The organism is Providencia sp. PROV174, assembly GCF_028480685.1.
GTDB lineage: Bacteria > Pseudomonadota > Gammaproteobacteria > Enterobacterales > Enterobacteriaceae > Providencia > Providencia rettgeri.
The window spans coordinates 1-57,671 of sequence record NZ_JAMPOT010000025.1; the positions used below are offsets into that span (position 1 = coordinate 1).

Below are 57,671 nucleotides of genomic sequence, written 5' to 3' on the forward strand. Positions count from 1 at the left end.
TTGAATGTTAATGAGGGATACAAAGTAGTGAGTAACAACTCACATATTATTTATAGAGTGAGAATAAAAAAGTAAGTAGTATGAATAGCCACCAATTCAGTATTATCCATTTTAAGTTTTAGTGTAAAGCTTAAAGGCCTCATGGTTAAGTTAGTGGTTGTGTTAAATTTGATAAGCTATAACACCTCAAATTTGATATACTACCTGTAGTAACTAATCAAAAAGTGTAAGATTTTCATTATTTTTCTGTGATATAGGGACTCAAATTTGGCGAAAAGAACCTATTCTGTTCGGTATATTGCAGGTGAGCCCGCTAAACGTATTCAGCCGATGCCTGTTCATATGTTAGGTGAATCACTTCCAATAGGCTTACCACTGTTTGCAGCGGGTGAAACTCTTGATGTGGTTACATGGAATATTTACAAACAGCAACGTCCAAATTGGAAACACACCCTTAACGAATTAGTGAAAGATAGAAAACTAATCTTGCTGCAAGAGGCTCAAATGTCACCTGAGCTAATATCTTTTGCAGCATCACATAAATTAATTGCTGATCAAGTACCTGCATTACCTTTCTCGCCTCACCCTGCTGGAGTAATGACTCTCGCAGCTTCACATCCGATATATTGCTGTCCTTTAAGAGAAAAAGAGCCACTTTTACGGCTAGCTAAATCCGCACTGATTACGGTTTATCCGTTACCAAATGGAAAACACTTGATGGTAGCGAATGTGCATGCAATTAACTTCAGCTTTGGTGTGGATGTTTATACTCGGCAATTAAGTAAGCTGGGAATTCATATTGCTAAACATGTTGGCCCGGTGATCCTCGCGGGTGATTTTAATGCATGGAGCAGGCAACGAGTGAATGCATTAAAACGGTTTATTCGTAGTGTTGGTTTAAAAGAAATTGCATTTAATGATGATTACCGTACTAAGGCCTTTGGTCGCCCTTTAGATTACATATTTTATCGTGGATTGAAAGTTAAAAACAGCATTGTACTACCAACAGATGCTTCTGATCATAACCCTATTATGACCAAATTTACACTTTCTAAGTAATTAAGATTATCTCCCCTTATTTTCTCTGGTATTTAATTGTAGATTTGATGAACTATTTTTATGGGGAATATCAGGTTGAAAATATCGTTTTTGTACACACTCTTCTTTTTTGCACAAATAGCAAATGGATCGAGCTTATTGTTAGCTAAACATGCGGAACAGTTACCTCGTTTAGTTATTTATGACTCATCTTATCGACAAATCTCTTATCCAAATGGTGATGTGCCTGAGCAGTACGGCGTTTGTTCTGATGTTGTTATACGCAGCTACCGAAAAATTGGTATTGATCTACAAAAATTAGTTCATGAAGACATGAAAGCAAATTTTCGCCAATATCCCAGCCAGCGTATGTGGGGGTTACGTAAACCAGATACAAATATTGACCACCGTCGCGTGCCTAATTTAGAGGTCTTTTTTTCACGTAAAGGGAAAAATAAGCCTATCTCAAAGAGTGTCAGTGATTATACACCTGGCGATATTGTCTCATGGCGTTTAGATAATGGTAGGCCTCATATTGGCATTGTAACTTCGATAAAATCCCCCAATACACATAATTATTTAATTATGCACAATATTGGTTATGGACAAATTATGGAGGACGTTCTTTTTCGCTGGGATATTGTTGGACACTATTCTTATTAAATGAAATTGTTTTTATGTAATATAATTTCCATAATTATAATTTTCACAATTAATTTCTTCTTCAGGTTATATATATATAAGTGATTAGTTTTATTTGTTATTTTTTAAATTATACCCTAATTATTGTATTGGAATTAATTTTCTATGGGCTATATTTATAACTGATGGGTATAGCGTATAAAACTTAATTAATTATATATACGGTGGTTAATGTAATGAAAAATATAATTATTGTTGGCGGTGGAACTGGTGGAACGATGCTAGCGAATACACTTGCCAGGAAATTGAGTAAAGAAATTTTTTCCAAAAAAATAAAAATAACATTAATTACTGATAATCCAATACATTACTATAAACCTGCATTTATGTATGTTGCCTTTAATCTCTTCTTTAAAGATGAATTAAGTCGCCCAGAAAGAGAGTTGTTAAGGCCTGAAATAGAGTTAGCCATTGATAAAATTGAGTACTTTGATTTTAAAAATAAAGCGCTAAACTCGAAGGATGGAAAAAAATATAATTATGATTTTCTTGTTATTGCGACAGGTTGCGTGCCTAAACCTGAGCGCATTGAAGGTTTAAAGGATATTGGTAACCATTTTTATGCTTATGATGCATCGAGAAAGCTAGCTGATCAACTGGCTAAGATTGAAAAAGGCCGAATTTTTATTACGGTATCATTCCCTGAAACACCTAATGTCCCCCATCAGTGTGGTATCGCACCGATGGAAACAACTTTAATGATTGATGAGTTTTTACGTAAACGCCGGGTTAGGGATAATATTGAAATTGTTTATACCTATCCAACAGTTTCACAATTATTGCGCAACTGTTTATTCATGCAACAACCTGTTTGTGAAGTTATTCCTGAAGTATTCACCGCTAAAAATATTAAAGCACAAAGAGGGTTTACTTTAGATAAAGTTGATCCAGATAAGAAGGTAGCTTATTCGAAAGAAGGGGATGAGCAAAATTTTGATTTACTGATTAGTACTCCTCCTATTACTGCGGTTGAAGCAGTTATTAATACCGGGCTGAGTGAACATAATAATGGTGAAGGATGGCTACCAACTGATCACGAAACTATGCAAGTTTATGGTGTAGATGGTGTTTATGTTATAGGTGATACTGTTGATTTACCGATCAGTAAAGCAGGTGGAAGTTGCCATAATCAAGCTGCAATTATAGCTGATAATATTTGCGGAGAATTAATTTATGGCTATCCTGCAGCTATTTATGATGGGCGAGTTCAAGCTGTTGCCCAAATGGGATTAACGGCAGGGATGCCTTTGCAATACGATTATAAACACGACGTTATTCCTACGCCTCCAACTAAATTAGGAGGATTACTAAGAAATGGCTTTAATAGAGGTATTTATTGGGCTGCTATTCGTGGTTTAGTTTAAGGAGGAAATAAAAATGTCGAATAATGAAAATCAAAGTAAACTAATTGAACTTCTTAATTCTGAGTCGGGTGATCATTTCGCCGAAAAATTAGCCCCTTTATTACAGTTGAATCGTTTAGATAATATTGTTGATTTACTTTCTTTAATTTCTGACCTCATTGATATTACCGATAATAGCACTGTAGAGAAACTGGCAAATTCATTTGAAGACACTTTAGCACCAGTCTGGGAGTTAGGCGCTGCTTATAATATGGCAAAAATGGAAGAGAGATATAATAGTAAAAATCCAAATTTTCGTTCGGTGTATGTTTTATTAAAAGATCCAAACACATTACGTGGAATTAGTACCGTTTTACGAACCTTGCAAATAATGGGTTCTCGATTATCTTCACCCCAAGAGGGGTAATATTTCGGAGGTGGTATGATATTAGATAGACAATATTCTTTTGATACGCGTGTGATACACAATTACTATGATGCAGCCGAAAATTTAGGATCACTTTCTTCTCCCATTTATCAAACTTCAACTTATGTATTTAATAATGTCGAAGAAGGTGCCGCCTGTTTTAGCGGCGAATTGAATGGTTACATTTATACTCGAATAAATAATCCAACATTGAATTTGCTGGAAAAGCGATTGGCTGATTTAGAAGAGGGAGATGCAGCAATTGTATTTTCTTCAGGGATGGGGGCAATAACATCGACTCTTTGGACATTACTTAATCCTGGAGATGAGCTGTTAGTTGATATGACGGTTTATGGCTGTACATACTCATTCTTTCATCATGGATTAGCTCGATTTGGGGTTAAAGTCCGTCACATTGATATGAGTAACCCTAATAATGTGGCACAGGAACTCACTGAACAAACAAAGATGATATTTTTCGAGTCACCTGCAAACCCAAATATGCGTTTGGTTGATATTAATGCCGTGAGCCATATCGTTAAGCAATATAACCTTGCAAATAACCAACAAATATTAGTGGCAGTAGACAATACCTATTGTACTCCTTACATTCAAAAACCGCTTGAGCTTGGGGCAGATATTGTCATTCATTCATTGACTAAATATATGAATGGGCATGGTGATGTGATGGCTGGAGCGGTTGTCACAACGGAGGATTTGGCTAAGCAAATCAGATTAGTTGGACTAAAGGACATGACTGGTGCTTGTTTATCCCCTCATGATGCAAATCTTATATTGCGAGGAATGAAAACATTGCCAATCAGAATGGAAAGGGTGGTTGAGAATGCACAGAAAGTTGCAGAATACTTGGCCTCGTTATCTGAAGTTTCTCAGGTAATGTATCCAGGTTTACTGAGTTTTCCACAATACGCATTAGCTCAAAAGCAGATGAAGTTACCTGGAGGGATGATTGCTTTTGAACTTAAAGGGGGCCTTGAGGCGGGTAAGCAGTTTTTGAATCACCTGCAGTTATTTTCATGTGCGGTTAGCCTCGGTGATTGTGAGTCATTGGCTCAACACCCTGCAAGTATGACCCATTCTACTTACACCGCTGAGGAGCGAGAGCAGTACGGCATTAGTGATGGACTTATTCGTTTATCAGTCGGGTTAGAAAACGTTGATGATTTGATTGCCGATATTAAGCAAGCACTCGTTTGATAACAAAAAGCCCTATATCATATAAATATAGGGCTTAAATTTATTTTATAAATGCTTTTGTTGATTAAGATTTTTGAAATTTACGCATGATAAAGAAGGTGACACTCAATATTGCCACCCATGCAAACCCAACGAGAAGGGCAACTTGGGTGTCTTTAAAGAAGCCTAGTAATGCGATAACAAAGACCATAAATGCAATAGTCAGCGCAGGGCCAATCGGCCAAAATGGGACTGGGAATTTGAGTTTTTTAACTTCTTCAGTGCTCATTTGGCGACGCATTGCAACATGAGAAAGTAAGATCATTAACCAGACCCAAACTGTAGCAAAGGTTGCGATTGATGCAATAATCACAAAGATTTTTTCTGGAAGTAGGTAGTTCAAATACACGCCGAGTAACATTACAACGGACATCACCAGCACAGTGACCCAAGGTACCCCACTTTTCGTTAACTTGGTAAAGACTTTTGGTGCCTGCTTGTCTTGTGCCATACCATACATCATACGACCAGCACCAAAAATATCACTATTGATAGCTGAGACTGCTGCTGTGATCACCACGATATTTAAGATATTTGCCGCTGATTGAATACCTAGGCTATCAAAAATTTGGACGAACGGGCTGCCATTTTGACCGATTTGGTTCCACGGATAGATGCACATCAGAATAAAAAGTGTTAACCCATAGAATAATAAAATACGAATAGGTACTGCATTGATTGCTTTAGGAATGGTTTTTTCTGGATTTTGCGCTTCACTGGCGGTAATACCGATTACTTCGATACCCCCGAAGGCGAACATTACAATGGCTAAGGACGCAATAACGCCTTCAATACCGTTTGGCATAAAGCCACCGTGTTCCCAGAGATTTTGGATACCCACCGCATGGTCAGTTTCTTGGCCGAAACCGTAGAACATTAAGAAGGTACCACCAACAATCATTGCGATGATTGCGGAGACTTTCACGATAGACAGCCAAAATTCCATTTCACCGAAAATTTTAACATGGCATAAATTGAGCGCACCAATAAATAGCACGATACTTAATACCCATACCCATTGGTCAACATGTGGAAACCAGAACCCCATGTACATCCCGAAAGCGGTAATATCAGCTAAGCACACAACTAACATTTCAAATACGTAGTTCCAGCCAGTTAAAAAACCAGCGAGGGGGCCCATGTAATGGCTAGCGTAGTGAGAGAATGAACCGGGTACTGGGTGATGCACAGCCATCTCGCCTAAGGCTCGCATGACCATAAATACAGCGGCACCACCGACCATATAAGCGAGTAAAACTGCAGGGCCTGCCGCTTGAATGGCGGAAGCAGAACCATAAAATAAGCCGGTACCAATCGCTGACCCTAAAGCCATAAAGCGAATGTGCCGAACACTCAGCCCCTTTCTGAGTTGATTTTGTTCACTACTTTGCATGTCTTTTCCTGTCTTTTTCTTCGTTCGATATGTTGTTCCGAATATGCTTTCGGTATTGTTTATTCAGTCGGACGTACTTTATTGAACCCTAAGGTGGCTACATTATCACAAACTTCCTTGTTCGTGAGATAGATATCTGCAATATAATGTGTGCTTAGTTAACTATTTTAGGAGTGATATGAAATACCCAATTAATGAAATCTTCCAAACCATTCAGGGAGAGGGGGTTTTTACTGGTGTTCCAGCTGTGTTTATTCGTTTGCAGGGCTGCCCAGTTGGATGTAGCTGGTGTGATACCAAACAAACATGGGAAAAAGAACAAGATAAAGAATCGACCCTAGGGGATATCGCACTTAAAACGATTGATTCAGATTTATGGGCTATGGCAAGCGGTGAGGCATTGATTCAATTAATGAAAGAAAAACACTTCAGCGCACAGCATATTGTTATTACCGGCGGTGAGCCTTGTATTTATGATTTACAACCATTGACTGCGATATTAGAACAGCATGGATATCAATGCCAAATTGAAACTAGCGGCACATACCCTATTCAATGCACAGAAAAAACATGGGTTACCGTATCACCAAAAGTCGGTATGAAAGGAGGGTTACAGGTGATCAGGCAAGCAGTAAATCGCGCTAATGAAATTAAACACCCTGTTGCTCGCGAAAAAGATATTGAGGCACTTGAGAAAATTTTAGCATTACGTACTGTCGAAGCCTCTCCTGTAGTAGCATTGCAGCCAATTAGCCAAAAGGCGGCGGCAACGAAATTGTGTATCGAAACCTGCATTCAACGTAACTGGCGTTTATCGATTCAAACACATAAGTATTTGGATATTCAATAAAAAAATAGCGATAACGTAGCAGTAACCCCCAATAGTTGGAAAACGCTTATTGGGGGGCTTTAAATTATCTAAATGGTTGGTTTAATGGTACTTCAGGATCTGGCTCGTGAGTAATACGGTTACGTAAGTCACGACGAATAATTTCAATAGACCAAAACCAAATTAAATGACCAAATATTTCTGATACATTCTCATACCATGGCAGGTCGAAAAGTGGAGGGGTGAGCCCCATTAGAGGGAATGAAATCATATGGACAAATAATTGCGCCAGTGCACCCGCTAACAACCCTTCCCATAGCTTAATTTTAGGGAATATTTCAGCAACAATACAATACCCGACAGCAAACACGATAGAAAATATGATGTGAGTAACACCCACTGAATTAAAAACGTGCCCAGCAAAAGTGTAAACTGCAGCGTTGGGGTCAGCGATCCCTAACCAATCTCTTAAGAAAATATAAGGTGGATTAAGAAAATTACGTGAGCAGTCAATTTGTTCCGCTGCACGAATCAGTGTTTCAGGTGAACAAGCTGCATTAAACATATCCGTTGGACTTCTTGGCGGTAATGGAACTTCAGCGCCCCATTTGACAAACGAAGAGACAATACCTGCAATTAAACCGATAAATGCTGCTAGTCCATAGCGCCTTCTGGACTTAGGTGTTTGTTGAAATAGATTCATTTTCCCTACCTTATTAAAAGTAAATAATAATAAATAATAGATCAGGTTATAATTTGATGCACTATGTCAAATTAATGTTTTTATATCCTTAATGTTAAAGAGGGAAATGTCAGTCACTGATTTATTTCTTGCTTTAACCTTACCCTCATAACATACGGATCTTTAAAATTTAGCCTATTAAAGGCAGTCAGGGGGCTTTCTATGCAGCGTTAGGCGTTGATATGGGTGATGAGTCGAAAGTGAGGATATAGGGATTTAGCCCCTCATTTAAAAATCTATTGGGCTTGCCGCTAAGTCAGCGGTCTGAGGAGCGTGTATCCCTACTGTTATATGACTTTTTTAGCGCATTAACTTTTAAGCTTCCCCGCGATAGACACAGCCTGCATTGCAGGTTTCTTTTACGGTAACCGCACTTAATAATGGTAGTAAAGGCTTAGTTTGCTGCCAAATCCACTGGGCTAATACCTCACTCGTTGGGTTTTCTAACCCTTCTATATCATTTAAATAGTGATGGTCTAAGCGTTCCCAAATAGGCTTAAAAGCGGCTTTTACATCGGAAAAATCAATAATCCAACCACTATGTGAGTCGACTTCACCGGTGATTTCTAAACGCACCATGAAAGAATGGCCATGGAGTCGGCCACACTTATGACCCTCTGGTACATGAGGAAGTTTGTGGGCGGCTTCGAAAGTGAAATCTTTATAGATTGTTGTACTCATATGTGGCTCCTTGTTGTGAATAAACAGCGTATTGTACTGCATTTTTAGGTAAAAATATCTTTAATTACTAAAATAGCGTTAACCGCTTTTATCAATATGATCCATCAGTTAATTGCTTTAGGCTTTTTAGTTATTAATTATGGCTATCGTTTCTTATCCCATTATCTAGGGTTGTTATAACCTAACGGCATACCCTATATGTTTCAGGTACTGCGGTATTTTTTGCTTTATTACCCTAATTATTTGGGGGAATGGGCAGGTATTAGGTTGTCGGTCTTTTCTGGGGTAATGACATGGCATCGTTTTTTTAAATCAAAGATGAATAACGCTGGGGTTACAAGATAATGACAAAAAAACAGCCGCCATTAGCGGCGCTGCCAATATCTGTTGAGCAATTAACACGTTTACAGACAGCCGTTGATGATTTCTCATCTCATCAACTCGCATGGCTTTCTGGTTATTTGTGGGGAGTGGTAAATCAAAATACGCAAGTTGATGCACTGGTCAGTACGCCTGTAGTTACGCAAGACACTATCACAATTATCTCAGCATCACAGACAGGAAATGCACGTCGCCTATCAGAGCAGCTCAGAGAGCGCTTGGTTGGTGAGAAAATTAGCGTGAATTTAGTGAATGCTGGGGATTATAAATTCAAGCAAATTAACCAAGAAAAAGTGTTGGTTATTGTAGCGTCAACTCAGGGTGAAGGGGAGCCCGCTGAAGAAGCGGTTGCACTGTATAAATACCTTCATTCTAAAAAAGCGCCTAATTTATCACAAACCAGCTATGCGGTTTTCGCGCTGGGGGATTCCTCTTACGAAAAATTTTGCCAGGCGGGTAAAGATTTCGATTCGCGACTTGCATCATTAGGGGCCGTACCATTAACCGAGCGAATTGATGCAGATGTTGAGTATCAAGCGATTGCGAGTGAGTGGGTTGAAAACCTCACACAAATTTTAAAAGCTCGCGTTCCTGCTCAAAGTGATAGCCAATTATTGGCGACTCAAACAGGAAGTGTGAATGAAATTCATTCATCACCTTATAGTAAAACTGCACCATTAACAGCATCACTTCTGAGTAACCAAAAGATCACCAGTCGAGACTCGCAAAAAGATGTTCGCCATATTGAAATTGATCTCGGTGACTCTGGTTTACGTTATCAACCTGGTGACGCGCTAGGTATTTGGTTCGATAATGACCCTGCTTTAGTTGATGAACTGGTGGCTTTATTGTGGTTGCAAGGTGACGAAGAAGTCTTTATTGGTTCACAGCGCCATTCACTACGCGATGCGCTGATTTATCAATTAGAACTAACACAAAATACCCCTGTGATTGTCGAAAAATATGCTCAGTTGTCAAAAGATGATGCGTTGTTGTCATTGATTAGCGATAAAACCGCTATTTTACACTACGCACAAAATACGCCCATTGTGGATATGGTACGCCAAGCGGCATCTCAACCAACGGCTCAAGAATTTATTGACTTACTGCGCCCGCTAACCCCTCGTTTATACTCGATTTCCTCTTCTCAATCTGAGGTAGAAAATGAAGTTCATGCGACGGTTGGTGTTGTCCGCTATGAGATTGATGGTAAGGCGCGCACTGGTGGCGCTTCCGGTTTCTTAGCTGATCGCTTAAATGAGGATGATGAACTTCGCATATTCATTGAGCACAATGATAATTTCCGTCTACCACAAGACCCCAATACGCCGGTGATCATGATTGGTCCTGGAACGGGGATTGCACCATTTCGCGCTTTCTTACAGCAGCGTGACAATGACGGTGCGGCAGGGAAAAACTGGTTGTTTTTTGGTAACCCACATTTTGTTGACGACTTTCTCTACCAAGTGGAATGGCAGCGCTATGTCAAAGACGGTTTATTAACCCATATTTCATTAGCATGGTCCCGCGACCAGCAAGAAAAAATCTATGTACAAGATAAACTTCGCGAACAAGGTGAAGAAGTATGGCAATGGTTACAAGAAGGTGCGCACATCTATGTCTGTGGTGATGCAAACCGCATGGCCAAAGATGTCGAACAGGCATTATTAGATATCGTCAGCCAATACGGGAACATGGATAGTGAAGAAGCTGATGAATTTTTAAGTGAGCTGCGCGTAATGCGCCGTTATCAGAGGGATGTTTATTAATGAGCAATGAACAACAACAAAAGCCCTTAATTGTCGAAGGTAAACTCGCCGACAGTGAACGCATGAAGCAAGACAGTAATTACTTGCGTGGAACCATTAAGGATGACTTAAAAAATGGGTTAACAGGGGGATTTGAAGGCGATAATTTCCTGTTGATTCGTTTTCACGGGATGTATCAACAAGATGACCGTGATATTCGTGCCGAGCGGGCAGAACAAAAACTCGAACCACGCCATGCAATGATGCTGCGTTGCCGTTTGCCGGGCGGCATTATTACACCCAAGCAATGGCTTGATATAGATAAGTTTGCCACGGAACATACGCTGTATGGCAGTGTACGTATTACAAATCGGCAAACATTTCAGTTCCATGGCATCCTAAAAGGGGATGTAAAGCCTGCCCATCAAATGCTAAGTCACGTTGGTTTAGATGCCCTTGCAACGGCGAACGACGTTAACCGTAACGTGTTATGTACGTCTAACCCAGTGCAGTCTGAATTGCACCAACAAGCCTATGAATGGGCAAAGAAAATATCTGAACATTTATTACCGCGAACTAGTGCTTACGCGGAAATTTGGTTAGATAAAGAAAAGATAGTAACAACGGATGAAGAGCCAATTTTAGGGCAAACTTATTTGCCAAGAAAATTTAAAACCTCAGTCGTGATCCCACCACTAAATGATGTGGACTTGCATGCAAATGATATGAATTTTATCGCAATTGCCCAAAATGGAGAGTTGATCGGTTTTAACGTGCTGGTGGGCGGTGGCTTAGCTATGACTCATGGGGATACTGCAACATTTCCTCGCTTAGCCAGTGAGTTTGGGTTTATTCCATTAGACAAAACATTAGCGATTGCGGAAGCGATAGTCACCACTCAACGGGATTGGGGTAATCGAACTGAACGTAAAAATGCAAAAACCAAATATACCCTTGAGCGTGTGGGGGTCGATACCTTCAAAGCAGAAGTCGAAAGGCGCTCAGGTGTGACTTTTGAGCCCATTCGGCCTTATCAATTCACTGAACGTGGTGACAAAATTGGCTGGCTCAAAGGGATTGATAACCGCTGGCACCTAACATTGTTTATTGAAAATGGTCGATTAATTGATTTAGATAACAAGCCATTAAAAACCGGTGTGGCTGAAATTGCGCGTATTCATCAAGGTGATTTTCGTTTAACGGCAAACCAAAACTTAATTGTAGCGGGTGTACCTGAAAGTGAAAAAGCGGCAATCGAAGCGATTGCCAGATCTCATGGGTTAATGAGTGATGACATAACGGCGCAACGTGAAAATTCCATGGCTTGTGTATCATTTCCAACTTGCCCGCTCGCGATGGCGGAAGCAGAACGCTTTTTACCTGAATTTATTAGTCAGGTGGAAAGTATCATGGCCTCTCATCAAGTGGCCAATGAACATATCGTTTTGCGGATAACGGGTTGCCCTAATGGCTGTGGGCGAGCGATGTTGGCAGAAGTTGGGCTGGTCGGTAAAGCTGTTGATAGATATAACTTACACTTAGGTGGAAATCGCATTGGTACTCGTATTCCACGTATGTATCGTGAAAACATTAGCAGTGCGGAAATTCTAACCATTTTAGATGAGTTAATCGGTGACTGGGCAAAGGCACGCTTGCCTGACGAAGGGTTTGGCGATTTCCTTATTCGCACCAATGTCGTAAAACCAGTATTGAATTCAGCCGTCGATTTTTATGAGGTTAAGGAGGCGGTATGAGCCGACTTGAGCTAGCAACACTCACCGCACTCGATAAGCCCCAACAAGTCGCTTATCTCGCTGAGTTTAATTCCCAATTAGAAGTTATGAATGCATTACAGCGTGTTGAGTGGGCAGTTGAATACTTACCCACAGAGTTTGTATTGTCTTCCAGCTTCGGTATCCAAGCGGCACTGACGTTGCATATGGTGACGCAAATTGTGCCTAATATCCCAGTTATTTTAACGGATACTGGCTATTTGTTCCCAGAGACCTATCAATTTATTGAGGCGTTAACAGATAAGTTGAATTTAAATTTACAGGTGTATCGAGCAAAGCAGTCGCCAGCTTGGCAAGAAGCGCTGTATGGTCAACTTTGGACGCAAGGGCTTGATGGTATTGAGCGTTATAACCAATTGAATAAAGTTGAGCCAATGGAACGCGCGTTACATGAATTACAGGCACAAACTTGGTTTTCAGGTTTACGGCGAGAACAATCAGCAAGCCGTGCAAATTTGTCTGTACTAGGTATCGGAAAAGGCATTTTTAAAGTTTTACCAGTGATTGATTGGAATAATAAGCAAGTTTATGAATATTTAACAAAATATGATTTACCCTATCATCCTCTGTGGGAGCAAGGGTATTTATCGGTTGGTGATACCCATACAACTCGCAAATGGGAAGAGGGAATGAATGAAGAAGATACGCGTTTTTTTGGATTAAAGCGTGAGTGCGGGCTGCATGAAAACTAAATACTCGTCATACTTCAAGTTACATGGGTGTTGACTGCGCTCAGCTAGCCGAATCACATACTTATGTATGCTCATCGGCTATCTTCGCTTGTCGCCTACATGTAACTCGAATTATTTAGAGTATTAATTTAGTTATAATTCAAGCCGCAGCGTTGTTGGCTACGTGCAACTCGAATTATTTAGGGTCTTGAATATAAATAAATAATCACTGAATTAATAAAATATTTGTTTAATTACAAAGGAATACTTTTGTATTTAAAAAAGTATTCCAAGCTAATCATTAAATTAAATCAGTAATTAGTTAACTTGTTAAATTTAATCTAAGTTCTATTTTTTATTTGTATTTATAGATTTTTCATCGGGTTTGTGATGGTTATTTGGCTTATTCCTTTCAGTTACAAGAAAGAGCTTTTTGTCATTTCAAACCTGTTGTTTGAAACCATATAGTCAATTTTATATTTCTTATAATCAGTTTATATAACGATGGGTGAGCAAGATGGATTATTTACCGTTATTTGTCGATGTCCGCGCACGAAAGGTCGTGTTAATTGGCGGCGGTGTGGTCGCAGCTCGAAAAGCAGAATTGCTAATAAAAGCACAAGCTGACTTAGTGATCATCTCACCGACGTTATGTACACAGTTACAAGCGGAGCACCAACAAAATAAATTTGTTTGGTTAGCTGAAGATTACCGATCTATTCATTTAGATGATGCTTTTTTAGTTATCGCAGCAACAGATGATGCATTACTGAATGAAACCGTTTTCTATGACGCTAATGAACGGAAAATATTCGTTAACGTGGTTGATGACCAACCGTTATGTTCATTTATTGTACCTTCTATTATTGATCGTTCTCCGGTGATAGTGGCGATCTCTTCGGGAGGAACAGCACCTGTTTTGGCTCGTTTACTTAGAGAAAAATTGGAAACGATGCTACCAACCTCCTTGGGAAAAATGGCGGAAATAGCCGGCCGCTGGCGTCATAAAGTCAAAGAAACACTAACGAGTATGCGTGAAAGAAAGCGCTTCTGGGAAAAAAGCTTCAGTGGACGTTTTGCTTCGCTAGTCGAAAAAGGGCAATTCAGTGAAGCGGAACAACAATTGGAACGTCAATTGTATGAGCCGGATAACCATGGCGAATTAATCTTAGTCGGTGCCGGTCCGGGGGATGCGGGGCTACTCACGTTAAAAGGGTTGCGAGTTTTACAAAGTGCAGAGGTGGTTTTGTATGACCATCTGGTGAGTGAAGAAATACTCGAACTGGTTCGTCGCGATGCTGACAAAATTTGTGTTGGGAAACGCGCAGGAAATCACAGTGTTTCCCAAGAAGAAACCAATGCTTTGATCGTGAAATTTGCTCAACAAGGTAAAAAAGTGGTGCGCCTTAAAGGTGGCGATCCATTTGTGTTTGGACGAGGGGGAGAAGAGCTACAAGTAGCGGTACAAGCGGGGATCCCATTTCAAGTGGTTCCAGGTGTGACCGCGGCGATTGGTGCAGCCGCTTACGCGGGGGTACCGCTGACTCACCGTGAGCATTCACAGAGCATTACGTTTATTACGGGTCATTGCCGTGAGAATGGAATGGAACTTGATTGGCAAGCGCTTGCTCGAGGGAACCAAACGTTAGCTATCTATATGGGCACCGTAAAGGCTGCGAAAATCAGCGAACAGTTGATTCAATTCGGCCGTGCTGAAAATACCCCTGTTGCTGTTATCGGCTGTGGCACTAGGCGTGAACAAAAAGTAGTGACTGGCAAATTAAACGAGCTTGAAGTATTAGCACAGCAGGCACCCGCTCCTGCTTTGATAGTGGTTGGTGAAGTGGCTGCATTACACCAACAACTCGCGTGGTTTGGTTCTCAAACCGAAGACATCAGATGGCGCAGTGCCGTATTGGAACTGGCTTAAGTAAGGGGCTATCGTGAACGACAAAAAATTGACTCATTTACAGCAGTTAGAGGCAGAAAGTATTCATATCATTCGTGAAGTTGCCGCCGAATTTGCTAACCCAGTCATGCTGTACTCTATTGGTAAAGACTCCTCTGTGATGCTGCATTTAGCACGCAAGGCATTTTATCCGGGAAAACTGCCATTTCCTCTTTTACATGTTGATACGGGATGGAAATTTCGTGAAATGTACGAGTTTCGTGATGCAACAGCAGAAAAATATGGTTTTGAGCTACTTGTTCATCGTAACCCTGAAGGGGAAAAGCTAGGGATCAACCCGTTTGTACATGGCAGTGCTAAGCACACCGATATTATGAAAACCGAAGGCTTAAAGCAGGCTTTGGATAAATATGGTTTTGATGCTGCATTTGGCGGTGCTCGTCGTGATGAAGAGAAATCACGCGCAAAAGAGCGGATCTACTCTTTTCGTGATCGATCTCATCGTTGGGACCCTAAAAACCAGCGGCCTGAGCTGTGGCATAACTATAATGGGCAGGTCAATAAAGGGGAAAGTATTCGTGTTTTCCCGCTATCAAATTGGACAGAACTCGATATTTGGCAATATATCTATTTGGAAAACATCGATATTGTTCCCCTGTATTTTGCAAAAGAACGGCCAGTTATTCAGCGGGACGGCACTTTGTTAATGGTGGATGATAACCGTATTGACCTACAAGCAGGTGAAGTCATTAGTCAGCAAAAAGTGCGTTTTAGAACATTAGGTTGTTGGCCACTGACGGGAGCTGTGCCATCAGAAGCACAAACGCTGCCTGAGATTATAGAAGAAATGTTGATTTCTACGACGAGTGAGCGACAGGGCCGGCTGATTGATAGCGACCAATCCGCTTCGATGGAGTTGAAAAAGCGCCAAGGTTATTTTTAGTGGGCAAGGTTAATACGCAAAGTCAGGAGAAAAATCATGGCACAAGCCGTTTATAATGAATCAATCGCTCATCAAATCGAACAGCAAGGTGGTGTAGAACCTTATTTATTGGCGCAGCAACATAAAGGATTATTACGCTTTTTAACCTGCGGTAATGTGGATGATGGTAAAAGTACTTTAATCGGCCGTTTACTGCATGATACTCGCCAAATTTACCAAGACCAGCTGTCAACTTTGCAAAGTGATAGTAAGCGGATAGGGACTCAAGGGGAAAAACTTGACCTTGCTTTGCTGGTGGATGGCCTTGCCGCTGAACGCGAGCAGGGGATCACCATCGATGTGGCTTATCGTTATTTTTCAACAGAAAAACGCAAATTTATTATTGCGGACACCCCCGGCCATGAGCAATATACGCGCAATATGGCGACAGGAGCATCCACTTGCTCACTTTCTATTTTGTTGATCGATGCTCGAAAAGGGGTACAGGAACAAACGCGTCGCCATAGTTTTATTAGTACATTGCTTGGGATCCGCCATCTTATTGTTGCCGTCAATAAAATGGATCTGGTGGATTACAGTGAAGCCATTTTTGAAAAAATAAAGCAGGATTACCAAAAGTTTGCAATGGAATTGCCTGTGGATTTAAAGGTATGGTTTGTACCTATCTCAGCCCTAGATGGCGATAATATTGTAAATGCTAGCGATAATTTTAAGTGGTATCAAGGTGATACGCTATTGTCGATATTGGAAAATGTTCAAGTGGAACAAAAAGCTTCGGAGCAAGCTTTGCGTTTCCCTGTGCAATATGTGAACCGCCCAAATTTAGACTTTCGCGGATACAGCGGGACATTATCAGCAGGGATCGTGGAAGTGGGTCAAAAGGTCAAAGTGTTGCCATCAGGCGCCACTTCAGCAATTAAAGAAATTGTGACTTTTTCAGGGGGACAAGATTTTGCTGTACCGGGGGAAGCGATTACATTAGTGCTTGAGGATGAAATTGATATTAGTCGTGGCGACTTAATTGTTGCACAAAATGAAACCTTACAAACGACGCAGCATGCCTCTGTCGATGTCGTGTGGATGTCTGAACAGCCGTTAGTTCAAGGCCAACAACTTGATATTAAAATTGCGGGAAAACGCAGTCGGGCAAAAGTGGAAAATATTCAATACCAAGTTGATATCAATAATTTAACCCAGAAAGTAGCGACAGAGCTGCCGTTGAATGGAATTGGTTTAGTCGAGTTTTCCTTTGATGAGCCATTGTTACTGGAAAACTACCAACGCAATGCAGACACTGGCGGAATGATTTTTATTGATAGGCTCACAAATGTGACGGTTGGCGCGGGTTTAGTTCGCGAAACACAAGCCCCTGTTTTTGAACAATCCAGTGATTTTAGTGAGTTTGAAATTGAGCTAAACAAATTAGTACGCCGCCATTTCCCACATTGGGGTGCGCGTGATGTATTGGGTGGGAAATAATACGGATGACAAAAGACAACCATATTGTTTGGCACCAACACCAAGTAACTCGCCAATTACGTGAAAGTAATAATGGCCATAAAGGTGCTGTGTTGTGGTTCACCGGGTTATCCGGTTCTGGGAAATCGACATTAGCAGGGGCAATAGAGCACCAATTGACGTCCATGGGAATGAAAACCTATTTATTGGATGGCGATAATATTCGCCATGGTTTATGCCGTGATTTAGGGTTTAATGAGGCCGATAGGCAAGAAAATATTCGTCGAGTGGGGGAGGTGGCGAAGTTAATGGTCGATGCAGGGTTAATTGTTGCGACAGCATTTATTTCGCCTTTCCAAGCGGATAGACAGAAAGTTCGTGACTTGTTTGAACCCGAGCAATTTTTTGAGTTGTACGTGGATACACCCGTAAGTATCTGTGAACAACGAGACCCCAAGGGGTTATATCAACAAGCGCGGGAAGGAAAAATAAAACAATTCACGGGGATTGATTCCCCTTATGAAATACCTCAACAGCCTGAGTTGCATCTGGATGGACAACAACCCATTTCGGATTCTCTTTCCCAAATTATTGCGCTTTTATTGCGCAATCATGTCATTCAGCTAGATTATTAATACAGCTTAAATACCTCCTTTATTTTATCCGATGGTAAAATAAGGCGGTATTTTGCGTATTCAAACCCGACTTAATCTGACTTTTTATCACAATTTTAGTATCACAGTAGCGTCAATCGTTGAGTTATGGGATGATTAGCAAATCATTTCAGGGGGCAAGATGGGTAAATTAACGCTACTATTAATTGCGATATTAGCTTGGTTACAGTATTCCTTATGGTTAGGCAAAAATGGCATACATGACTACGTACAAGTCAAAGATGATGTCGCCGCTCAGGAAATTGTAAATTCGCGTTTAAAAATGCGTAATGAACAGCTATTCGCTGAAATCAACGACTTAAATGATGGCCAAGATGCGATTGAAGAACGAGCCCGAACAGAGCTTGGGATGATCAAACCTGGAGAGTCATTTTATCGAATGGTTAAAGAAAGTAATAACCAGAAATAGACACAGTAATATGATGTCAAAATAGTATACCCATTAGCCTGATAATTTCTGATGTAAGAATTCAACAATGACAAATCCAAACCATGCCCCACAAAATAATCTCCCGCAAATTGTTGCACTGATTCCTGCTGCTGGGGTAGGTAGCCGTATGAATGCAGAGTGCCCAAAACAATACTTGCAGGTTGCAGGTAAAACAATCATTGAGCACACCATAAGCGCATTACTAGAAAATGATAAAGTGCAAGAAATTGTGGTTGCGTTGAGTGCAGAAGATGATTATTTTCAACAGCTTGAAATTTCTAATCACCCTCGGGTGGCGACGGTTGTTGGTGGCAAAGAACGTGCTGATTCAGTATTAGCGGGGCTGGATTTTTTAATTGCTAACCCCCAATTTTCAAATTGCTGGGTATTAGTGCATGATGCCGCGCGTCCCTGCCTTCATCAATCAGATTTAAATGAAATTATTCAATTAGCAGCGGAACAAAATTGTTGTGGTGGGATCCTCGCTGCCCCAGTGCGCGATACCATGAAACGTAGTTCAACAGCTGGCCAATTAATTGACCACACAGTTGAACGTGAAGCGTTATGGCATGCCCTTACGCCACAATTTTTTCCGTTAATATTATTACGGGACTGTCTAAGTAAAGCCTTGAAAGAAAACGCAGTGATCACCGATGAAGCTTCTGCGCTAGAATATTGCGGCCACCAACCGGTGTTAGTTGCTGGCCGCGCTGATAATTTAAAAGTGACACGCCCAGAAGACCTCACTTTAGCGGAATTTTATCTTTCAAGAATGAACAACTAAGGAAAAAAAATGAGAATCGGACACGGTTTTGACGTACACAAATTTGGTGGCGAAGGCCCTATCATCATTGGTGGCGTGCGTATCCCTTATGAACAAGGTTTGCTCGCGCATTCTGACGGTGATGTGGTCTTACACGCGTTAACCGATGCAATTCTCGGCGCTGCTGCACTGGGGGATATTGGTAAATTATTCCCTGATACTGACCCTGCATATAAAGGAGCCGATAGCCGAGTTTTATTGAGAGACGCATTTTGCCATGTGCGTGCCAAAGGGTATCGCATTGGTAACATTGATATTACTATCATGGCTCAGGCGCCAAAAATGTTGCCACATATCGCTCAGATGCGTGTGAATATTGCCGAAGATCTTGAGTGCCACATGGATGATGTTAATGCAAAAGCGACCACAACAGAGCAACTCGGTTTTGTGGGGCGTAAAGAAGGCATTGCCTGTGCTGCGGTTGTTCTTTTAATAAAAGATAATAGTAATGAAAGTAATGAATGTTCAGTACCTGCATGGTAAGCCATTATCTTCTGGCACGTTAAAAAGTGTCCCTGAAGATTTTATCGTCAAAGAAGATTTAGGCTTTGAGCTAGATGGCGAAGGCGAACACGTTATGGTTCGTGTGGAAAAAACAGGCTGTAATACAGTGTTTGTTGCTGAACAACTAGCAAAATTTGCTAAAATTTCAGCGAGAGCTGTCAGTTACGCAGGTTTAAAAGATAGGCATGCAGTAACGGAGCAGTGGTTTTGCCTGCAAATGCCAGGTAAAGAAACGCCTGTTTTTTCGACTTGGCAACTTGAAGGCTGCCGAATACTGGCTGTCACTCGGCAAAAACGCAAATTACGTATTGGTTCCTTGAAAGGAAACCAGTTTGAAATAACGTTGCGTGATATTTCGGATGCAAAAGATGTTGAACAGCGTTTACAGAAAGTTGCATTAACAGGGGTGCCTAATTACTTTGGTGAACAACGCTTTGGGCGTGATGGACAAAATTTAACGCAAGCGTTACGTTGGGCAAACCAAGAAATCAACGTGCGTGAACGCAACAAGCGTAGCTTCTATCTTTCAGCTGCTCGTAGTGCAATGTTTAACTATGTGGCAAGCGAACGTATTGCAAATAATACCGCTCAACACGTGATGTTGGGAGACGCATTGCAATTAACTGGCAGGGGAAGTTGGTTTGTCGCGACACAAGATGAGTTTGCTACATTGCAACCTCGCCTGGAGTCCAACGAATTAAGCATTACCGCGCCATTACCGGGTGATGGGGAGTTGGGTACTCAGGATGAAGCACTGGCATTTGAAACTCAGTGTTTAGTTGATTATCAACCTTTTATCTCTTTAATGCAGCGTGAACGAGTTTCTCCAGCTAGACGAGCGGTGATAACTAAACCCCAAAACTTACAATGGGAATGGTTGGACGACTCGACGGTAAAACTGAATTTTTTCTTAAACTCGGGTTGTTTTGCGACCAGTGTTGTGAGAGAAATTATTAATCAAAATGGGCAGGATAATGTCGATGCTAAAGATTTTATTGAGTAATGACGATGGGGTAAATGCGCCGGGAATTCAAACTCTTGCGGCAGCGCTACGCCAATATTATCATGTTCAGGTGATTGCGCCTGATCGCAATCGTAGTGGGGCTTCGAATGCATTAACATTAGATAAACCACTTAAAATTCAAACGCTAAGTAATGGTGACCTTGCTGTACAAGAGGGAACGCCAACGGATTGCGTCTATATTGGGGTTAATAAAGTGGTACGTCCACGCCCTGATATTGTTGTATCTGGTATCAACTGCGGCCCTAATTTAGGGGATGATGTTATTTATTCAGGTACTGTTGCAGCGGCAACTGAAGGCCGTCACTTAGGTTTACCTTCAATTGCGGTATCGTTAGATGGGGAAACGCATTATGAAAGTGCGGCTAAAGTGACATGCGATATTCTTGCGCTCTTACAGAAGAACCCATTGCGTGCAGGGAATATCTTAAATATAAATGTACCAGATATCCCGTACGAAGAAATTAAAGGTATCAAAGTCACTCGCTGTGGCAGCCGTCATGCTGCCTCTGAGGTGTATAGCCTAGAGGACCCAAAAGGGAATACATTGTATTGGTTAGGGCCAGTTGGGGAGATCCGTGATGCCAGTCCTGGAACGGATTTTGAGGCTGTGCAAAATGGGTATGTTTCAATTACGCCATTACAAGTTGACCTAACCGCTTATAAAGCACACTCATTAGTGGAAGAGTGGCTCGAAAAATCAGGAGTGTCAGTAAAATGAAAACAGGGCTCATGAAAGAACTTTTGGCTCAATTACGCCAACAGGGAATTCACGATGAGCGCCTATTAGATGCCATTTCACTTGTTCCTCGGGAACGGTTTGTGGATGAAGCGCTCTCCCATAAAGCCTATGACAATATCCCATTACCTATTGGTCATGGGCAAACTATTTCACAGCCGTATATTGTTGCTAAAATGACAGCGCTATTGGCTTTAGCACCGGATGATCACGTTCTTGAGATAGGGACAGGTTCAGGGTATCAAACCGCAGTATTGGCCCACTTGGTTAAGCATGTTTTTTCTGTTGAGCGGGTGAAGAGCTTGCAATGGGCAGCCAAACGGCGCTTGAAGCAACTTGATTTACACAATGTTTCAACTCGTCATGGTGATGGTTGGGAAGGTTGGCAATCAAAAGGGCCCTTTGATGCCATCATTGTTACCGCAGCACCAACAGAAATACCGACTCTGCTATTAGGGCAATTAAAAGACGGTGGGCGAATGGTTCTACCTGTCGGTGATAAAGAACAAGCACTAAAGCTAATTACCCGACGAGGTAATGATTACCATACAAATGTTATCGAAAAAGTTCGTTTTGTCCCATTGATCGCTGGCGATCTTCTTTAATCTACTTGCAATGGTATTTAATAAAAGCCTGACTATTTTTATAATGGGTTTAAATAAAATATCATTGCAAAGGTTTCATTAACTCAAATAGCAGTAAAACCATTCTAAATATGATACTTTACCCAACTGAATTTGAGAGAATAGCTTAAACCGTTAGGTCATACTCTCAATTTATTATATTTTTAATATATTTAACTTGTTCACTATTTTGTATTTCTGCTTTAATAAGTGAAATATTTTATGATAACTCTATTGCTGACATTGTTTTGAATTGTCACGTCAGATTTTTCTTCACGGGAGAAGAAGCATGAAAATTGTTAGCCCTATAAGCAGAATTCGATGGGCCGTCATCTTTTCATTTAGCGGAGCGCTATTGGCTGGTTGTTCTACACCGTATCATACAGCAGCACCTATTTCGAGTGTGAATGATAGTCAGTCTCGCCAGCAAACGGTGCAAAGGACGACACCGGCCTCGTCACCAAATACGGGTATGAGCACGGCAATGCCGTCGTCTCGTCCTAATATATCGAATAATTCAAATACACAACCTGTAAGTCGTAGCTCAGCACCGGTAACAACCAATGGTGAAGGGCGGATTGTCTATAACCGCGACTATGGCAGTATTCCAAAAGGTAGCTATAGTGGCAATAGTTATACGGTTCAGCGTGGTGACACGTTATTCTATATTGCATACTTAACAGGTAATGATTTCCGTGAGTTAGCATCGCGAAACAATATTCCAGAACCATACAGCCTCAATGTAGGACAGGTTATTAATATTGGTAACACAAATGTGAACTCGAGCACTCAATTAGCCGCAAATTCATCAAATAGTCATCAGCAAGCGGTTGATCTTCGAACAACTAATGAGTATCCTGCAAATAGTGGTGGTCAAACTTCAGGTAAGATGTTGCCTAATAATAAGAAACCTGCAACGCAAGTTTCAACGACAACAACAACCTCGACAACAACCGCTTCTACCGCAGTTAGTAGCACAAATAATTCGTCAATAAAATGGCGTTGGCCAGCTGATGGGAAAATGATTGAAGGTTTCTCTGACGCTCAAGGCGGGAACAAAGGGGTAGACATAGCCGGTTCTCGTGGTCAAGCTGTGCTCGCTGCTGCGCCAGGAAAAGTCGTTTACGCAGGTAATGCTTTGCGTGGATACGGAAATCTAATAATTATAAAACATAACGATGACTACCTAAGTGCTTATGCTCACAATGACACATTGCTTGTGCGTGATCAGCAGGACGTCACTGCAGGTCAAAAAATAGCGACTATGGGTAGTACTGGAACCAGTTCAGTTAGATTACACTTTGAAATTCGTTACAAGGGAAAATCAGTAAACCCGTTGCGCTATTTGCCGCAACGATAAACTGGGCAGAGTGCTTTGACATTCTGTCCGCATTATCTAGGGTAGGAGTCACTGATGAGCCAAAGTTCGCTGAAAGTTAACGAGTTATATAATGACCTCGATGAAAGTAATTTAAATGACACTTTTGACGAGAGTCAGTTTAAAGAAGAGGATCTGGTTACTGAGCTAGATGACGAAATGGATTTACTCCAGAACACAAATCAGCGTGTTCTGGATGCCACTCAAATTTATCTTAGTGAAATTGGGTTCTCACCACTCCTTACAGCAGAAGAAGAAGTTTTCTATGCAAGACGTGCATTGCGTGGTGATATTGCATCACGACAGCGTATGATAGAAAGCAACCTTCGTCTCGTTGTAAAAATATCACGTCGTTATAATAATCGAGGCCTTGCATTACTCGATTTGATTGAAGAAGGGAACCTTGGGTTGATTCGCGCAGTTGAAAAGTTTGATCCTGAAAAAGGGTTTCGCTTCTCGACGTATGCAACGTGGTGGATCCGTCAAACGATCGAACGCGCTATCATGAACCAAACTCGAACTATTCGCCTTCCTATTCATATCGTTAAAGAACTCAATATTTACCTTCGTACTGCACGTGAATTAGCCCAAAAGTTGGACCATGAGCCAAGCCCCGAAGAGATCGCTGAGCAGCTAGATAAACCTGTTGAAGATGTCAGTAGGATGTTACGTTTAAATGAACGTATCACATCTGTTGATACACCAATTGCAGGGGACTCAGAGAAATCTTTGCTTGAGGTATTGTCTGATGATAATGATTCAGGTCCAGAAAATACAATTCAAGATAATGACTTAAAAGATAATATTGTTAAGTGGTTATATGAATTGAACCCAAAACAGAGGGAGGTTTTGGCACGACGTTTTGGGCTTTTAGGCTATGAAGCTGAGACTCTGGAAGAAGTTGGTCGTGAAATTGGGCTAACAAGAGAACGTGTTCGCCAGATCCAAGTTGAAGGTTTAAAGCGATTAAAGGATATTTTACATGGTGAAGAGTTGACCCTAGAGTCGCTATTTAATATGTAAGGTGTTAATTAGATAGCTAAAGGCCCCTATAAGCTAAGGTTTATAGGGGCCTTTTATTTATGAGTAATAAAGAATGAACTTAGTTAATGGGGAGTCCGCTATGAAATTTAAAATCATCATCAGGTGTCGAAATTAATTCTGCTTCAATAGTGCCAAAATAATTAACTCGCTCAGTAATATCTTGTTTGCTAATTAATTGTGCTAAGTGCAAATAATCTTGATAGTGGCGAGCTTCTGAGCGTAATAACGAAATATAAAAATTTGCCAGCGGTTCATCAAGAAATGGGGCTAGTTTAGCAAAGCGCTCACAAGAACGTGCTTCGATATAAGCACCAATAATTAGCTTATCAACTAAGGTTTTTGGATCGTGTGGGTCGATATGACTTAACAACCCTTTAGCGTAACGCCCCGCAGTGATGCCATCGTATGGAATATTACGCTCATGCATAATCTCTAAAACTTGGTAAAAATGATGAAGCTCTTCTTTGATCAGCAAGACCATCTTATCAATTAAATCTTGGCTATAAGGTGACTGTTTTTTTGCCAATATTTGTTTAGAAACCTGATTTTTGTTTCTTAATGTATGGATGTCACCAACCCTGTCATAAGCAAATGATTCATAAGGTTTAAACCATTCAAGTAGCACTGCTGCACTTTCTTTATCGACAGCGTACTTGCGAATTAAAAACATTGCACTTTGCGCAGCTTTTAATTCACATAACAGATGATCTTTTAAAATAATGGGCAAGTTCTCAGGCAAACTGGCCTTTTCTACCCATAAATCAGGCGTTTCACATTGTAGAAACTGGCGGATTGGCGCAAGTAACTGTGCGTATTCATCCATGCTACTTATCCATATCCTTTAACCGATAAATCCAATCTAGAGCTTGGCGGGGTGTGAGTTTATCTGGGTCAATCCCTTCCAATGCGCTGAGTACTGGTGAGGGTTCAGCATCTTCTGTGGTTAAAAAACTAAGCTGGGCGCTATCTACATGACTCGCATTGGCATTGTTTGAGATAACTTCGAGTTCTTTAAGCTTTTGTTTTGCCCGTTTAATCACATCTTTTGGTACACCCGCAAGAGAAGCGACAGCAAGGCCATAGCTTTTGCTGGCGGCGCCATCTTGAACATTATGCATAAAGGCAATGGTATCACCGTGCTCAATAGCATCGAGGTGAATATTGACCGCGCCTTCAAGTTTTTCAGGTAGTGTTGTTAGTTCAAAATAATGCGTTGCAAATAACGTCATTGCCTTGATTTTATTAACTAAGTTTTCGGCGCAAGCCCAAGCAAGGGAAAGGCCATCATAGGTTGACGTTCCGCGACCAATTTCATCCATTAGTACTAAGCTATGTTCTGTTGCATTATGCAGAATATTCGCGGTTTCTGTCATTTCGACCATGAAGGTTGAACGGCCAGATGCAAGGTCGTCAGAGGCTCCAACACGGGTAAAAATACGGTCGATTGGGCCTATCACCGCTTTGCTTGCAGGGACAAAACTACCGATATACGCTAACAGAGTAATCAATGCTGTTTGGCGCATATAGGTACTTTTACCGCCCATATTTGGACCTGTGATGATCAATAAACGACGTTGTGGCGATAGTGATAACGGGTTGGAAATAAACGGCTCACTAAGGACTTGTTCAACCACAGGGTGGCGACCTTCAGTAATTTGAATACCTGGTTTTTCAGTGAGTTGTGGACAAGCATAACCTAGAGTCTGTGCCCTTTCAGCTAGGTTGGCTAGGACATCTAACTCAGCGAGAGCTTCGGCACTGGTTTGCAGCGCAGCAAGATGAGGTAATAGCATATCAAATAACTCATCATACAGTGCTTTTTCAATAGCTAACGCTTTTCCTTTTGATGTCAATACTTTATCTTCATACTCTTTGAGTTCAGGAATGATATAGCGTTCCGCATTTTTTAACGTTTGGCGACGGACGTAATGGATAGGCGTTAAATGGCTTTGGCCACGGCTAACTTGAATATAGTAGCCATGAACAGCGTTATAACCCACTTTTAGGGTATCGATCCCCAGTTTTTCTCTTTCGCGTATTTCGAGTCTATCGAGGTAGTCGGTTGCCCCATCAGCAAGGGCGCGCCATTCATCAAGCTCACTATTATAACCTGGGGCGATAACACCGCCATCACGTACCAACACAGGTGGTGCATCAATAATGGCTTTTTCAAGTAAGTCTTGTAGCTCGTCAAACTGGCCAATACGATTTTGAAGGGCTTGTAAATATGAACTACTCGATTGGCTCAGTATTTGATGAATATCGTGGTATTGCTGGAATGCGTAACGCATACGGGTTAAGTCACGTGGGCGAGCGGAGCGCAGCGCTAAGCGCGCTAATACCCGTTCTAAATCGCCGATTTGACGTAAAAATGGTTGTAATTCAAAGCCGCATTCTTGCAGTGCACTGATAGCTTGTTGGCGGTTATTTAATACTTGAATGTTACGTAATGGGGTATGCAACCAACGTTTTAGCATACGGCTACCCATCGGAGTCACACACCTATCTAAAATGGCAGCAAGTGTGTTTTCTGTGCCCCCTGCAAGGTTTTGGGTGATCTCTAAATTGCGACGAGTTGCTGCATCCAAAATGACATTATCATTTTGTTTTTCCATCACAATACTGCGAATATGGGGCAGTGACGTGCGTTGTGTATCTTTCACATATTGCAATAAGCAACCCGCAGCTCTGAGCGCTTTATGGGCATCTTCAACCCCAAAGCCGATTAAGTCTTTCGTACCAAACTGCAAACCTAGCTGTTGTTTTGCCGTATCAAGTTCATATTCCCACAATGGGCGGCGGCGCAAGCCTTTATTGTGTTCAATTAATGCCATACTGGCGAAGTCTTCTGGATACAGAAGCTCAGCAGGGCGGGTGCGTTGCAGTTCAGCTTGAAGGGCTTCTTCGTCGGCGATTTCACTAATAATAAAACGGCCAGAGGTAATATCTAACGTTGCGAAGCCAAAACCTTGCTGGTCTTGCCATACTGCGGCTAACAGGTTGTCTTGCCTTTCGTTTAATAGCGCTTCATCGGTGATAGTCCCCGGGGTGACAATACGTACGACTTGGCGCTCAACCGGCCCTTTGCTGGTAGCTGGGTCGCCAATCTGCTCACAAATGGCGACGGATTCCCCCATTTGTACTAATTTGGCTAAGTAACCCTCGGCAGCATGGTGGGGAACACCGGCCATAGGGATCGGTTGCCCTGCAGATTGCCCCCGCTTAGTGAGGGAAATATCCAATAATTGAGATGCTTTTTTAGCGTCATCAAAAAACAGTTCGTAGAAGTCACCCATGCGATAAAATAGCAGTATGTCTGAATGTTGTGCTTTTAGTTTTAGATACTGTTGCATCATAGGGGTGTGAGATTCGAAACTTTGCTTATCAGTCATAATGTTGTCTGTTCTAACGTATTGAGTTAACTAAATTCTGTGAGTGTATTTGACGATTATTTTCAGAGACTAAAATACCACAAATCGCAACAAATGAGAGTAGGCAAACGTGTTAGCCATGCAATTCTCTATAGTATGACGTGATTATCACAGGGGCAATGCGTGTTTGGTCATTAATAGTCTGAAATATTGTTAAGTAGAGTGTATGTTTTTTTCATCTAGAAAATAGGTTCACGATAACCACTAAATAATTATTGGTAGATATCTGCTTAGTTTGAGAGTTATTTAGGCATTACGGAAAATAATAAGTCGTGCTTTTAGTTATTTTTTTGAGACGGAATATCTCATTTTCTTGAGTAGAAATAAGTAACGCAAATAACGGTGCGTAGATATGACCGTTATTTGCGCTAAAGATGAATGGGTTATTTAGCGGCTGTTTCCGCACGTAGCTGGCTGACTTGTTGTTCCAAATCAGGCCATGGTGACTTGTCGGTAAACGTTGTTCTTAGGTAATTTAAGAGTACTGCTATTTGCTGATCACTTAAATTATGACGAAAAGCAGGCATGCTACCGAGCCCTTCTGTTGCCTCATACTCGATTCCATTTAATACAACGCGAATGGCATTATCTGGGGTATCTGCATAAAGATTCGTATTTAAGGCTAAAGCGGGTCGTACACCTGACATTTGCGCACCTTTCGTTTGAGCGTGGCATGCCATACAAGCCCCTGAATACAACCTTGCCCCTTCAGAAGAGAGTGGTTCAATTTTATCTTCCGTTTGCTGTACGATTGTTACGGCTTGCGATGTGACCTGCGGATGATCAACGTCAGAAGTCAAATAGGTTGCAATAGCTTGTCTATCTTCTTCGGTTAGTTTAGAGGTTCCTTCTCTGATAACTGGTGCCATCGGGCCTGCTGCGACACCATGGTTAGCCGAGAATCCTGTACGCAAAAACTCTGCCATATCCTGATGGCTCCAAGCAACAGGTGAGGCTTGGTCACCTCGCAGCGCTGGTGCACTCCATCCTTCAGCATCTCCACCCATCAAGTGGCTATCTCCGCCTTTTTCACCAAATAAAATATCACGTGGGGAGTGGCAAGCGCTGCAATGGCCGAGCCCTTCGGTAAGGTATGCACCTCGGTTCCATTCATCAGTTTGTGAACTGTCTGGTTCGATTGGCCCGGCGGTTAAATACAGCTGATTCCATGCCCAAATTCCTTGGCGAATATTAAAGGGAAAGTTTAACGATGTCTTTGGTGGTTGATAACGAACGGGTTTTTGGCTCATTAACCATGCATAGAGATCATATAAATCATCATTGGAAGTATGAGTAAAAGCGGTGTAAGGGAATGCAGGGTATAAATAATTCCCTTCACGATCAACACCATAACGCATAGCCCGTTCAAATGCCTCATATGACCAGCTACCAATCCCTGTTTCTATATCAGGTGTTATATTTGTGGTGTAAATCGTGCCGAAGGGGATTTCCATCGCAAAACCCCCGGTATTTGTCTCACCGCCAGGCCGTGTATGGCAAACGGCGCAATCACCTAGTGCCGCTAATTTTTCACCACGGGCAATTTGAGCGTCAGTAAAACTTTGTGTCGAATTAGTGTGTAATGGCTTAATGGCAGATTGCCAACTCAGTGCAAGCCCCCCCACCGCAACAATAACGATAGCGAGCGCACTGTAGCCAAATATTTTTTTTGCCTTACTCATGAGCCACTCCTTGGTTTTTTGCAGCTATATCTAATGCTCGCAGAATACGTTCAGGGGTAAATGGAACTTCCCGCATACGTACACCTAATGTATCAAATAGCGCATTTGCTACCGCGGCAGCGCTTGGCACCGATGCAGATTCACCCGCTCCCATAGGGGGTTCATTGGGATATTCCATTAATTGAATGTCAATTTCGGGTAACTCATCGAAACGTAGAATAGGGTATCCGCCCCATTCAAGGGAGGTTGTGCCTGATTTATCAAAGGTGGCAAACTCTTTTAATACTCGGCTACAGGATTGAATAATGTTTCCATGGACTTGGTGTTTAACGCCATCAGGGTTAACCATTTGGCCACAGTCATGGGCGACATAGACTTTTTTGATGAGCACTTGCCCTGTTCGACGATTGACGGTTAAGTCACAGACCCAAGCTGCCCATGCGGCACCAAATCCCGGAAATTTACTGTGGAAATAACGCGCCCAGGCAAACCCTCGACCACTCACGACTTCTTCGGTTACAGGTGATGATTTTTGATGCATCGGCCCATCAACCCAATTCGCCTGTTTTTTTACGGCACTAATTAAAGCGATAGCTCGAGGATCATCTAAATATTTCAAGCGGTATGCTATAGGATCTTGCTGTGCTAAATAAGCAACTTCATCAATCCAAGATTCATGGGCAAATACATTTGGGAGCGCTGAAACTCCACGCATCCAAGATGCCCTAACAACAGGCGCGGTATCTTTAGCAATAACACGCATATGTGGGTATCGATATTGAGGGATAGCCGTGCGGTCTCCCATCTGTTGAATATCCGGTTTATTTTCTTTTTTCCCAGTTAAAATCAACGATAAAGTAGCGGCATTATTTGATGGATAACGCGTGCTGAGTTCGTAAGCGCTGACATTATTATTTTGATCAATTCCCCCTCGAATTTTAATCAATTGTCCTGTGCCTTTTGGCTCCCAGCCCGCTTCTTGTTCTCGCATTAATTGCACTCGCACGGGGCGTCCTGTCGCTTGAGACAGTAAAACGGCATCAGCAGCTACATCATCAGCACAGTTACGCCCATAGCACCCTGATGCTTCCATGCGATGAATATGTATTTGATATAGGTCTCTATCGAGTTGTAGTGCTAAATCTTTTCGCAGGTCATGAGGGTTTTGTGTGCCTGACCAGACATCGACTTTATCGCCGCGGACATCCGCGATAGCGCAAGATGGCCCAATTGATGCGTGTAAATGGTATGGCCAAACATAGTCTGCATTTACGGTTTTATGTAAATTGGCTAAGGCGCTGTCAACACCGTCATCATCTCGCAATATCCTATCTTGGCTGGGTAATCCATCAAGAGTGTCATGAAGCTTATCGAGGGTTAAATCGGGTAATCCTTGCCATTCTTTCCATTGGATTTTTAACTGACGCATAGCGTCTATCGCTTGTTCTTCACGTTCTGCAACGACACCAACAAAGTCATTGATGCGTACAATTTTTACAATGCCTTTTAGGTGAGCAATTGAACTTTCATCAATCGAAAGCAAACTATTTCCAAGTGGTGCGCTACTGTCTGTACCTGCATAAGGGGGGCGAATAACTCTGCCATGTAACATATCAGGTACTCGCATATCATGTACCCAAGTCAACTCACCTGTTACTTTTGCACGAATATCTACGCGTTGAATCGGCTTTCCGACATAAATAGCCTCAGAAACAGGTTTTAAGGTTACGTTTTCATCTAATTCAAAATGGAGATCTTGTCCTTTTGCCAATTGCGCATAACTCAAACGGCGTTCAGGTTGGGTGGTGACAAAAACATATCCATGCTCTGCTCGAACAGCTTCTATTGGTACATTTAACGCTTTTGCAGCAAGAGATGTTAGTTGTATGCGAACTTGAGCAGCAGCATGGCGTAAGGGGATAGACGTGACCTGAATGGTCGCACTGGCGATAGTCGGCCCTTGATCTGGTGTGCTTTGCGGGTCTCCGAGTATCATCGTCACTGATTCAAAAGAGACACCAATTTCATCAGCGACAATTTGTGCAAGTGAGGTACGAATTCCTGTCCCTAAATCCACGTGACCATTAAATGCAGTCACCGAACCATCAGCGGCAAGAGCAATAAAACTATCGACATAATTCAGAGGAATAGCTGCATTTTTGTTTGGTATTTTTTCTGCTGCAAATGAAATAGAAGGCAACATGTTACTGACAACGATGAGCCCACCAGCTTGCAGCAGACGGCGTCGAGTGATATCTAAAATACTCATGCTTTACCACCTTGTGCGATGATCATTTTAGCTTTTTTAGCGGCTTTTAATATTTCTACATGGGTTCCACAACGGCATAAATTAAAAGCGAGTTCTTTTTTTATCTCTTCTTCACTTGCATTAGGGTTACGTTTAAACAGAGCAACCAATGTCATTATCATGCCATTCGTACAATAACCACATTGTGCTGCTTGCTCATCAATAAATCCTTGTTGCACGGGATGGAGTGTCTCGGTATCACTAATGCCTTCTAGCGTGGTAATTTTTCTATTTTCTACTGTTGATACCGGTGTTGAGCACGAGCGAATGACTTTACCATCAATAAGTACACTACAAGCGCCACACTCGCCTAAACCGCAGCCATATTTGGGGCCATTGAGCTTTAAATCATTACGTAATACGTAAAGAAGTGGTGTTGATGGAGAAATATTGCTTAATTCAATCCATCTTCCATTGATATTTAGTTGCATATATTTTCCTTTCACATTGCTAATCACAATAAATGATAATTTAATGTTATTATTTGTATATTAACTATAACATAGGTTATTAATTTGAGTTGTGACTGTATGTGCTGGAGGAAATTTTTGTTAGGCATTTAGTAAGTGATTGTTAATGAGGGATAACATTGGAAAATACTCATGATTTGCGTGAGTGTTTGAGTCAGGTGATGTGAGAGGAAATCTGGTTTATATATTGGTTTTCTTTTAATAAAGAATAAGCGGATATTTTGAATTTAAAATTTTTATTTAATGTGAGGTACGTTGATATATTTCACTTGAATGTATCAATGAAAATAATTATGTCGCTTCCCTTCAATAAATAAGTTATTTGAAGAGAAGCGACGAATGATTACTGCGCCGCTTTTTTCAGTTTCTCAACTTGTTCGGCGGTGACGGGTTTACCTTGTCCCCCCCATTCGGCGCGCGCCCATGATATTAAATCTGCCATTTCTTGTGGCGTTAAATCATCAGCAAAACTTGGCATCGCATACATACGTTGCCCATTTGGGAAAGTGGTGGTTGGAATACCCGTTAATACTACACTGATAAAGGTTTCGGGGCTGTCCATCGCTAAGATGGCGTTACCCTTTAATGCTGGAATGCCATTTGGCACGCCTTCTCCGGTGATCCCGTGGCAGCCTGCGCAGGTAGACATATACATTAAGCGGCCAGTTTCCATGATTTGACTGACATTACCTACTTCTGGTGAGTTTGCTTCTGGCAATGGTGCAGGCGAAGCTTTGGCACCAAGTATTTTTCCTTGTTTATCCGTCATTAAATAAATCGCCATGTCATCAACATCGCTTTTTTTCATCTGACTAGTCGAAAAATGAGTTACTGTGCTCATATCTGCAAATGCAGAGCCTTGCGGGGCATTACCTGTAAGTAAAAACTGGCTCAAAGAGGCGGTATCGTACCCATGTTTGGAAAGCGCTTCGGCCGTGATATCAGGGATCGCTAAACCGGCTTCTTCACCCCCTTGAAGTGACCGTGAAAACTCGACGCCCATCATTAAGTTACGTGGTGAGTGACAAGCGCCGCAGTGCGCTAGACCTTCAACAATATAAGCACCTCGGTTCCACTCAGCAGAACGCTGTGGGTCATGGGGCGCATTTTGTTTAGGGAAATTGAGCAAAGTCCAGAAGTTCATAAATGGGCGAACGGGTAGGACAAATACGCCAGTATTTTCTTTGTTTGGCACATTAATTGGCGGAAGTGACATCACATAAGCATACAGGGCATCAATATCATCCGATGTCGTCATATGGGTAAATACAAACGGCATGGCAGGGTAGAGATTACCTCTTTCTTTGCCAATACCGTCTTTCAAAGCACGATGGAAATCAGCACGGGTATAGTTACCGATACCAAATTGCTTATCAGGCGTTATATTTGTGGAGTAAATGGTGCCGAAAGGGGTTCCGATAGCACGCCCGCCCGCGGCCAATGGCCCTTCAGGTAATGAGTGGCAACCAAAGCAATCTCCAGCGGTTGCTAGTTCTTGCCCTCTTGGCAGTAATTTGGCGACTTCTTCTGAAGTCAGCGGTTTATCTAAATTAGGGCCGATACTGGAAGTACGAAAAGCACCAAATAGGATCGCAAGCATTAATACGATGAATAATAAGATAATAATATAAATGCTTTTACGTAGAGAGCTGGATTTAGCCATGATATTTCTCCCTAGTCGATCACGCAGCCGGGAGTGTCGAGAGCGACTTTCCTCACAGCTTCATAATAGCGTACATAACCTGTACAACGGCAAATATGCTCATTGAGGGCTTCTTCAATCGCATGTTCGAGTTGGTCTCGCTTCACTGGGTTTTTCTTCAGTTTATCAAGAAATACTGTCGCACCTGTAACGAAACCGGGGGCACAATAGCCGCACTGGAATGAAAAATTTTCGATAAAAGCTTGTTGAATTGGCGTTAATTCAACGACTTTGCCTTGTTCATCCAGTTTGGCTTGCCCTTCGATGGTAACAATATTTTTATTGTTGAAATAATGGGCGCCAAAGATACAGGTACGGCTTTCAACCGTTGTGCCATCGGGCTGAATTTCCATAATGGTGCAAGCATGACAAATGCCTTGGCCGCAACCAAAGTGAGTACCGGTGAGGTCAAGGTATTCATGTAGAAACTCAATCATTGGCATCCCAACAGGGACATCAATAGGACCAATTTTTTGGCCGTTAATAGTCAGTGTTAGTGGCTTGCGCTCAATAATCGGAACGGCATTGTTGATTTTCATGAGAGTGCCTTTTTAATTTTATCTACCGTGATAGGGAATTCATAGAAACGCTTGCCTGTCGCATGGGTTAATGCGTTACTCGTCGCAGGTAAGATTGGGATCATCCCCAGTTCAGCCATGCCTTTTGGTGGTGAAGTTTCTGATAGCGGAGGTAAGTAATCAATGGTTTGCTGCCAAACCGCAACATCTTTTGCACGTGGCAGAACATAGCGATTAAAGTTCCATGTTCCGTTACCTGGCCCATCTTCATACAGTGGCAATTCTTCCATCAATGCGTGGCCAATACCCATGGCGGTACCCCCTTGAATTTGGCCTGAAACCAATTCAGGGACAATCATCGTACCGGGGTCCATAATCATATGATGGCGCATGACATCGACCTCACCCGTCATGGTATTGACGTTGAGTTCAACGAGGCAAGAAGCCGGTGTGACCGTAGTTGGATCTGCTTTTGCGCGTTGTGTTGGTGGGTAATAGGCAATTTTACGTTTAATAAAATGGTAACCACCAGTGGTCATCTGTTTTTTCAGTTCTTGTGGCGCACCGTCGCCATAACGAACGGATATTGCATCGAGAGGGAGATTTTTCAAACCCACCGTCGGGATATCGAACTCTGCGCGAGCCCACTGCCAGCTTGAATAGCCGTGAACAGCAACCCCGGTGATGAGCCCCATCTCATGGGCTCTTTTGGCTAAAATGTCAAAAGGAATGGGCTTCATTCCGCCGCCACCAATACCATCTGGCCCGACACGAATGTCTGCGAATTCAACATTTAAGCCGTTGAAAGCACCGCCACCTGGGCCTTCGCTCCAAATGCTTTTGGCCGCAGGCCATAGGGTATTTTCCAATAAGAAATGGCCAGCTTGGCGTGTACCAAACCCAATATAATAAACACCACTCGATGAACTCATGTCAGGGATCAGCGCAGGTGTCCAATAGGGATCAGTTTTGGACAGCTCGTCTTGTTTTTTCTGATCTGCCCAACTGGTTTTGAGTGGCAGTTCTGCAAATTCAGTTACCCCAAACTCAACCACATCAGGGGCTTTGCTGAGTGCTTGCCACACCATCACTTGCTGTGCGGTTGTACCACCAGTACCAATTTCTTGCATACAATGGCGCATGGTTAGCTTACCATTGATATCAAACTCAAGAGAAAGAATCGTTGGGACACCACTAGACCCATAAACTTGCTGTACTTGCGCAAAGCCAACACCATATAGCTTACCGGGGTTTTTCGCTTCATAATCGACTTTGTTTTTCTCACGATCGACCCAAATCGGGTGTTTTTCCGCAAGATTTAGCATTTCGACATTGCGTGGGTCACCGGCTATTACACCACCTTGTGTATTTGGGTAGCCTTCTAAAATGGCATTACGGCGGCGCAGTTCAATCGGGTCTATATTGAGGTTGTGAGCGATTTCATCGACCATCAATTCAGTGACTGCCATTGATTGCAAGGAACCAAAGCCACGCATTGAGCCCGCTTCGACAGCCGGAGTGGCCATGGCAAGAGCGGTAAGGTCAGATTTAGGGAAATAATAAATAGATTGGGCACCACGTACCGCAACGTGCGATACGGCCACGGAGAGGTTCTCACGACCTCCACCATTACAGTTATAAGTGCCTTTTAATACATCAAATTTACCCGTTTTTTTATCACCAATAATGGTGACATCCATCTCAATGGAGTGACGTTTCATCCCCATTTGGAATTGTTCATAGCGGTCATTTGCCATGCGAACAGGCAAGCCATCAGCATAGAAACTGGCGACCATGGAATAGAAAGGAAAAACCGAATAGTCTTTTGAGCCATAACCGACGGTCGAACCAGTTAATAGCACAATGTTCTCGACGGAAAAATGTTTGTTGTGCTTCGATAACTCAGCAGCGGCATTGACCACACCAGCAGGAGATTGCGTTGCTGTTAAGATATGCAGCGTTTTGGTTTGTGCGTCATACCAAGTATTACAGTTATCTGGCTCCATCGCACAAGGGTCAATGGATTGTGAAAAACCATGGCGCTCAATCACAAACTTATCGGGATTCTGGCGAGCAGCTGCGATTTCTTGCTCAATTTGCCGTGCGTAATTCATCGCTTTTTCTTGTTTATCAGGGCTTTTTTCTGCCTGATGAAGGGCTTGAATAAAACCACCACCACGATCTTTACGGATCACTGGTGGAATAGAAATGGCGTGTTTGGGGTCATAAGGTGGCCAAATAGGCGTATTGCCATCGAACCCGCCTTTAATACCTGAATCTTGATAAGGGGAAAATATAGAAGGCGAAAGCGGGGTGTCGCCACCAATACGCACATATCGCGCGGCACCGTAGTTAGCGGGCGGTTTTGGCCCTGTCACCGTTCCGTATTTTACGGTATTTGTCGCAAAGCGTAACATCCGCTGCGCCGCACTGTATTTATCGAAATCATGATAAATCAAGATAGCAACCGGGTGGCCAATAATCGGCGGGGTATCCCCTAGAGGCACTAAAATATTGGTGCCATAGAAACCTTTCCCCATGCTGGTGTCTTGAGGAATATTCAAGCCATCACGGATAAGGTCTTCTTGTAAAACAACTTTATCAGGCTGTAAATTTGGACCTAACATTGAAATATCAATGCCTTCAAAGGTTTTATCTGCCTCTGTTGCTTTTAACATAAAGGCATAGCTTTGTTTTTTAGGCCAGCCAGGGATGTCTTTAGCGCGGTAATCACGAGCAAAATTTTTACGGCCAGTGACCTTTTCAACGCCATCCCAGCGAAAACGTGCTTTACCATTTTGACCAATCCAATCAGTTGATGGAGAGTCAGAATCGAGCTCCATTGCTATCGCAAAAGGGAGTTTGCCGACCATCACTGCAATGCCCGCAATAGTGCCTAATTTGATAAAATTGCGTCTAGAAATATGTCCCGACATGTTGTGCTCCCTGATTATATTTTTAGGGTTTTTATTATGAACAATGGAGATAAATAATACTTTTTAGCCATGCACTATAAGATTGTTTTATTTCGATTAAATTGGCTCACAATTCGATGACTAATATCAGATAGCTCAGTAAGTTACATAAATAGTATGGGTATCTGTAATGATATATCAAGAACGAGTAAAGGGATTTAGACAAGAAAGTGAATAATACTGTTGGAGTCATCTTAATATGACAGTATTGAATAAAATAACTGAGGTTTATTCGAATATAATTTATTTAAATGATAGTAGTTCTTATTAATGAATAATTAAATCAATATGTATTTTATTATATAAAGCATATTATTATATAGATATTAACTAGAGAACTATCTGGCTCGTTAAATATTAACAAGCCAGATAGCTCATTTTTCGTCATTATTGACGCAAAGATTTAATCTGCTCCGGGGTGACATCCGCAGGCTGTCCTCCCCATTGAACGCGAAGGAAGTTCACTAAGTCGCTAATTTGTTGGTCATTTAGCTTATTGGCAAACCCTGGCATACTTTGCATGTTTTGGTTATTAGGGAATGGTTGTTCAGGCAAACCATCTAAAATCGCATTAATTAGGTTAGTGCTATCCGCATCACGCAATGTCGAATTTCCTTTCATTGCCACCGCCACATTCGGTTTACCGCTGCCATCATAGGAGTGGCAACCTGAGCAGGTTTCTAAATAAATTTGGCGTCCTTGAGCGTTACCTTCCCCCATTCTTAATGGCGAAGTTGCTGGTGGATTATCGCCCATTAAATAGGTGGCTATAGCGCTATTATCCTCTGGGGTTAAATGTTGTGAACTCAGATAAATTACAGGGTGCATATCACTGTAGGCGGAACCTTGCGGAGCGAGCCCAGTCATGAAAAACTGCTGTAAATCTTCTTTTGTCCATCCTCGCTCTGCAAGCGCTTTTGGGGTAATATCCGGCGCCACAAAACGACCTAAAGCACCGCCTTGCATAAAGTTATCTAAATCCATTTCACCCAGTTTTCCCCTTGGCGTATGGCATTCAGCACAATGCTCTAATACGTTAACTAAATACCGACCACGTAACCATTCAGGAGAGCTACCTTGTGAGCTATCTGGGAGTGGTTTGTCATTAAAAAACAATAAATTCCAGCCAATCATGGCCATACGTTGGTTTAGTGGGAATGGCAATGAATTTTCAGGTGGCGCGACATCAACCGCTGGTTGGCTCATCAAATAACTGTAAATAGCGTCAGAATCTTCACGAGTGATCCCTTTGTAAGACGTATAAGGCATTGCTGGATAAAGATTTTTACTCGGCGGTGAAATACCTTGGGTCAGTGCTTTATAAAACTCATCTTTTGTCCAGCGACCGATACCAAAGTCGGCTGAAGGGGTTAAGTTACTGCTGTAGATAGTACCAAATGGGGTATCGAGTGGAAAACCACCGGCTAATGGCGCGCCATCAGCACTGGTGTGGCACGCAGCGCAGTCACCGGCAAGGGTGAGATAACGACCTCGCTCAATTTCCTGAGGTGTCGCTGTCACTTTTTGTACCGGACCATCTAAGGTGCGGCTTTCATACCAATACAGCACCGCCCAAACGATGATAGCGATGGCTATCAACCATAAAATAATTCGTTTGATCATTTTATTGCCTCCTTGATAAGACCAGGAGTCGCTAGAACAACGTCACGTACCGCTTCATAATAGCGTACATAGCCTGTGCAGCGGCAAATATGGTTATTTAGGGCTTGCTTGATAGCATCTTCTAAGTCCGCTTCTGCAATGGGGTTTCGCTGAAGTTCTTCAATAAACACGGTAGCCGCATTCACAAACCCTGGGGTACAGTAGCCACACTGAAAACTAAAATGTTCAACAAAAGCTTGTTGAACTGGGGATAATTTTACTTCCCCGTTTTCTTCTTTGGCGGCAGCCCCTTCGATAGTTCGAATACTTTTATTATTGAAAAAATGCGCGCCAGTAATACAAGTGCGGATCTCTTCGCTGGTGCCGGAAGGGTTATCTAAGATAACGACGCAAGCATGGCAGATCCCTTGGCCACAGCCTAGACGAGAGCCCGTTAGGTCAACATATTCATGAAGGAAGTCGATCATCATGAGGCCTTCAGGCACGTCCATTGGTCCATACTGTTGGCCATTAATGGTTAAAGTGAGGGGAAGGAAATTTAGGCTCATGATATTACCTCTAAAATGTCTTTTGCGCGTACAGGCAAATGCAAGAAATGATGACCAGTTGCATCTGCAATGGCATTGACGATGGATGAAACCACCGGGATCATAACAACCTCAGCAACGCCTTTTGGCGGGTCTGTATCCGAAAGTCCTGGCAGGACTTCATTGGTTTGCTGCCAAACTGCAACGTCGCTGGCTAGAGGGAGATGATAACGGTTGAAGTTCCACGTCCCATTACCGGGACCATCTTCGTAGAGAGGTAAATATTCATGGAGGGCATGGCCGATACCCATTGCTAATCCACCTTGAATTTGCCCTGAAACCAGTTGTGGCACGATAAGATTACCGCACTCCACCACGCTATGGTGATTCAGCAATTCAACTTGTCCAGTTGCCTTATCAATGGATAGCTCACTCACGGTAGCGACTGCACTGTAGTAAGTGACTCCAGCATTATTTCTTTGTGTATCAGGGTAATAGGCTTTTTCGCGGCGGCAAACTTGGTATTCTTTATCGGCAAATCGTAGTGATAGCCCATCAATCGGTAAACGGCGAGTTTCACCCTGAATTGGGAAATCGGCTTCAGCCCATTGCCAGCGGTTAAATACGTGGCACACTGCGCCAGTTACCCCACCCATTGCAAAAGTGCGTTCAATTAAGCGCGATAAACTAAGCACCTCGAGCCCATCAGCCGTTAAGCCTTCAGCAACCCAACGTGCATCTTCACGGCGAACAACTAGAGGGGCAGCTTGTCCGCCACCAATGCCTTCTTGCCAAATTGACATGGCAGCGGGCCATAACCCATGTTCAAATATAAGGCGTGCGGCTGCGTCTGTACTATGGGTGAAATAATAGGCTGAATTACTGGCGCTTGCCGGTGAGCAGTAATTCGGCGTCCATAATGGGTTTTGCGCGAGGTGGTTTTGCTCATCTTGTGACATGGCAAACGGGTTACCTGTCGACACCATAGGTAAAATTGACCAATCTACAACCGAAAAATGAGCTTGTTCTGCAGGCTTTCCTAACCATTTAGCGCAAACCACCGATTGGGACGTGGACATGCCTGTGCCAATTTCTGCACCGCTATGGTAAATAGCAATTTTACCCTCGGGGGTGAGTTCTACACGAGCAAAGGAGGATTCTGCACCTGTCCCGAAGTCTTTTTGCACACAGGAAATCCCAGTACCGAATAGTTTGCCGCTATTTTTTGCTTCAAAGTCAGCTTTACGCTTGGTTCTGTCAGTCCACATTGGATGAGCAGCACAGTGGGTTAACACTTCATCGGCACGAATTGCACCGCCAGGGATTGCCCCTTGGGTATTTTTCATCCCGGACTTGATGATATTTTTAAGACGGAACTCAATGGGGTCGGCTTTGAGTAGTTTTGCGGCTTCTTCCATTAACATATCGGTTGCTGCCATGGCTTGTAAGGTGCCATAACCGCGGGCTGAACCTGCATCCACGGCTCGTGATGCAATACCGACCGCAGATAAATCACTACGCGGAATGTAATAGATAGCTTGTGCGCCTGTTGCGCCAACCATGACAACGGAAGGCGTAAAATTACAGCGGCCACCGCCATCACCAATAAAAGACGCTGAAAGCGCTTCAATTTTATGTGTTTTCTTATTCACCGCTAAGGTGTAATCCATATCAAAAGCATGGCGTTTGATGGTGGATTGAAATTGTTCATAGCGGTCATTAGCCAGACGAATAGGGACTCCATCACCATATAACGTTGCCATTGCACCATAATACGGGAATGGGGTATGGTCTTTAGAACCATAACCAACTGTAAAACAAGGGTGTAGGAAAATTTGTTTAATTGGAAAATGTGATTTTGCCAGCATCTCGGGTAATGATTCCGCCACTTCTTGAGGGGACTGCGTAGGAATAACCAGATGGAATGACTGTGTTTTGGCGTCGTACCAACCGTTAGCGTTATCAGGCTCTAAGGCAGCAGTATCAATCGATTGAGAAAAGTATTTTCGTTTGATCACAAGCCAGTCTTCTGGCGGGTTCTCCAGTTGTTTGGCGAGTTCATCAGCATATAGCATGCCTTGTTGATCTAATTTCCCACCTTCACGGCCTTCTGGCCAAACGGGCAAGTGTTTTTTCATGCCAATAGGGGAGATTGGCATATCTTTTAGGCTTGAGTAAATATCTGGTTCATAAGGGTTTTCATTGCCAATTCGCACGCCACGGTAGCTTCCCCATGGGTCCCGTTCCAGTGGGCCAGTAAATGCACCGTATTGGATAACATCATCACGGAATTTTAGGGTTTCTTTAGCAAAACGGAATTTAGCAAAATCATGGTAAATCAATAATGCAACGGCTTGGCCAAGGTAAGCGGGGGTTTTCCCTTCTGGAAGCAATAAATCATCGCCATAGAATTCAGGGAAAGCGACACCATCTTTTTCTAAATCGCTTGCGGTTACGATGCGATCAGGCATGAGGCCATCTTTCAGCAGATCAAGATTAAAGCCTTGGTAAATTTTATCGGCTTGCGTCACGCGAAGTAAGAATGCATGACCTTGCTGTTTTGGCCAGTGAGGGATATCGCGTGCGCGAATGTCTCTGGCAAAGACTTTCTCCCCTTGGACTTTGGCAAACCCATCAATACGAAATTTAATTTGTTTATCGACTGGATTCCAGTCAGGAGATTGAAGAATTTTCTCTTCGAATAGCACATCAAAAGCACGGCTATACAAAGGGGCTAAATAAACAGATATTCCCGCTATAACGGCACATTTTAGAAAGTGTCTGCGGGAGAGTTCGACATCGCTTTTGCTCATAATACACCCTTACACTTATTTTTATTACATCGGTATTTTTATTTTTATAGTCATATAGAAAAAATTATTTGTATCACGTTAATATTATACTTCTCTTAATAATTTTCAAATTAATGATATGTAGTTCTTGTGATCTTACTGAATATACTTTATTTATGAGATACGCAATCAGTATATCGATTTAGAATAAAAACCATGAATATTTGTATTTTGATATTAGCAGCAGGAAAAAGTGAGCGTTTTCAAAACGCTGGAGGTAAAGGCAGTAAATTAAATTTTGGGTTAGGGAAAAATACAGTATTTGAAAAAACACTAATAAATTCAATTGATAGTGGGGTTTCTGTTCATGTGGTAACCCGGCCTGAGAATGAAGGCGTCATTAATAATTGTTTACAATTTAATATTCCATACACATTGATAAATAGTAATGGGTTAGGTGATTCAATCGCATTTGGTGTTAAAAACACTTCAAATTTAGATGGGTGGATAATTCATTTAGCAGATATGCCATACATCAATAGTGAATTATTTATACGTATAGCAAATGAATTAAAACAACATACATTAGTACGGCCAGTATATAATGGTTTACCTGGGCATCCAGTGGGAATATCTGCAAAATATTATTCAGATTTAATTAAATTGTCCGGAGATGAAGGGGCAAAATCGATATTACAGGATAACTTTGTCTATAAACTAGACATAAATAATGAAAATGTTGTGAAAGATATTGATTATCCAAGTATTGATAACGAATAAGGGACGAATATGTTACGTGAAGATGTTTTTGTTATCTCCCAAGCTGTTGATTGGATAAAAGAGCAGCCAGTTTGGCTATGTACCGTGTTAAATACTTATGGTTCTTCACCGAGAAGCCCGGGTTCTTTGCTGGTTGCAAAACAGGACGGACAATATATAGGTTCGCTTTCTGGTGGATGTATTGAAGAGGATTTTATTCAGCGCATAAAAAATAATGATTATGTGAGTAGCAGCCAAGTTGTTCGCTATGGAAGAGGTGGGATTGAGACTAAAGTTAACTTACCCTGTGATGGTAGCTTAGATGTTTTGATTGAATATTTACCAAATAATGAAAAATCGCTTAATTACCTTGTTGAGATCCAAAATGCGTTATTAGGTTATTCTGCCATTATCAAAAAAGTTCTATTGCCGCAGAGTGGTGAAATTCATATAGCTAATAAATCAGAAAAACCAACACAGATAGAACGCAATGACGATAAAATTCAGTTATACATTGCGGCTCCTCCTCGCTTAATCATTGCAGGTATTTCCACTGTGGGGGCTTATTGCGCTAATTTTGCATTAACATTGGGCTTTGAGGTTATTATTTGCGATCATCGAGAAGAAGAAATAGCGCGGTTTGCACCACAAATTCCACCTCAAGTTGAGGTTATTTCTTTATTTCCTGCCCGCTATTTAGAAGAGCAGGGTTGTTCTCCAAATACTGCCATTGTTTCCTTAACTCATGATCCCCGTATTGATGATTTAACACTGATGGAGTCGGTTAATACAGATGCTTTTTACATTGGTGCAATGGGGTCAGTCAGAACTAGTGCTCGCCGTCGTGAACGGCTTATAGCATCTGGTGGGATGACAGAAGAGGAAATAGAACGCATTCATGCCCCTATTGGCATTCCAATCGGTAGTAAAACACCACCAGAAATTGCTTTAGCGATAATGGCCGACATTGTTGCTTATAAAAATGGCGTGATCTCATCAGAGATTATATGTAAAACGAAAAAGTTGGTGGGTATAAGCTAAATACAATGTAATTTTATTTCTAATCGCTCACGCCATTTTAGATGGCGGAGCTAGCTACAAACAATTCAGTTAGTATATAGATGTAATAGCTTCTCCCATTTTTACCAAATATTTTGGTGCATCATACCTGTTTGTCATTATTTCAATGTAAGCTGCGGTATCCAGAGTTTCAATATGTTGTAAGGCATCATTGAGTTCATCGCAGGTTGTTACCTTTTGGCAATACCAATCATCGCACCCGAATGCTGAAGGTATTTGTGCATAATTCCATTGAGTAACATCATTGTAATAATATTCAGGCTCCTTACAAAATAGTCGTTCGATAAGGTAGCCATCGTTATTTAGAACAAAAATAATAGGTTTAAGCCCGAAGCGTGCAAATTGACTAATTTCTTGTATTGTTAATTGGTGAGCACCCTCACCAGTTATTAAAATAATACGACGAGAGGGAGATGCTAAAGCTGCCCCTAATGCAGCTGGAGTGGCCCAACCAATTGATCCCCATAAAGATTGAGAATGAAATGATGCCCCATTAGGTAAAAGTGCAAATGATAGCCCCATGGTAAATGCTCCAGTATCACCAAATATAATATCGTTAGGCTTGAGCATTTTTTCTAAACGGGGGTATAAGAATGTTTCCGTTATTTCTTGTGTTTTTGAACTTATTGGTGTGCCAAGTGATTGCGCTTTAGGGTAATTATTATGATAAAAGTAACAATCAGATGTTGATATCAATTTATCTTTTAACGATGAGATGACATCCTTCATATAAATATCATCGTAACGCTGACCATTAATAATTACGTAATTGTCCATAATATGTATTATGTTTTTTTCTTCAATATTAGAGGTGTAACAAGCAGTATTAAAATCTGACATTATAGTGCCGATATTTAAAACACAATCGCAGCTTTCTACAAATGAAGTCACTTGTGGATTGATAAAATCTCCCGTATACATTCCAATATATTGTGTATTAGTTTCATCTAAAACACTCTTATCCATATAAAAGGTTGTATAGGGGATATTAGTTTTTTCGATAATAGTTTGTAAGCTTTTTTGTAATCCTAAACGTAGAGATATTGACCCTGCTAGTAAACAGGATTGCTGGCTATTTATTAATTTATTTGAGATGAGATGGATAATGTTTTTTAGTGTTTCTGGATTGGTTTTTGGTATTAATGAAACCGTATTATGAGGTGACTTAACCACAGTTTTTACAGCATAATCAGCAGGTAGCCCAAAATAAACTGGGCGGCGCTCGTGCAAGGCACAAGCGATTAATCGTTCTGTTTCTTCAATACAATTTTCCGGGGTTATAATGGCGTGGGCGCAGACAATATGCTGGCTCATTTTATAGAAAACATCATAATCACCATCACCTAAAGTATGATGGGTAATTAGATGTTTTTTCTTTGATTGGCTTGGTGGCATTCCGACAAGGTGAAATATCGGTAACCTTTCTGCATAGGAGCCCGCTATTGCATTGAGCGCGCTTAATTCGCCAACGCCAAATGTGGTTGATAATGCAGCGACGCCTTTTATTCGAGCATAGCCATCAGCAGCATAGGCTGCATTTAGTTCGTTACAGTTACCAATCCAACGCTGTTGAGAACTAATACAAACAGCGTCATTAATAGGAAATGAATAATCACCAGGAACACCAAAAATATCTTCAATGCCTAAGTCATATAACTTCGATAAAATATATTCAATCACGGTTTCTTTCATTTAGTCTCTCCAGTTAATAATTATTTTTTCTTCACTTATAATTTTTTATTAGCTATTTATTTTTATTGGAATTGATTTGATAATAGTTAAGGAGGGTGAAAATGAAAGTCTTTATTTTATAATAATCCTAATGAAATTTATTAAACTCATTATTTAATCGGATATTATAAAATAAAATAGAAGACTAAATTGCTAGAGTAATAAAAAGCAGTCGGTCTCACTGCTTTTTTATATTTTAAATCTTACTAAATAGATATCAGTGCTGAGCCGCAATCACCATAATTTCAACAAGGACTTGCTCGCGTGCCATATTTGCTTCAACTGCTGCACGAGCTGGGCTATTTTCCACAGGCATCCAATTTTCCCATACTGCATTAAAGGCAGAGAAATCTCTCGCCATATTTTTAATCCAAATTTGAGCAGATAAAATTTGTGTTTTATTACTGTTGCTGGCTGCTAATAACGTATCAATTTTAGCTAAAATATCTTCAGTTTGCTGGGTAATATCACCTGTTAGGTCATTTGGTACTTGCCCTGATAAATAAACTATCCCTGCATATTCAACACTGTCAGCTAAGCGTGGTTTCGGGTTGTTACGTTTGATGGACATGATTACCTCGTTAATCCAGTTAAAGAAATTGGCGTTTTTTGTTCTGTAATTAATTGAGTCAATACTTCCGCGCTGCCTGCGGCAAGAGTAAACCCTAAACTACCATGTCCAATATTAAGCCATAAATTTTTATAGGTTGTTTTTCCTAATATCGGTGGGCCCTTTGGCGTTGAGGGACGTAACCCACACCAGCTTTCAGCATCGTCGATTTTAGGTAATTCAGGAAAGGTGTGTTTAATAATCTTCTTAAGAGCTTGTATTCTATTTTCACGTAAACCTTGGCTGTCATAACCAATATCGACCATTGCAGCAATGCGTAATTGATCATTAAGTTTGGCATAGACAATTTTATTGCCGTAATCAGTGACGTTAATTTTCGGAACAATATACTCAGCTTGCGGGTATTCGACACTTAGACTATATCCCTTTAATCCTAAAATAGGGACATTAATATTCAGTGTTTTTAATAACTCGCGGCTACCATTACCTGCGCAAACAATAAAATCATCAGCTTGGATAGTTCCCTGATGAGTAGCTATTCCTGTAATGCCGTTACCTTGTGTAATGAAGGATTCAACACTGTGCTGCAAACAAAGCTTAAATTGCGGTTGCATGAGTAAATATTGCAGTAGATTTTTGCAAAATAAATAACAATCTGCACTCTCATCATCAGGAGCATATATTGCCCCGACTAGTTGAGACTGTATATTCTTTAAAGAAGGCTCTAGTTCAATAATTTCAGCGGGTGTTAATACTTTTTGAAATTGTTTATCAACCGTTTCACTGGCTTTTTGAAAACTTTTATTATCGCGATGGATAATTAATTTCCCTGATTTTTCCCAAGCAAAATCGGCAATATCACCATTGTTACGCCATTTATTCATTATTTCTTGGCTTAGGAGCGATAAACGTAAAAGGTGGGTACCATTAATTTTATTGGTTTTACGGTTACAAGCTAATGTAAATTGCGCTAGCCAAGACCACTGTTGTAATGAAGGCGTTATTTTTAAATTTAAGGGGGAGTCATTTTTCCCCATCCAACGTAGGCCTTGTAAAGGAACGCCTGCATCAGCAAGAGGAGAAACATAGCGATAGCTGAGTTGCCCACCGTTAGCAAAACTGGTGTGCATACCGACATCTGTATCAGATTCAACTAATGTTACGGTTTGGCCTGCTTTAATTAATGCATAGGCGGTGCTTAAACCAATCACACCAGCTCCAATAACCACCACATGTTTAGTCATAATAATCCGTAACCCATAATAACCAAGATGTTATTATTTAACGGTGAATAAGCTAACTAAACAATTGAGTTTTCATTACCAGAGTATAACTTTTGGTTAACTACTTTATTTCTTTTTTCAAGCGTGGATGCCAAGGTATTAACATAATTCTGTGCGGCCTTAGTTAATGGTTTATCTGCGCGATGAAAAACGGATACGGCAAGGTGTAAGCCTTCCTGTAAAGGGTAAATCATTGATTCAGGTAATGTATGTTCGGCTGAAAAAATATCGGTAATACTACAACCTAAACCAGCTTGGACAAATTCTGCGGCCATATGATAGGTATGCACACTAATATTTGATTCTGCAAACTCATGACGTTTTTGTAATAGCTGAGATAAAGAGTCAGAGCCAGGGTGGATCCAACGCTCCTGGTCAATATCAGTGAGGGAGACTGGTGAGTGTAATGGTAATTTGCTATCCACATAAACTAATGGGATATCTGCAATAGGTAAAACCGTAATACCGCCTTCAATTTCAAGATTAAAGCCAATACCAATATCGAGATCTTGTTGGGTTAATAACTGCAGAATATCGGTTGTATGATGTGTACCGATCGTGAGTTTGATATTAGGGTGTTTTTTAATAAATTGAGCGGTCACTTCAGGTACTAAGTTTAGCCCTAAGCTAGGTAAGCAACCAATGGCTAATTTGCCTTGCGGGTCACGTGATAAATTTTGAGCTAAAATTCTGAGCTTATCTAAATTATGATAAACTTCCTTCGCTTCTTCAAATAGCAGGTTTGCCTCAGCTGTGGGAATTAGCTTTCCTCTAATTCTCTGGAATAGTACTAAGCCAAGTTGTTGTTCCGCATGTTTTAAGGCCTTGCTGGCAGCGGGTTGTGAGATATGTAAAACCTCTGCTGCACGAGTTAGAGAACCACAGGTCATGACCGCATAAAAAATATCGAGATGCCTTAATTTCATTTTAAGAAACCTATTATTTGCCTTTACTCACAGAAACCGACTATTGGTATTAATTCGCATATTCTACCGAATTAATACAAATTAATCTGAACAACTATTCATTTTGTGCTGAAAATGGTGAAAGGAAATTAGGCGGTTTAAATTAAATAGAGAGAAAAAAGCGAAGGCCAGACTATATACTTAGGTTATAGCCTAGCCTTTATGATTGTGCACTAGGTAAAATACGTGCCGATTTCGATAAAGATTTTAATTAAGATACTATTTGAAATATCGACAATAAATGCCCCCACCATTGGCACGACTAAAAAGGCTTTATGGGAAGGACTGAATGCTTTAGTGACGGTCTGCATGTTAGCGATAGCGGTTGGTGTCGCACCCATTCCAAACCCGCAGTGCCCGGCACTAATAACAACGGCGTCATAATCTTTGCCCATCATTTTAAAGGTAACAAATGTAGCAAATAAAACCATAACCACCGTTTGTACAGCAATGATAATTAGAACAGGCCCTGCCATACTAGCGAGTTGACCGAATTTTAAGGACATTAGCGCCATTGCTAAGAATAATGACAAGGCTACACTACCTAAAACATCAACGGTAGGTTCAAAAACTTCATGTTTAAATACATGCGTTAGGACATTACGAATAATAATACCGACAAATAAGCACCAAACGAAGGTAGGTAATTGCACAATGGTATCTTTAAAAAACTCACTAATATAGCCACCTACAACAATACAGATAATTAGCATTGAGATGGTTTCAATAACATTATTGGCATTAATTTTACGTTTAACACTCGGTTGTTCGAAAGCTTCAACGATAGTTTCTTTTTCGAGTTCAGTGCTTTTAGGGATCGTAACTTTTTTCAATAAATGGCGAGCAACAGGGCCACCAATTAACCCACCGAGGACTAAGCCTAAGGTTGCACACGCCATAGCTAATTCAACAGCACCTGTCACACCATATTTATCAGCTAATATTGGTCCCCAAGCCCCTGCATTGCCGTGGCCACCCGTAAGCGTGATTGAACCAGCAATTAAACCAATAAATGGACTTTCATTAAGCATGACAGCCATTCCCATACCAACGGTATTTTGAATAGCAATTAAGATAGTCACTGCGATCGTTAATAAGACAAGTGGCTTACCACCTTTTATTAAACGCGAAAAATCTGAGCTTAATCCAATTGATGAAAAGAACGTAATCATCAAAATGCTTTGTAGTGAAGCATCAAAAGTAAATGAATACCCTGCAGTTTTATCAACAATTAATAGAATGATAGCAACAATAAAGCCGCCAACAACGGCTTCAGGGATATGGTTTTTTTGTAGAAAAGGTGTGTATTTGACAACAAACATACCAATCAACAGCGCCAAACAAGCGACTAATAAAGTGTAGCTGGCATCTAGGATCATTATTTTACCTCAAGTTAGTTTACCAGAACTTTCACTGTTGTTATTTAACATTAGCGATAAATCAAGTTACTTTGTGCAACTTTTATTTAACAATGAGTTTTGTTTGGGTATCTATAACTTTTAGTTAATCCTAGACTAAGTATTGAATGGGTGGCAGTGAAGTCTCATGTGTAAATTTTCCTAGTTAAAAATAGCGAGAGACAGCATGAACAGCAGGTTTCTATTGAAAAGGCTCATTTAAAGATGGCTATGTAGGAAGAAAGTTGGCTTTTTCGGGAACTTATCTAAGAGAAGGTTTATGTTACCAAGTAATTATAAGAAGTGTGATGTACAACATAAAAGAAAATGGGCAGAGTAGAGTGAAACATGAGGTAAATAACCCATTATTGGATTATGAGTGAAAATATTGTCTAGTCTATAGCTAGGACCATCCTCAGAAATCTAGGGACCGCATTGTCGTTAACGCTAAAAATATGGCCTTTCATCAATAGTAAATCGCTGATGGTTACTTTTGAATAGAATAAGTACAAATATAATCACTAAACGCTATTTGATAATTTTGTTTCAGGTTTATATTTGGTTTTTTTTACCATCTTATTGAGACTGTTTAATTTGGCTGTTATTTAATGGCTTGTTTTCATAAGTGTATTGTCATTACCTTTCTTTTTGATGGACTTAAAAGGAAAATTCACCTGAATATATCGTTAATCAATTTTTTGCTATAGTACCTAATTACAATGAGTTAGGTTTTATTTTAATTATTTAATAATGATATGGCGTGTGAGTTTAACAGAGTTTTTTAACTCTAAATTTTCTTTTTATTAGATAATTTGAATATTTTTTATGGAGTGTTTTCAATGCAAAAAACGATCCGTCAAGTCACCTATGATTTATTACGTAAGTTAGATATTACAACCATTTTTGGCAACCCAGGTTCGACAGAAGAAACATTTTTAAAAGATTTTCCAAATGATTTTCGTTATATCCAAACATTACAGGAAGCCTCTGCTGTTGCCGCCGCAGATGGTTACGCGCAGGGAATGCGTAAAGTTGCGATGGTGAATGTACATACTTCCGCAGGGTTAAGTAATGCCATGAGTAATATTTTGACTGCCTATATGAACCGAACGCCATTAATTATTACGGCGGGAAATCAAACACGAGAAATGTTATTGATGGAGCCTTGGCTAACCAACATTGAGCCTGAAACGTTGCCAAAACCCTGGGTAAAATGGAGCTACCAGCCAGTGCGCGCAGAAGATGTCCCTGCTGCTTTTATGCGAGCGTATGCAATGGCTCTGCAACCGCCCGCCGGGCCAGTATTTTTATCTATCCCATTGGATGATTGGGATAAACCCGCACTAGCACAAGAAGCTGTTGTTCGTTCTGTCCCGCAGCGCATTGGTTATGACCCAGCTCGACTACAAGAGTTTGCTTCTGCTCTATCGAATGCGAAGAATCCTGTACTTATTTATGGTTCCGCCATTGCAAGAGGGGAAGGTTGGGATATCGGCATTAAACTTGCTGAAAAATTAAATGCTCCAGTGTGGGCTGCGCCTGCATCTGAACGTCCGCCATTCCCAGAAACTCATCCTCTGTATGCAGGTGGGTTACCTTTTGCGACAAAACCGTTATCTGAAAAACTCGAAGGACATGATTTAGCCATTGTTATTGGGGCTCCTGTATTTAGGTATTACCCTTATGTTGCAGGCAGTTATATTCCTGAAGGACTGAAATTACTACACATTACAGATGACCCAATCGAAGTGGGTAGAGCTCCTATTGGAGATAGCTTGTTAAGTGATGCTGTACTCGCATTAGAAGGGTTAATTAACTTGGTTGCGCCTCGTACTGCGACAAAAAAAGTGGAAAAACAACCTCATGGAATGGCACCGTACCCAGCAGCAGCTGAACAAAGTTGCAATAGCCCAACACTGAGTGCAACACAATTATTTCGCACCTTGAGGGAAGTTTCACCAAAAGAAACCGTCTTGGTGGAAGAGTCCCCTTCAAACCTCGGTGAACTTCATCGTGAATGGCCAATCGAATTTCCTGACTCATTCTATACTTTTGCAAGTGGTTCATTAGGTTGGAATTTACCAGCAAGTGTGGGAATTGCATTAGCCGAAAGGGACAGCGGGCGCCATCGCCCAGTGATGGCAATTATTGGTGATGGCTCCATGCAGTATTCAATTCAAGGCTTATGGAGTGCTGCGCAGCAGAATTTACCTATTGTGTTTATCATTCCGAAAAATAATGAATATGGCATTTTAAAATCATTTGCAGTATTGGAGGAAACACCGGGGGTTCCGGGGCTTGATATTCCAAATTTAGATATCGTGGCTTTAGGAAAAGGATATGGTTGTGCTGCGGTGAGAGCTGAAACTATAGAAGACATTAAACAAGCCTGCGAAGAGGCATTTAAGCGTAATGGGCCAACAGTGATTGAAGTGCCTATTTTACCGTCAATTCCTCCACTAATTTAACTATGTATGGATGATTAAATAGCTCCTAATCAGGGGCTATTTTTTTATCTGTGTTTTATTCAAGGAATAGATAGAATCGTTACATTATAATTATATTAATTAAATAAGTTAGGACGCGATTTTAATGAATACCCCTCTACAAGCAGAACAAGCTTTGGTTATTCTACAAAAATATTTTTCTGATTCATTAATTGCTGTTTATTTGCATGGTTCTTCTGTTTCGAGTGGATTACGGCCAACGAGTGATATTGATATACTTGTGGTGGTTGATACTCCTATAACGAATATATGTCGTGAACAACTTGTGCGGGATTTAATGGATATTTCTGGCTTATATCCGATTGATCCAGAAGGCCGGCGACCACTTGAAGTTGCCGTATTTTTAGCAAGTGAATTAAATTCACTGTCTTACCCTGCAAAATGCGAATTAATTTATGGGGAGTGGTTACGTACAGATTACGAGCAAGGGGTATTTGAAGGGCAAACTCAAGATCCAGAGTTCACACTCATGTTAGCCCAAGCGTCACAAGACGCGGTAAGTTTATGGTACCAAGAGATTTACCACTTACCGATTATTGGCTTGCACGATATTCACTGCGCTATGTTAGATTCACTCCCTAACCTAGAGTTATCCCTAGAAGGTGATGAGCGCAATGTTTTACTGACATTGGCACGGATGTGGTACACCATGGAAACAGGGCTATTTACTTCAAAGGGGGAGGCTGCTATTTGGGCAGCTGAATTAATGCCAGTGGAATTGGCATCAATCCTAGTGGTAGCAAAAAACGCCTATTTAATAGGGAGTTCTGTTGATTGGGAAAATCAGTTGATGAGTGTCACGCAATGTGCAAATTATTTAGCTGAACGTATTCGTATTTATTCTTAGGTACCTTAAATCAACGTGTCTTTTGATGCTTTCTGAATACCAATCAAATGACGTTTGCTTGATGTTTAATGAATCAAAAAGTAAATGGCTTATACTGCCTCACTGTTTTATTAATGATGGAATAAAAATGACTAAGAAATCGATAAACCCAGCTTCTATCTTTAATTCTTTGCAGTATGGCTTTAGCCAAGCTATAGAAATAACGGGAACCCGACAATTATTTTTATCGGGGCAGGTTGGCGTAAATGCCGCAGAAGAAACTGTTGCTGGGGGTATATACGAACAAACCGTACAATCATTAATCAATATTGAACATGTATTGCATGCGGCTGGTGGCGATTTATCTCAGGTAGCTATGCTACGTATTTACATCAAAGAGGGCTTTAATAGCCATGAGGAACAAGCTGACATTGCGAAAGCATTAAAAGAAAAGTTTCCAAACAATCCACCAGCCTCATCTTGGGTTATTGTTTCAGGGCTTTCTTTGCCGGAATGGTTAATAGAAATAGAAGCTCATGCAGTTTTAAACTAAATTTATTAGAATAGAAAAGCCGACAGTGGAAAAATCGGCTTTTCTGGCACTAATGGTCTAGTGTTTCACTAGTGTTGAGAAATAATAAACAAGAGGTACCGCAAGGATCCACAAGCTAATTGGAATTTCTCTCCACTTGCCAGCAACGGCTTTAATTAAGATGTAGAATAACAACCCACCGGCGATACCCGTACCAAAGCTATTAGCGATTAGCGTAATCATCACCATCATTAATACGGGTAAGCCATCGGTAAAATTGCCTAAGTCTACTTTTCGTAAACCACTGAACATATTTAGTCCAATTAAAATTAGAGCAGGAGCCGTGGCTTGTGCTGGGATCATTAATGCAATAGGTGTAAATAGCAGCATTAATAAAAACATAAAGGCTGCAGCAAGAGCTGTCATACCGGTTTTACCCCCAGCCTCTGCCGCGGCTGAAGACTCAATAAGTGCAGTTGCTGCAGGAATACCAACCCATGGTCCTAATGCTGCAGCAATTGAGTCAACGATAAAGGGACGGTTAATATTTGGCATATTACCTTCTTTATCTAATAAACCCGCTTCTCCGCCAACTGCTAATGTTGTCCCCATAGTTGAGAAAAACTCAGCAGCAAAAAAGACAAATAAGAAAGGGAGAAACGCGATATTTAATGCGCCAATCAAGTCTACATGCCCTAATACAGGGGCCACAGAGTGTGGAATACCAATAAAGCTGTCAGGTAATTTTGTGACGCCAAAAGGAATACCTAAGAGGGTTGCAAATAAAATTGCCCATAAAATTCCACCTGGTATTTTGCGAGCTTGTAGTGCAATCGCAACGAAAAAGCCAGCAAGTGCAACTAATGCACCGGGGGAAAGGAAATCACCAAGCATTAATGCATTTGTTTTTGGGTTAGCGAGCACTAATCCTGCATTTCGAAAGCCTAATACGGCAACGAAAAGGCCAATTGATGCAGTTAATCCGAGTTTAATTGATTGTGGGACAGAGCGTGTAACAACTTCACGCAAACCAAATTTAGTTAATAGGAAAAATAAGATCCCTGACCAACACGCGATGCCGAGCCCGATTTGCCAGTCAATACCTTCACTGCCTGCAAGCGTAATACCGACAAGGACAGAGCCTCCAATACCAGGGCCTACAATAAAGGGTAAATTAGCATAGAACGCCATTAATAAACTGGCAATGACGAAGACAATAATTGTTCCGGTGGTTGCAGCTCCTTTATCCATTCCTCCAACGGCAAGTAAACCGGGGATCACCACAAGCAGGTAAGCTGCGGCTAAAAAACCGGTCACTCCAGCTAAACACTCTGTTTTTACTGAACTGCCGCGCTCACGTAAAGCAAAGCGCCTTTCCAGCCAACTCCCTGATGTTGGCGTATTTATTGAATTGTCAGCCATTAATTGGCTCTCCTATCATTATTATTAATTTTCTAAGCGCGCTTAGCAGTATGGATGACAGCATCAACGATTTGACGCGTTGTTCCATCCGTTAATCCTAAATCGGTTAAATGTGGGCCTGCATTGCAAGCAAGACAGGTTCCTTCAATAGCCTTAAAGACTCGATAAGGTGGCTCCCAATCAGCGATTTCACTGCTTAATTCACGCAATTGGCGAAATTGAGCAGCCAGCTCAGTTGCGGGTAAATCAGATAGCATACCGGCTATTGGCATAGCGACATGAGCTAAAACTTGACCATTTTGTACTAGTGCCATACCTCCACCACTCTCGATTAATAAATTAGCGGCAATGGCCATATCATCAGGGTTACGACCAAGGACAACGAGGTTATGTGAATCATGTGAATAGCTAGTCGCAATGGCTCCGCGTAATTCCCCCCAGCCCTCAAGTAAGGCTATCTGAGGTAAAGCATCGTGACGGCCGTGACGGTGTTGAACTCGGATAAGGCTGAAATTATTCGGCACTTGTACCACGCTATTTTTGATTTGTACGTCAATCTCGCCCCATTGGGTAAAGCGTGCTCCACGAATATGACGTAAACGCGCACTACCATCATTGATTCCATCAATTTTTAATGTGCAATCATTTGGGGTGATTGGCGAGAGTTGCATGGTATCTCGTGGTGGTAAAATATCATTATGTGCGCTTAATGCATTGATAAGTTGGTTATTTTCTGCAATTTTTTGGCCTGATACATACACGGCTTGTGCTTTCAACGTTTCCAATGAATCGAAGATGACTAAATTTGCTTTTCTCCCAGCAGCAATCAGGCCAAGGTCATGGCGTTGCAAGCGTATTGCAGCGTTAAATGTAGCAAAGCGCAGTACGTCCGTTGCTGGCATTCCATGTTCAATTAACAGGTTTAGTAACGCAATAATGCCACCTTTTTCAATTAATATGTCGGGCGGCACGTCATCCGTGCATACTGTAATTTGTGATGACAAATGCGGTAAAGATTTTAATGCGGCAACAATATCGGGAAGGAGATAAGGATGAGAGCCACGAATTTGTAATGTAAGGCCCGCACGTAGCTTTTCAAGGGCATCTTCAGCTGAGGTTAATTCGTGATCAGAGGTGACGCCGGCAGCCAGATAAGCTTGCAGATCAGCTCCTTTTAAACCTCTTGCATGGCCTTCTATAAGCTTACCTGATGTAATTCCTGCATTTAGAATTTCTTCCATTCTGTCACTGCCATGGAGCACACTAAACATATCCATGACTTCGGCCACACCACGAACTTCCGGCCAACTCAGCATGGTTGACATTTCTTTCCCAGCAAAGTCCGCTCCAGACATTTCTAAGCCAGGTGTTGATGGCACTGACGAAGGGGCTGCAACCATGACATCTAACGGTAAATTTCGGCTAGAATCAATAGCATAACGTACACCTTCTAGGCCTAATACATTGGCAAGCTCATGGGGATCCCAAAATACAGCCGTTGTTCCTTGAGCGAGAACTATTTCGGCATAACGTACAGGGGGTAAGTGTGAGCTTTCTAAATGGACATGAGTGTCTATTAAGCCGGGTGAAATGAAATAGCCTGATAAATCATGGGCTTCAGTTGCATCAGTACGGGTTCCAGTAGGATGTACGCTAGCAATTAGGTTGCCGGTAATCCCAATATCTGCAAGGCGAACTTCACCGGTTACCATATCAACAATATTGGCATTAGCGAGTAGAAGGTCAAAAGGCTTTTCGCCTTTAGCAGATTGAATGACGTGACGCCTATTTTGTTCTGTTATGCACATAAAGATACCATTCTTACAATTTATGATTGTTACTTTATGAGCAACGCAAACGTTTGCCAAGATGATAAAATTTATCATGTGATAAGAAATGGTTATAATGAATCGAAATATTGGCTAATCCAATAAAAGTAAAAGAACATTATTATGATAGAACCTTGGCAGAGGCTGCCTGCACTTACGCTCAAACAGCTACAGTATTTTGTGACGTTAG

The 57,671-nt window shown here is 41.5% G+C and carries 48 protein-coding genes (1 of these 48 running past the window's edge); 27 read left to right on the forward strand and 21 right to left on the reverse strand.

Annotated features, from left to right (window positions below):
- Positions 1–267 precede the first annotated feature (267 nt).
- From PSE60_RS19225 to megL, 5 genes are all read left to right on the forward strand, one after another.
- Complete coding sequence (locus PSE60_RS19225) at positions 268–1,059, forward strand: endonuclease/exonuclease/phosphatase family protein (protein ID WP_210836769.1); 792 nt, start codon at positions 268–270, stop codon at positions 1,057–1,059.
- A gap of 60 nt (positions 1,060–1,119) precedes the next feature.
- Positions 1,120–1,701: a DUF1287 domain-containing protein gene (locus PSE60_RS19230; RefSeq protein WP_272666460.1), complete on the forward strand. Its 582-nt coding sequence runs from the start codon at positions 1,120–1,122 to the stop codon at positions 1,699–1,701.
- Positions 1,702–1,916: 215 nt separating this feature from the next.
- On the forward strand, positions 1,917–3,104 hold the full coding sequence (locus PSE60_RS19235) for an NAD(P)/FAD-dependent oxidoreductase (protein ID WP_210836771.1): 1,188 nt from the start codon (positions 1,917–1,919) through the stop codon (positions 3,102–3,104).
- A 13-nt stretch (positions 3,105–3,117) separates the two neighbouring features.
- Positions 3,118–3,510 (forward strand): hypothetical protein, encoded by a 393-nt coding sequence (locus PSE60_RS19240; protein ID WP_210836773.1) that lies wholly within the window; start codon positions 3,118–3,120, stop codon positions 3,508–3,510.
- A gap of 15 nt (positions 3,511–3,525) precedes the next feature.
- Positions 3,526–4,728: a methionine gamma-lyase gene (megL, locus tag PSE60_RS19245; RefSeq protein WP_272666461.1), complete on the forward strand. Its 1,203-nt coding sequence runs from the start codon at positions 3,526–3,528 to the stop codon at positions 4,726–4,728.
- 64 nt (positions 4,729–4,792) lie between these two features.
- On the opposite strand, the gene PSE60_RS19250 is transcribed toward megL, so the two are convergent.
- Complete coding sequence (locus PSE60_RS19250; protein WP_272666462.1) at positions 4,793–6,160, reverse strand: amino acid permease; 1,368 nt, start codon at positions 6,158–6,160, stop codon at positions 4,793–4,795.
- 178 nt (positions 6,161–6,338) lie between these two features.
- On the opposite strand from PSE60_RS19250, the gene queE reads away from it, so the two are divergent.
- Complete coding sequence (gene queE / locus PSE60_RS19255) at positions 6,339–7,010, forward strand: 7-carboxy-7-deazaguanine synthase QueE (RefSeq protein WP_210836777.1); 672 nt, start codon at positions 6,339–6,341, stop codon at positions 7,008–7,010.
- Positions 7,011–7,074: 64 nt separating this feature from the next.
- Here the strand turns inward: queE and PSE60_RS19260 are convergent, their stop codons facing one another.
- Both PSE60_RS19260 and queD read right to left on the reverse strand, forming a co-directional pair.
- Positions 7,075–7,692 (reverse strand): YagU family protein, encoded by a 618-nt coding sequence (locus PSE60_RS19260; RefSeq protein ID WP_272666463.1) that lies wholly within the window; start codon positions 7,690–7,692, stop codon positions 7,075–7,077.
- A gap of 354 nt (positions 7,693–8,046) precedes the next feature.
- The gene (gene queD, locus PSE60_RS19265) at positions 8,047–8,412 is read right to left on the reverse strand and encodes a 6-carboxytetrahydropterin synthase QueD (protein ID WP_004913900.1); all 366 of its coding nucleotides are present in this window, start codon (positions 8,410–8,412) and stop codon (positions 8,047–8,049) included.
- 344 nt (positions 8,413–8,756) lie between these two features.
- Between queD and cysJ the strand changes: the two genes are divergently transcribed.
- The 15 genes from cysJ (at position 8,757) to rpoS (ending at position 24,530) form a co-directional block, all read left to right on the forward strand.
- Positions 8,757–10,562 (forward strand): NADPH-dependent assimilatory sulfite reductase flavoprotein subunit, encoded by a 1,806-nt coding sequence (gene cysJ / locus PSE60_RS19270; protein WP_272666464.1) that lies wholly within the window; start codon positions 8,757–8,759, stop codon positions 10,560–10,562.
- Positions 10,562–12,295 carry an assimilatory sulfite reductase (NADPH) hemoprotein subunit gene (gene cysI / locus PSE60_RS19275; RefSeq protein WP_272666465.1) on the forward strand — a complete coding sequence of 578 codons (1,734 nt, stop codon included), beginning with the start codon at positions 10,562–10,564 and terminating at the stop codon, positions 12,293–12,295. Before cysJ ends, cysI begins: the two co-directional genes overlap by 1 nt.
- On the forward strand, positions 12,292–13,026 hold the full coding sequence (cysH, locus tag PSE60_RS19280) for a phosphoadenosine phosphosulfate reductase (RefSeq protein ID WP_272666466.1): 735 nt from the start codon (positions 12,292–12,294) through the stop codon (positions 13,024–13,026). The genes cysI and cysH overlap by 4 nt, the downstream gene beginning before the upstream one ends.
- A 496-nt stretch (positions 13,027–13,522) precedes the next feature.
- The gene (gene cysG / locus PSE60_RS19285) at positions 13,523–14,935 is read left to right on the forward strand and encodes a siroheme synthase CysG (RefSeq protein ID WP_272666467.1); all 1,413 of its coding nucleotides are present in this window, start codon (positions 13,523–13,525) and stop codon (positions 14,933–14,935) included.
- A 13-nt stretch (positions 14,936–14,948) separates the two neighbouring features.
- Positions 14,949–15,857, forward strand: coding sequence for a sulfate adenylyltransferase subunit CysD (gene cysD / locus PSE60_RS19290; RefSeq protein WP_004913887.1), 909 nt, complete (start codon positions 14,949–14,951; stop codon positions 15,855–15,857).
- 36 nt (positions 15,858–15,893) lie between these two features.
- Complete coding sequence (gene cysN / locus PSE60_RS19295) at positions 15,894–17,336, forward strand: sulfate adenylyltransferase subunit CysN (RefSeq protein ID WP_272666468.1); 1,443 nt, start codon at positions 15,894–15,896, stop codon at positions 17,334–17,336.
- Between the two features lie 5 nt (positions 17,337–17,341).
- Complete coding sequence (cysC, locus tag PSE60_RS19300) at positions 17,342–17,950, forward strand: adenylyl-sulfate kinase (RefSeq protein WP_272666469.1); 609 nt, start codon at positions 17,342–17,344, stop codon at positions 17,948–17,950.
- A gap of 160 nt (positions 17,951–18,110) precedes the next feature.
- Positions 18,111–18,398, forward strand: a complete 288-nt coding sequence (gene ftsB, locus PSE60_RS19305; RefSeq protein WP_004260736.1) for a cell division protein FtsB — start codon at positions 18,111–18,113, stop codon at positions 18,396–18,398.
- Between the two features lie 67 nt (positions 18,399–18,465).
- The gene (ispD, locus tag PSE60_RS19310; protein WP_272666470.1) at positions 18,466–19,203 is read left to right on the forward strand and encodes a 2-C-methyl-D-erythritol 4-phosphate cytidylyltransferase; all 738 of its coding nucleotides are present in this window, start codon (positions 18,466–18,468) and stop codon (positions 19,201–19,203) included.
- 9 nt (positions 19,204–19,212) lie between these two features.
- Positions 19,213–19,725, forward strand: a complete 513-nt coding sequence (gene ispF, locus PSE60_RS19315) for a 2-C-methyl-D-erythritol 2,4-cyclodiphosphate synthase (protein WP_004260732.1) — start codon at positions 19,213–19,215, stop codon at positions 19,723–19,725.
- A complete protein-coding gene (gene truD / locus PSE60_RS19320) occupies positions 19,691–20,749 on the forward strand; it encodes a tRNA pseudouridine(13) synthase TruD (protein ID WP_272666471.1) in 1,059 nt (352 codons plus the stop codon). The genes ispF and truD overlap by 35 nt, the downstream gene beginning before the upstream one ends.
- On the forward strand, positions 20,727–21,488 hold the full coding sequence (gene surE / locus PSE60_RS19325; protein WP_004260729.1) for a 5'/3'-nucleotidase SurE: 762 nt from the start codon (positions 20,727–20,729) through the stop codon (positions 21,486–21,488). Before truD ends, surE begins: the two co-directional genes overlap by 23 nt.
- Positions 21,485–22,111, forward strand: coding sequence for a protein-L-isoaspartate(D-aspartate) O-methyltransferase (locus PSE60_RS19330; RefSeq protein WP_004913875.1), 627 nt, complete (start codon positions 21,485–21,487; stop codon positions 22,109–22,111). The genes surE and PSE60_RS19330 overlap by 4 nt, the downstream gene beginning before the upstream one ends.
- A 307-nt stretch (positions 22,112–22,418) precedes the next feature.
- Complete coding sequence (nlpD, locus tag PSE60_RS19335) at positions 22,419–23,489, forward strand: murein hydrolase activator NlpD (protein WP_109912008.1); 1,071 nt, start codon at positions 22,419–22,421, stop codon at positions 23,487–23,489.
- Positions 23,490–23,543: 54 nt separating this feature from the next.
- Positions 23,544–24,530, forward strand: a complete 987-nt coding sequence (gene rpoS / locus PSE60_RS19340) for an RNA polymerase sigma factor RpoS (RefSeq protein WP_102140104.1) — start codon at positions 23,544–23,546, stop codon at positions 24,528–24,530.
- A 79-nt stretch (positions 24,531–24,609) separates the two neighbouring features.
- Here the strand turns inward: rpoS and miaE are convergent, their stop codons facing one another.
- The 11 genes from miaE to PSE60_RS19395 form a co-directional block, all read right to left on the reverse strand.
- A complete protein-coding gene (miaE, locus tag PSE60_RS19345; protein WP_272666472.1) occupies positions 24,610–25,374 on the reverse strand; it encodes a tRNA isopentenyl-2-thiomethyl-A-37 hydroxylase MiaE in 765 nt (254 codons plus the stop codon).
- A gap of 1 nt (position 25,375) precedes the next feature.
- A complete protein-coding gene (gene mutS, locus PSE60_RS19350; protein ID WP_272666473.1) occupies positions 25,376–27,943 on the reverse strand; it encodes a DNA mismatch repair protein MutS in 2,568 nt (855 codons plus the stop codon).
- Between the two features lie 422 nt (positions 27,944–28,365).
- Positions 28,366–29,664, reverse strand: coding sequence for a c-type cytochrome (locus PSE60_RS19355; RefSeq protein WP_272666474.1), 1,299 nt, complete (start codon positions 29,662–29,664; stop codon positions 28,366–28,368).
- On the reverse strand, positions 29,657–31,933 hold the full coding sequence (locus PSE60_RS19360) for a xanthine dehydrogenase family protein molybdopterin-binding subunit (protein WP_272666475.1): 2,277 nt from the start codon (positions 31,931–31,933) through the stop codon (positions 29,657–29,659). Before PSE60_RS19360 ends, PSE60_RS19355 begins: the two co-directional genes overlap by 8 nt.
- Entirely contained in the window at positions 31,930–32,403 is a 474-nt protein-coding gene (locus PSE60_RS19365; protein WP_272666476.1) for a (2Fe-2S)-binding protein, read from the reverse strand. The genes PSE60_RS19360 and PSE60_RS19365 overlap by 4 nt, the downstream gene beginning before the upstream one ends.
- Before the next feature lie 382 nt (positions 32,404–32,785).
- Positions 32,786–34,105, reverse strand: a complete 1,320-nt coding sequence (locus tag PSE60_RS19370) for a cytochrome c (RefSeq protein WP_247605300.1) — start codon at positions 34,103–34,105, stop codon at positions 32,786–32,788.
- Between the two features lie 11 nt (positions 34,106–34,116).
- Positions 34,117–34,683: a (2Fe-2S)-binding protein gene (locus PSE60_RS19375; RefSeq protein ID WP_004260707.1), complete on the reverse strand. Its 567-nt coding sequence runs from the start codon at positions 34,681–34,683 to the stop codon at positions 34,117–34,119.
- Positions 34,680–37,598 carry a xanthine dehydrogenase family protein molybdopterin-binding subunit gene (locus PSE60_RS19380; RefSeq protein WP_272666477.1) on the reverse strand — a complete coding sequence of 973 codons (2,919 nt, stop codon included), beginning with the start codon at positions 37,596–37,598 and terminating at the stop codon, positions 34,680–34,682. Before PSE60_RS19380 ends, PSE60_RS19375 begins: the two co-directional genes overlap by 4 nt.
- A 426-nt stretch (positions 37,599–38,024) precedes the next feature.
- Complete coding sequence (locus PSE60_RS19385; protein WP_272666478.1) at positions 38,025–39,260, reverse strand: c-type cytochrome; 1,236 nt, start codon at positions 39,258–39,260, stop codon at positions 38,025–38,027.
- Entirely contained in the window at positions 39,257–39,808 is a 552-nt protein-coding gene (locus tag PSE60_RS19390) for a (2Fe-2S)-binding protein (RefSeq protein WP_272666479.1), read from the reverse strand. Before PSE60_RS19390 ends, PSE60_RS19385 begins: the two co-directional genes overlap by 4 nt.
- A complete protein-coding gene (locus PSE60_RS19395; protein ID WP_272666480.1) occupies positions 39,805–42,600 on the reverse strand; it encodes a xanthine dehydrogenase family protein molybdopterin-binding subunit in 2,796 nt (931 codons plus the stop codon). Before PSE60_RS19395 ends, PSE60_RS19390 begins: the two co-directional genes overlap by 4 nt.
- Positions 42,601–42,795: 195 nt before the next feature.
- On the opposite strand from PSE60_RS19395, the gene PSE60_RS19400 reads away from it, so the two are divergent.
- Positions 42,796–43,359 (forward strand): nucleotidyltransferase family protein, encoded by a 564-nt coding sequence (locus PSE60_RS19400; RefSeq protein WP_272666481.1) that lies wholly within the window; start codon positions 42,796–42,798, stop codon positions 43,357–43,359.
- Between the two features lie 9 nt (positions 43,360–43,368).
- On the forward strand, positions 43,369–44,379 hold the full coding sequence (locus PSE60_RS19405; RefSeq protein ID WP_272666482.1) for an XdhC family protein: 1,011 nt from the start codon (positions 43,369–43,371) through the stop codon (positions 44,377–44,379).
- A gap of 69 nt (positions 44,380–44,448) precedes the next feature.
- Here PSE60_RS19405 and PSE60_RS19410 read toward each other — a convergent pair whose 3' ends face one another.
- From PSE60_RS19410 to gltS, 5 genes are all read right to left on the reverse strand, one after another.
- Entirely contained in the window at positions 44,449–46,110 is a 1,662-nt protein-coding gene (locus tag PSE60_RS19410; protein ID WP_272666483.1) for an alpha-keto acid decarboxylase family protein, read from the reverse strand.
- Positions 46,111–46,366: 256 nt separating this feature from the next.
- Complete coding sequence (locus PSE60_RS19415) at positions 46,367–46,720, reverse strand: RidA family protein (RefSeq protein ID WP_272666484.1); 354 nt, start codon at positions 46,718–46,720, stop codon at positions 46,367–46,369.
- A gap of 2 nt (positions 46,721–46,722) precedes the next feature.
- Positions 46,723–47,964 carry a D-amino acid dehydrogenase gene (locus PSE60_RS19420; RefSeq protein ID WP_272666485.1) on the reverse strand — a complete coding sequence of 414 codons (1,242 nt, stop codon included), beginning with the start codon at positions 47,962–47,964 and terminating at the stop codon, positions 46,723–46,725.
- Positions 47,965–48,020: 56 nt separating this feature from the next.
- Positions 48,021–48,929, reverse strand: coding sequence for a LysR family transcriptional regulator (locus PSE60_RS19425; RefSeq protein WP_272666486.1), 909 nt, complete (start codon positions 48,927–48,929; stop codon positions 48,021–48,023).
- A 212-nt stretch (positions 48,930–49,141) separates the two neighbouring features.
- Entirely contained in the window at positions 49,142–50,347 is a 1,206-nt protein-coding gene (gene gltS / locus PSE60_RS19430) for a sodium/glutamate symporter (RefSeq protein ID WP_272666487.1), read from the reverse strand.
- A gap of 857 nt (positions 50,348–51,204) precedes the next feature.
- Here gltS and mdlC point away from each other — a divergent pair.
- The 3 genes from mdlC (at position 51,205) to PSE60_RS19445 (ending at position 54,251) form a co-directional block, all read left to right on the forward strand.
- A complete protein-coding gene (mdlC, locus tag PSE60_RS19435; protein WP_272666488.1) occupies positions 51,205–52,833 on the forward strand; it encodes a benzoylformate decarboxylase in 1,629 nt (542 codons plus the stop codon).
- 124 nt (positions 52,834–52,957) lie between these two features.
- A complete protein-coding gene (locus PSE60_RS19440; RefSeq protein ID WP_272666489.1) occupies positions 52,958–53,719 on the forward strand; it encodes an aminoglycoside adenylyltransferase domain-containing protein in 762 nt (253 codons plus the stop codon).
- 127 nt (positions 53,720–53,846) lie between these two features.
- Entirely contained in the window at positions 53,847–54,251 is a 405-nt protein-coding gene (locus tag PSE60_RS19445; protein WP_210838083.1) for a RidA family protein, read from the forward strand.
- A gap of 57 nt (positions 54,252–54,308) precedes the next feature.
- Here PSE60_RS19445 and PSE60_RS19450 read toward each other — a convergent pair whose 3' ends face one another.
- Together PSE60_RS19450 and PSE60_RS19455 are read right to left on the reverse strand one after the other, a co-directional pair.
- On the reverse strand, positions 54,309–55,652 hold the full coding sequence (locus PSE60_RS19450) for an NCS2 family permease (RefSeq protein WP_210838085.1): 1,344 nt from the start codon (positions 55,650–55,652) through the stop codon (positions 54,309–54,311).
- A gap of 32 nt (positions 55,653–55,684) precedes the next feature.
- Positions 55,685–57,460 (reverse strand): adenine deaminase, encoded by a 1,776-nt coding sequence (locus tag PSE60_RS19455; RefSeq protein ID WP_272666490.1) that lies wholly within the window; start codon positions 57,458–57,460, stop codon positions 55,685–55,687.
- Between the two features lie 144 nt (positions 57,461–57,604).
- Here PSE60_RS19455 and PSE60_RS19460 point away from each other — a divergent pair, with 144 nt between their 5' ends.
- Positions 57,605–57,671, forward strand: partial view of a LysR family transcriptional regulator gene (locus tag PSE60_RS19460; RefSeq protein ID WP_210838088.1) — the start only. It continues 860 nt past the right edge of the window; the window shows 67 of its 927 coding nt (coding positions 1–67); the start codon lies at positions 57,605–57,607; its stop codon lies beyond the right edge, outside the window.

Bases quoted from the DNA above. Each gene is read 5' to 3' on its own strand.
- cysN (WP_272666468.1), top strand. From the start codon at position 15,894: ATGGCACAAGCCGTTTATAATGAATCAATCGCTCATCAAATCGAACAG.
- PSE60_RS19455 (WP_272666490.1), bottom strand. From the start codon at position 57,460: ATGTGCATAACAGAACAAAATAGGCGTCACGTCATTCAATCTGCTAAA.
- PSE60_RS19415 (WP_272666484.1), bottom strand. From the start codon at position 46,720: ATGTCCATCAAACGTAACAACCCGAAACCACGCTTAGCTGACAGTGTT.
- PSE60_RS19260 (WP_272666463.1), bottom strand. From the start codon at position 7,692: ATGAATCTATTTCAACAAACACCTAAGTCCAGAAGGCGCTATGGACTA.
- truD (WP_272666471.1), top strand. From the start codon at position 19,691: ATGAAAGTAATGAATGTTCAGTACCTGCATGGTAAGCCATTATCTTCT.
- cysC (WP_272666469.1), top strand. From the start codon at position 17,342: ATGACAAAAGACAACCATATTGTTTGGCACCAACACCAAGTAACTCGC.
- PSE60_RS19450 (WP_210838085.1), bottom strand. From the start codon at position 55,652: ATGGCTGACAATTCAATAAATACGCCAACATCAGGGAGTTGGCTGGAA.
- PSE60_RS19420 (WP_272666485.1), bottom strand. From the start codon at position 47,964: ATGACTAAACATGTGGTGGTTATTGGAGCTGGTGTGATTGGTTTAAGC.
- PSE60_RS19385 (WP_272666478.1), bottom strand. From the start codon at position 39,260: ATGATCAAACGAATTATTTTATGGTTGATAGCCATCGCTATCATCGTT.
- PSE60_RS19400 (WP_272666481.1), top strand. From the start codon at position 42,796: ATGAATATTTGTATTTTGATATTAGCAGCAGGAAAAAGTGAGCGTTTT.
- surE (WP_004260729.1), top strand. From the start codon at position 20,727: ATGCTAAAGATTTTATTGAGTAATGACGATGGGGTAAATGCGCCGGGA.
- PSE60_RS19250 (WP_272666462.1), bottom strand. From the start codon at position 6,160: ATGCAAAGTAGTGAACAAAATCAACTCAGAAAGGGGCTGAGTGTTCGG.
- ispD (WP_272666470.1), top strand. From the start codon at position 18,466: ATGACAAATCCAAACCATGCCCCACAAAATAATCTCCCGCAAATTGTT.
- ispF (WP_004260732.1), top strand. From the start codon at position 19,213: ATGAGAATCGGACACGGTTTTGACGTACACAAATTTGGTGGCGAAGGC.
- PSE60_RS19440 (WP_272666489.1), top strand. From the start codon at position 52,958: ATGAATACCCCTCTACAAGCAGAACAAGCTTTGGTTATTCTACAAAAA.
- nlpD (WP_109912008.1), top strand. From the start codon at position 22,419: ATGAAAATTGTTAGCCCTATAAGCAGAATTCGATGGGCCGTCATCTTT.
- queE (WP_210836777.1), top strand. From the start codon at position 6,339: ATGAAATACCCAATTAATGAAATCTTCCAAACCATTCAGGGAGAGGGG.
- cysJ (WP_272666464.1), top strand. From the start codon at position 8,757: ATGACAAAAAAACAGCCGCCATTAGCGGCGCTGCCAATATCTGTTGAG.
- queD (WP_004913900.1), bottom strand. From the start codon at position 8,412: ATGAGTACAACAATCTATAAAGATTTCACTTTCGAAGCCGCCCACAAA.
- PSE60_RS19355 (WP_272666474.1), bottom strand. From the start codon at position 29,664: ATGAGTAAGGCAAAAAAAATATTTGGCTACAGTGCGCTCGCTATCGTT.
- PSE60_RS19235 (WP_210836771.1), top strand. From the start codon at position 1,917: ATGAAAAATATAATTATTGTTGGCGGTGGAACTGGTGGAACGATGCTA.
- mutS (WP_272666473.1), bottom strand. From the start codon at position 27,943: ATGACTGATAAGCAAAGTTTCGAATCTCACACCCCTATGATGCAACAG.
- PSE60_RS19370 (WP_247605300.1), bottom strand. From the start codon at position 34,105: ATGGCTAAATCCAGCTCTCTACGTAAAAGCATTTATATTATTATCTTA.
- PSE60_RS19365 (WP_272666476.1), bottom strand. From the start codon at position 32,403: ATGCAACTAAATATCAATGGAAGATGGATTGAATTAAGCAATATTTCT.
- PSE60_RS19425 (WP_272666486.1), bottom strand. From the start codon at position 48,929: ATGAAATTAAGGCATCTCGATATTTTTTATGCGGTCATGACCTGTGGT.
- PSE60_RS19375 (WP_004260707.1), bottom strand. From the start codon at position 34,683: ATGAAAATCAACAATGCCGTTCCGATTATTGAGCGCAAGCCACTAACA.
- PSE60_RS19230 (WP_272666460.1), top strand. From the start codon at position 1,120: ATGGGGAATATCAGGTTGAAAATATCGTTTTTGTACACACTCTTCTTT.
- PSE60_RS19360 (WP_272666475.1), bottom strand. From the start codon at position 31,933: ATGAGTATTTTAGATATCACTCGACGCCGTCTGCTGCAAGCTGGTGGG.
- miaE (WP_272666472.1), bottom strand. From the start codon at position 25,374: ATGGATGAATACGCACAGTTACTTGCGCCAATCCGCCAGTTTCTACAA.
- PSE60_RS19380 (WP_272666477.1), bottom strand. From the start codon at position 37,598: ATGTCGGGACATATTTCTAGACGCAATTTTATCAAATTAGGCACTATT.
- PSE60_RS19405 (WP_272666482.1), top strand. From the start codon at position 43,369: ATGTTACGTGAAGATGTTTTTGTTATCTCCCAAGCTGTTGATTGGATA.
- PSE60_RS19240 (WP_210836773.1), top strand. From the start codon at position 3,118: ATGTCGAATAATGAAAATCAAAGTAAACTAATTGAACTTCTTAATTCT.
- megL (WP_272666461.1), top strand. From the start codon at position 3,526: ATGATATTAGATAGACAATATTCTTTTGATACGCGTGTGATACACAAT.
- ftsB (WP_004260736.1), top strand. From the start codon at position 18,111: ATGGGTAAATTAACGCTACTATTAATTGCGATATTAGCTTGGTTACAG.
- cysI (WP_272666465.1), top strand. From the start codon at position 10,562: ATGAGCAATGAACAACAACAAAAGCCCTTAATTGTCGAAGGTAAACTC.
- PSE60_RS19395 (WP_272666480.1), bottom strand. From the start codon at position 42,600: ATGAGCAAAAGCGATGTCGAACTCTCCCGCAGACACTTTCTAAAATGT.
- gltS (WP_272666487.1), bottom strand. From the start codon at position 50,347: ATGATCCTAGATGCCAGCTACACTTTATTAGTCGCTTGTTTGGCGCTG.
- mdlC (WP_272666488.1), top strand. From the start codon at position 51,205: ATGCAAAAAACGATCCGTCAAGTCACCTATGATTTATTACGTAAGTTA.
- PSE60_RS19410 (WP_272666483.1), bottom strand. From the start codon at position 46,110: ATGAAAGAAACCGTGATTGAATATATTTTATCGAAGTTATATGACTTA.
- PSE60_RS19445 (WP_210838083.1), top strand. From the start codon at position 53,847: ATGACTAAGAAATCGATAAACCCAGCTTCTATCTTTAATTCTTTGCAG.
- PSE60_RS19330 (WP_004913875.1), top strand. From the start codon at position 21,485: ATGAAAACAGGGCTCATGAAAGAACTTTTGGCTCAATTACGCCAACAG.
- cysG (WP_272666467.1), top strand. From the start codon at position 13,523: ATGGATTATTTACCGTTATTTGTCGATGTCCGCGCACGAAAGGTCGTG.
- cysH (WP_272666466.1), top strand. From the start codon at position 12,292: ATGAGCCGACTTGAGCTAGCAACACTCACCGCACTCGATAAGCCCCAA.
- rpoS (WP_102140104.1), top strand. From the start codon at position 23,544: ATGAGCCAAAGTTCGCTGAAAGTTAACGAGTTATATAATGACCTCGAT.
- PSE60_RS19390 (WP_272666479.1), bottom strand. From the start codon at position 39,808: ATGAGCCTAAATTTCCTTCCCCTCACTTTAACCATTAATGGCCAACAG.